This is a genomic window from Pseudomonas helleri (genome assembly GCF_009600315.1).
GTDB classification, from domain to species: domain Bacteria; phylum Pseudomonadota; class Gammaproteobacteria; order Pseudomonadales; family Pseudomonadaceae; genus Aquipseudomonas; species Aquipseudomonas helleri_A.
Window position 1 is genome coordinate 1 of sequence record NZ_WIWC01000029.1, and the last position, 57,671, is coordinate 57,671.

51 protein-coding genes and 1 pseudogene are annotated in these 57,671 nt (G+C 57.0%); 25 read left to right on the forward strand and 27 right to left on the reverse strand.

Features of this window, described 5'->3' with window-relative positions:
• Positions 1-109 precede the first annotated feature (109 nt).
• The gene (locus tag GHN86_RS16225; protein ID WP_323369271.1) at positions 110-952 is read right to left on the reverse strand and encodes a mechanosensitive ion channel family protein; all 843 of its coding nucleotides are present in this window, start codon (positions 950-952) and stop codon (positions 110-112) included.
• Positions 953-1,070: 118 nt separating this feature from the next.
• Entirely contained in the window at positions 1,071-1,556 is a 486-nt protein-coding gene (locus GHN86_RS16230) for a YajQ family cyclic di-GMP-binding protein (RefSeq protein ID WP_122783108.1), read from the reverse strand.
• A gap of 116 nt (positions 1,557-1,672) precedes the next feature.
• On the opposite strand from GHN86_RS16230, the gene GHN86_RS16235 reads away from it, so the two are divergent.
• The 3 genes from GHN86_RS16235 to GHN86_RS16245 are packed head-to-tail and all read left to right on the forward strand — an operon-like array spanning position 1,673 to position 5,299.
• The gene (locus GHN86_RS16235; protein WP_153378705.1) at positions 1,673-2,638 is read left to right on the forward strand and encodes a putative 2-dehydropantoate 2-reductase; all 966 of its coding nucleotides are present in this window, start codon (positions 1,673-1,675) and stop codon (positions 2,636-2,638) included.
• Between the two features lie 46 nt (positions 2,639-2,684).
• Entirely contained in the window at positions 2,685-4,718 is a 2,034-nt protein-coding gene (locus tag GHN86_RS16240) for an ATP-binding protein (RefSeq protein ID WP_153386934.1), read from the forward strand.
• 2 nt (positions 4,719-4,720) lie between these two features.
• Positions 4,721-5,299: a cob(I)yrinic acid a,c-diamide adenosyltransferase gene (locus GHN86_RS16245; protein ID WP_153378707.1), complete on the forward strand. Its 579-nt coding sequence runs from the start codon at positions 4,721-4,723 to the stop codon at positions 5,297-5,299.
• A gap of 119 nt (positions 5,300-5,418) precedes the next feature.
• On the opposite strand, the gene GHN86_RS16250 is transcribed toward GHN86_RS16245, so the two are convergent.
• The 3 genes from GHN86_RS16250 to secA all read right to left on the reverse strand — a co-directional run bounded on the left by GHN86_RS16250 (position 5,419) and on the right by secA (position 10,548).
• Positions 5,419-6,369: a Nudix family hydrolase gene (locus tag GHN86_RS16250; protein WP_323369272.1), complete on the reverse strand. Its 951-nt coding sequence runs from the start codon at positions 6,367-6,369 to the stop codon at positions 5,419-5,421.
• Positions 6,370-6,460: 91 nt separating this feature from the next.
• Positions 6,461-7,678 (reverse strand): bifunctional glutamate N-acetyltransferase/amino-acid acetyltransferase ArgJ, encoded by a 1,218-nt coding sequence (gene argJ / locus GHN86_RS16255; protein WP_153378711.1) that lies wholly within the window; start codon positions 7,676-7,678, stop codon positions 6,461-6,463.
• A gap of 116 nt (positions 7,679-7,794) precedes the next feature.
• The gene (gene secA, locus GHN86_RS16260) at positions 7,795-10,548 is read right to left on the reverse strand and encodes a preprotein translocase subunit SecA (RefSeq protein WP_153378713.1); all 2,754 of its coding nucleotides are present in this window, start codon (positions 10,546-10,548) and stop codon (positions 7,795-7,797) included.
• Between the two features lie 308 nt (positions 10,549-10,856).
• On the opposite strand from secA, the gene GHN86_RS16265 reads away from it, so the two are divergent.
• Positions 10,857-11,312: a DUF721 domain-containing protein gene (locus tag GHN86_RS16265; protein ID WP_153378714.1), complete on the forward strand. Its 456-nt coding sequence runs from the start codon at positions 10,857-10,859 to the stop codon at positions 11,310-11,312.
• Positions 11,313-11,349: 37 nt separating this feature from the next.
• On the opposite strand, the gene GHN86_RS16270 is transcribed toward GHN86_RS16265, so the two are convergent.
• Positions 11,350-12,825: a helicase HerA-like domain-containing protein gene (locus tag GHN86_RS16270; RefSeq protein ID WP_153378716.1), complete on the reverse strand. Its 1,476-nt coding sequence runs from the start codon at positions 12,823-12,825 to the stop codon at positions 11,350-11,352.
• Between the two features lie 190 nt (positions 12,826-13,015).
• Here GHN86_RS16270 and GHN86_RS24080 point away from each other — a divergent pair.
• The 4 genes and pseudogenes from GHN86_RS24080 to GHN86_RS16285 all read left to right on the forward strand — a co-directional run.
• A pseudogene (locus GHN86_RS24080) lies at positions 13,016-14,047 on the forward strand (cache domain-containing protein); the annotation flags it as partial.
• Positions 14,048-14,140: 93 nt separating this feature from the next.
• Positions 14,141-14,905 (forward strand): methyl-accepting chemotaxis protein, encoded by a 765-nt coding sequence (locus GHN86_RS24085; RefSeq protein WP_397462670.1) that lies wholly within the window; start codon positions 14,141-14,143, stop codon positions 14,903-14,905.
• 133 nt (positions 14,906-15,038) lie between these two features.
• On the forward strand, positions 15,039-16,151 hold the full coding sequence (locus GHN86_RS16280; protein WP_323369274.1) for a glycosyltransferase family 1 protein: 1,113 nt from the start codon (positions 15,039-15,041) through the stop codon (positions 16,149-16,151).
• Positions 16,144-16,884 carry a DUF2334 domain-containing protein gene (locus GHN86_RS16285; protein ID WP_153378718.1) on the forward strand — a complete coding sequence of 247 codons (741 nt, stop codon included), beginning with the start codon at positions 16,144-16,146 and terminating at the stop codon, positions 16,882-16,884. Before GHN86_RS16280 ends, GHN86_RS16285 begins: the two co-directional genes overlap by 8 nt.
• Positions 16,885-16,890: 6 nt before the next feature.
• Here the strand turns inward: GHN86_RS16285 and GHN86_RS16290 are convergent, their stop codons facing one another.
• Both GHN86_RS16290 and purU read right to left on the reverse strand, forming a co-directional pair.
• The gene (locus GHN86_RS16290; protein WP_153378719.1) at positions 16,891-17,076 is read right to left on the reverse strand and encodes a hypothetical protein; all 186 of its coding nucleotides are present in this window, start codon (positions 17,074-17,076) and stop codon (positions 16,891-16,893) included.
• Positions 17,077-17,242: 166 nt separating this feature from the next.
• Positions 17,243-18,091, reverse strand: coding sequence for a formyltetrahydrofolate deformylase (gene purU / locus GHN86_RS16295; protein WP_122783095.1), 849 nt, complete (start codon positions 18,089-18,091; stop codon positions 17,243-17,245).
• 348 nt (positions 18,092-18,439) lie between these two features.
• Between purU and mvaT the strand changes: the two genes are divergently transcribed.
• Positions 18,440-18,817, forward strand: coding sequence for a histone-like nucleoid-structuring protein MvaT (mvaT, locus tag GHN86_RS16300; RefSeq protein ID WP_048363549.1), 378 nt, complete (start codon positions 18,440-18,442; stop codon positions 18,815-18,817).
• Positions 18,818-18,892: 75 nt separating this feature from the next.
• On the opposite strand, the gene sbcB is transcribed toward mvaT, so the two are convergent.
• From sbcB to GHN86_RS16315, 3 genes are all read right to left on the reverse strand, one after another.
• Entirely contained in the window at positions 18,893-20,344 is a 1,452-nt protein-coding gene (gene sbcB / locus GHN86_RS16305) for an exodeoxyribonuclease I (protein ID WP_323369276.1), read from the reverse strand.
• Between the two features lie 74 nt (positions 20,345-20,418).
• Positions 20,419-20,763 (reverse strand): PilZ domain-containing protein, encoded by a 345-nt coding sequence (locus tag GHN86_RS16310; protein WP_153378722.1) that lies wholly within the window; start codon positions 20,761-20,763, stop codon positions 20,419-20,421.
• Between the two features lie 162 nt (positions 20,764-20,925).
• The gene (locus tag GHN86_RS16315; protein ID WP_153378723.1) at positions 20,926-21,309 is read right to left on the reverse strand and encodes a tetratricopeptide repeat protein; all 384 of its coding nucleotides are present in this window, start codon (positions 21,307-21,309) and stop codon (positions 20,926-20,928) included.
• Between the two features lie 186 nt (positions 21,310-21,495).
• Here GHN86_RS16315 and pyk point away from each other — a divergent pair, with 186 nt between their 5' ends.
• Positions 21,496-22,947: a pyruvate kinase gene (gene pyk / locus GHN86_RS16320; protein WP_122783091.1), complete on the forward strand. Its 1,452-nt coding sequence runs from the start codon at positions 21,496-21,498 to the stop codon at positions 22,945-22,947.
• Between the two features lie 71 nt (positions 22,948-23,018).
• Here pyk and GHN86_RS16325 read toward each other — a convergent pair whose 3' ends face one another.
• A complete protein-coding gene (locus GHN86_RS16325; RefSeq protein ID WP_153378724.1) occupies positions 23,019-23,768 on the reverse strand; it encodes an enoyl-CoA hydratase-related protein in 750 nt (249 codons plus the stop codon).
• A gap of 25 nt (positions 23,769-23,793) precedes the next feature.
• Positions 23,794-24,732 (reverse strand): iron-sulfur-binding ferredoxin reductase, encoded by a 939-nt coding sequence (locus tag GHN86_RS16330; protein WP_323369278.1) that lies wholly within the window; start codon positions 24,730-24,732, stop codon positions 23,794-23,796.
• Between the two features lie 353 nt (positions 24,733-25,085).
• Between GHN86_RS16330 and GHN86_RS16335 the strand changes: the two genes are divergently transcribed.
• Entirely contained in the window at positions 25,086-26,609 is a 1,524-nt protein-coding gene (locus tag GHN86_RS16335; protein ID WP_153378725.1) for a fumarate hydratase, read from the forward strand.
• 183 nt (positions 26,610-26,792) lie between these two features.
• Here the strand turns inward: GHN86_RS16335 and yiaY are convergent, their stop codons facing one another.
• Positions 26,793-27,941 (reverse strand): L-threonine dehydrogenase, encoded by a 1,149-nt coding sequence (gene yiaY, locus GHN86_RS16340; RefSeq protein ID WP_153378726.1) that lies wholly within the window; start codon positions 27,939-27,941, stop codon positions 26,793-26,795.
• Positions 27,942-28,078: 137 nt separating this feature from the next.
• Between yiaY and GHN86_RS16345 the strand changes: the two genes are divergently transcribed.
• The 4 genes from GHN86_RS16345 (at position 28,079) to GHN86_RS16360 (ending at position 33,365) form a co-directional block, all read left to right on the forward strand.
• A complete protein-coding gene (locus GHN86_RS16345; RefSeq protein WP_153386944.1) occupies positions 28,079-29,104 on the forward strand; it encodes a DUF4917 family protein in 1,026 nt (341 codons plus the stop codon).
• A 105-nt stretch (positions 29,105-29,209) separates the two neighbouring features.
• Positions 29,210-29,749, forward strand: coding sequence for an RNA polymerase sigma factor (locus GHN86_RS16350; RefSeq protein WP_153378727.1), 540 nt, complete (start codon positions 29,210-29,212; stop codon positions 29,747-29,749).
• Complete coding sequence (locus GHN86_RS16355; protein WP_153378728.1) at positions 29,746-30,696, forward strand: FecR family protein; 951 nt, start codon at positions 29,746-29,748, stop codon at positions 30,694-30,696. The genes GHN86_RS16350 and GHN86_RS16355 overlap by 4 nt, the downstream gene beginning before the upstream one ends.
• 119 nt (positions 30,697-30,815) lie before the next feature.
• Positions 30,816-33,365, forward strand: a complete 2,550-nt coding sequence (locus tag GHN86_RS16360; RefSeq protein WP_153386936.1) for a TonB-dependent receptor — start codon at positions 30,816-30,818, stop codon at positions 33,363-33,365.
• A 187-nt stretch (positions 33,366-33,552) separates the two neighbouring features.
• On the opposite strand, the gene GHN86_RS16365 is transcribed toward GHN86_RS16360, so the two are convergent.
• From GHN86_RS16365 to GHN86_RS16385, 5 genes are all read right to left on the reverse strand, one after another.
• Positions 33,553-34,134, reverse strand: coding sequence for a DJ-1/PfpI family protein (locus GHN86_RS16365; RefSeq protein WP_153378732.1), 582 nt, complete (start codon positions 34,132-34,134; stop codon positions 33,553-33,555).
• 116 nt (positions 34,135-34,250) lie between these two features.
• Positions 34,251-35,468, reverse strand: coding sequence for a class I SAM-dependent methyltransferase (locus GHN86_RS16370; RefSeq protein ID WP_153378733.1), 1,218 nt, complete (start codon positions 35,466-35,468; stop codon positions 34,251-34,253).
• 105 nt (positions 35,469-35,573) lie between these two features.
• The gene (locus GHN86_RS16375; protein WP_153378735.1) at positions 35,574-36,188 is read right to left on the reverse strand and encodes a TPM domain-containing protein; all 615 of its coding nucleotides are present in this window, start codon (positions 36,186-36,188) and stop codon (positions 35,574-35,576) included.
• A gap of 28 nt (positions 36,189-36,216) precedes the next feature.
• Complete coding sequence (locus GHN86_RS23900) at positions 36,217-36,951, reverse strand: TPM domain-containing protein (protein ID WP_153378736.1); 735 nt, start codon at positions 36,949-36,951, stop codon at positions 36,217-36,219.
• A gap of 176 nt (positions 36,952-37,127) precedes the next feature.
• Entirely contained in the window at positions 37,128-37,736 is a 609-nt protein-coding gene (locus GHN86_RS16385; protein WP_153378737.1) for a LemA family protein, read from the reverse strand.
• Between the two features lie 265 nt (positions 37,737-38,001).
• Between GHN86_RS16385 and bglX the strand changes: the two genes are divergently transcribed.
• Positions 38,002-40,293 carry a beta-glucosidase BglX gene (gene bglX / locus GHN86_RS16390; RefSeq protein ID WP_153378738.1) on the forward strand — a complete coding sequence of 764 codons (2,292 nt, stop codon included), beginning with the start codon at positions 38,002-38,004 and terminating at the stop codon, positions 40,291-40,293.
• A 693-nt stretch (positions 40,294-40,986) separates the two neighbouring features.
• Positions 40,987-43,860 (forward strand): ribonucleoside-diphosphate reductase subunit alpha, encoded by a 2,874-nt coding sequence (locus tag GHN86_RS16395; RefSeq protein ID WP_153378739.1) that lies wholly within the window; start codon positions 40,987-40,989, stop codon positions 43,858-43,860.
• 130 nt (positions 43,861-43,990) lie between these two features.
• On the opposite strand, the gene GHN86_RS16400 is transcribed toward GHN86_RS16395, so the two are convergent.
• Positions 43,991-44,809 carry an alpha/beta hydrolase gene (locus tag GHN86_RS16400; protein WP_323369279.1) on the reverse strand — a complete coding sequence of 273 codons (819 nt, stop codon included), beginning with the start codon at positions 44,807-44,809 and terminating at the stop codon, positions 43,991-43,993.
• 129 nt (positions 44,810-44,938) lie between these two features.
• Positions 44,939-45,832: a LysR family transcriptional regulator gene (locus GHN86_RS16405; protein WP_153378740.1), complete on the reverse strand. Its 894-nt coding sequence runs from the start codon at positions 45,830-45,832 to the stop codon at positions 44,939-44,941.
• 103 nt (positions 45,833-45,935) lie between these two features.
• On the opposite strand from GHN86_RS16405, the gene GHN86_RS16410 reads away from it, so the two are divergent.
• The 5 genes from GHN86_RS16410 to codA all read left to right on the forward strand — a co-directional run bounded on the left by GHN86_RS16410 (position 45,936) and on the right by codA (position 50,622).
• The gene (locus tag GHN86_RS16410) at positions 45,936-46,601 is read left to right on the forward strand and encodes an RraA family protein (protein WP_153386938.1); all 666 of its coding nucleotides are present in this window, start codon (positions 45,936-45,938) and stop codon (positions 46,599-46,601) included.
• Positions 46,601-47,263, forward strand: coding sequence for an RraA family protein (locus GHN86_RS16415; RefSeq protein WP_153386940.1), 663 nt, complete (start codon positions 46,601-46,603; stop codon positions 47,261-47,263). Before GHN86_RS16410 ends, GHN86_RS16415 begins: the two co-directional genes overlap by 1 nt.
• Positions 47,263-47,901 carry an RraA family protein gene (locus GHN86_RS16420; RefSeq protein WP_153386942.1) on the forward strand — a complete coding sequence of 213 codons (639 nt, stop codon included), beginning with the start codon at positions 47,263-47,265 and terminating at the stop codon, positions 47,899-47,901. The genes GHN86_RS16415 and GHN86_RS16420 overlap by 1 nt, the downstream gene beginning before the upstream one ends.
• Positions 47,898-49,124: a pyridoxal phosphate-dependent aminotransferase gene (locus GHN86_RS16425; protein ID WP_153378746.1), complete on the forward strand. Its 1,227-nt coding sequence runs from the start codon at positions 47,898-47,900 to the stop codon at positions 49,122-49,124. Before GHN86_RS16420 ends, GHN86_RS16425 begins: the two co-directional genes overlap by 4 nt.
• 256 nt (positions 49,125-49,380) lie before the next feature.
• The gene (gene codA / locus GHN86_RS16430; protein ID WP_153378747.1) at positions 49,381-50,622 is read left to right on the forward strand and encodes a cytosine deaminase; all 1,242 of its coding nucleotides are present in this window, start codon (positions 49,381-49,383) and stop codon (positions 50,620-50,622) included.
• Positions 50,623-50,683: 61 nt separating this feature from the next.
• Here codA and flgE read toward each other — a convergent pair whose 3' ends face one another.
• The 6 genes from flgE to GHN86_RS16460 all read right to left on the reverse strand — a co-directional run bounded on the left by flgE (position 50,684) and on the right by GHN86_RS16460 (position 55,769).
• Positions 50,684-52,012: a flagellar hook protein FlgE gene (gene flgE, locus GHN86_RS16435; protein ID WP_153378748.1), complete on the reverse strand. Its 1,329-nt coding sequence runs from the start codon at positions 52,010-52,012 to the stop codon at positions 50,684-50,686.
• A gap of 36 nt (positions 52,013-52,048) precedes the next feature.
• Positions 52,049-52,774 carry a flagellar hook assembly protein FlgD gene (locus GHN86_RS16440; protein WP_153378749.1) on the reverse strand — a complete coding sequence of 242 codons (726 nt, stop codon included), beginning with the start codon at positions 52,772-52,774 and terminating at the stop codon, positions 52,049-52,051.
• A gap of 15 nt (positions 52,775-52,789) precedes the next feature.
• The gene (gene flgC, locus GHN86_RS16445) at positions 52,790-53,233 is read right to left on the reverse strand and encodes a flagellar basal body rod protein FlgC (protein WP_153378750.1); all 444 of its coding nucleotides are present in this window, start codon (positions 53,231-53,233) and stop codon (positions 52,790-52,792) included.
• A 3-nt stretch (positions 53,234-53,236) separates the two neighbouring features.
• Positions 53,237-53,644 (reverse strand): flagellar basal body rod protein FlgB, encoded by a 408-nt coding sequence (gene flgB, locus GHN86_RS16450; RefSeq protein ID WP_122783070.1) that lies wholly within the window; start codon positions 53,642-53,644, stop codon positions 53,237-53,239.
• Between the two features lie 321 nt (positions 53,645-53,965).
• Positions 53,966-54,793 (reverse strand): protein-glutamate O-methyltransferase CheR, encoded by an 828-nt coding sequence (cheR, locus tag GHN86_RS16455; protein WP_122783069.1) that lies wholly within the window; start codon positions 54,791-54,793, stop codon positions 53,966-53,968.
• Positions 54,794-54,806: 13 nt separating this feature from the next.
• Positions 54,807-55,769 (reverse strand): chemotaxis protein CheV, encoded by a 963-nt coding sequence (locus GHN86_RS16460; RefSeq protein WP_153378751.1) that lies wholly within the window; start codon positions 55,767-55,769, stop codon positions 54,807-54,809.
• 76 nt (positions 55,770-55,845) lie between these two features.
• On the opposite strand from GHN86_RS16460, the gene flgA reads away from it, so the two are divergent.
• The 3 genes from flgA (at position 55,846) to GHN86_RS16475 (ending at position 57,610) form a co-directional block, all read left to right on the forward strand.
• Complete coding sequence (flgA, locus tag GHN86_RS16465) at positions 55,846-56,616, forward strand: flagellar basal body P-ring formation chaperone FlgA (protein WP_153378752.1); 771 nt, start codon at positions 55,846-55,848, stop codon at positions 56,614-56,616.
• Positions 56,617-56,768: 152 nt separating this feature from the next.
• Entirely contained in the window at positions 56,769-57,092 is a 324-nt protein-coding gene (gene flgM, locus GHN86_RS16470; protein WP_153378753.1) for a flagellar biosynthesis anti-sigma factor FlgM, read from the forward strand.
• A gap of 50 nt (positions 57,093-57,142) precedes the next feature.
• Positions 57,143-57,610: a flagella synthesis protein FlgN gene (locus tag GHN86_RS16475; protein ID WP_153378754.1), complete on the forward strand. Its 468-nt coding sequence runs from the start codon at positions 57,143-57,145 to the stop codon at positions 57,608-57,610.
• Positions 57,611-57,671 lie beyond the last annotated feature (61 nt).

Consider the following 57,671-nt stretch of genomic DNA (forward strand, 5'->3'; position numbering starts at 1 on the left):
GCTGAGTTCGGAATAAGACATAGGGCAGCACCGTACCGGAAAGGTCAGGTGTTGCACTCAGTTTTTGCCGCCGCCCCCTTTAATTGATTATTCCAGCATTGCTAACTGCTTATTGAGCCGCAACTTCCTGTACGACCCTCACAACACGCTGAGGAAAAGGAATATCCACCCCTTCAGCCTTCAAGCGGTCGCGGGCGTGCTCGTTGAACATAAACAGCACATCCCAGTAATTCGGGGTATCCACCCAAACACGCAAAGACATGGTAATGGCGCTATCACCCAGCGTGGTCACAACCACCACCGGTGCCGGATCCTTGAGCACACGCGGATCATCGGCCAAAGCCAGCAACACCTCACGAACCTTTTGCAGGTCGGCTTCGTAATCGACACCGACATCAAACACCACCTTGCGGGTAGGTTGGCGGTTGTAGTTGGTAATGATGCCGTTAGACAGATTACCGTTTGGCACGATGACCGTTTTATTGTCACCGGTACGCAAAACGGTATGGAAGATCTGAATACTGTCGACGGTACCGCTCACGCTTTGCGCTTCGATCCAGTCACCGATCTTGAATGGACGAAACAACAGGATCAGCACCCCGCCGGCAAAGTTGGCCAGGCTGCCCTGCAGGGCGAGACCAATCGCCAAACCAGCGGCACCAATCGCGGCCACAAACGAAGTAGTCTGGATACCGATCATTGAAGCAACGCTGACGACCAGCAAGATCTTCAGGATGATATTGGCCAAGCTGCTGATAAAACCTTGCAGTGCAAGGTCGGCCTTTCTCAACGCCAGCAATTGCCCAATCTTGACAGTCAACCTGTTGATCAACCACCAGCCAACCGCCAGGGTTACCAATGCCAGCAGCACTCGACTGCCATATTCCATAATCATCGGAACCCAGGCCTGTGAGGCCTTGATCAACTGATCAACTTCAGCATTCAAATCCACGTATTTCTCCTTGCCTCATTTCCGGTGACGATTTAGAGCAACGATATAAGCCTAGTCGTTTATGCAGTGCCCGGAAAATTCGGACGTCGGCAACGTCCATAGGTTCCCAGGCCTGTCATCAGTCGCGGAAATTGTTGAATTGCAGTGGCAGGTCAAATGTCTTGGCACGTAACGCAGCAATGGCCTCTTGCAGGTCGTCGCGTTTTTTGCCGGTGATACGGACTTGTTCACCCTGAATCGCCGCCTGAACCTTAAGCTTGGCGTCCTTGACGTGAGCGACGATCTTCTTGGCCAGCTCTTTGTCGATGCCTTCTTTGAGCACCACTTCTTGCTTCATCAGCTTGCCTGAAGCATAAGCATCCTTGATTTCAAGGCATTGCGCGTCGATCTTGCGTTTGATCAGCGCCAGCTTGAGAATCTCGATCATGGCTTCCAGCTGAAAGTCAGCCTCAGCGGTCATGTTGACGGTGAGGTCTTTCTCTTTGAACTCAAAAGAGCCTTTGCCTTTGAGGTCATAACGACGATCCAGCTCCTTGACGGCGTTCTCGACTGCGTTGGTGACTTCGTGTTTGTCCAGTTCGGATACCACGTCGAACGACGGCATGTGATTTTCTCCAATAACAAAGGGCGCGCTCAACACAGATGGAGCGCGCCAGGTCTGACAGTTAAAATGCGCCAGCATTATAGCGGTTCTTAAGCATCATTCACTTGCGAGCATACATGCCCGACTCAACCTTACCCCCAACTTCGCCCCCCACAACCGCTCAGGCTCAAACCACCTGGCACATTCTGGGTGCGGGGAGCATGGGTATCCTATGGGCGACGCGACTGGCCCGAGCCGGCCTGCCTGTCACGCTCATCGTGCGTAACGCAGCGCGCTTGCGCGCTTATAAAGAAGCACAGGGCTTAACACTGATCGAGGGCGGACACTCGCAACGGTTTGACATTGCGGCGCAAACCCCGGAAATGAACGCCCCCATCCAGCGCTTGCTGGTGACGTGCAAAGCGTATGACGCCGAGCGCGCCGTCGCGCAAATTGCCGCACGACTAAGCCCCGGTGCCGAGTTGATCCTGCTGCAAAACGGTTTAGGCAGCCAACAAGCGGTCGCGAGGCTTGTGCCACAGGCTCGCTGTATTTTTGCTTCCAGCACTGAAGGCGCTTTTCGTGAAAGTGACTGGCGAGTGGTGCATGCCGGTCACGGCCACATATGGCTGGGCGATAGTCATCAGCATGCCCCTGCACCGTGGCTCAAAGAGCTTCAACAAAGCGGTATAAGCCACGAGTGGAGCACGAGTATCCTGACTCGGTTGTGGCGCAAGCTGGCGTTGAATTGTGCGATCAATCCTCTAACGGTCCTCTACAACTGCCGTAATGGCGGTTTGCAACAGCACAGTGACGAAGTCAACTTGCTGTGTGCTGAGCTGAGCAATTTTCTGGCGCACTGCGGACACGCCGAGGCTGCGCGCGACCTTATCCCGGAAGTTGAGCGTGTCATTCTGGCAACTGCCAACAACTATTCGTCCATGCATCAGGATGTGGCCCAAGGCCGCCGCACAGAAATCAGCTACTTGTTGGGCTACGCCTGCGCCGCTGCACGTGATGCGCATTTTCCGGCCGTGCATCTGCACGCGCTGCACCGGCGCCTCAGCGATCACTTGCTACAGCGCGGATTGCCCTGCGCCTGAGGGCCGCGCTACCCTGCTGACTTGTTCTTCTGCAGACGACAACACCATGCCCTTGCGCCAGCGTCTAGAAAACCTTCCGGTAGGCCAGAAGCTGCTGGCAGCCCTTCTCGTCTTACTGGCCACGGTCTTGCTCGTTGCTAATCTGACATTCATCAGCGCCGCTTACTGGATCTCCCACGAAAGCACCGCACCTCAAGCCTTGCAAACCCTTGGCCAGCTGGCATCAAAACCTGCGCTGGTCGAGAACGCACTGAATTCCGAGCAAAGTGCTCAAGACCTGCTCAATGAAATGGGCACCTACGCCCCTCTGCGGGCCGCCGCTATTTACGATGGCACCGGCGATCTTCTGGCGCAGTTTCAACAGGGGGAGCGCCTTGCTCTGCCTAAACACTTTCGTCAGGTTGAAGCGTGGCGTCTGACCGAGCTGCGCAGCACTCAACTGACGCCCCTGCCCCACGGCGAAGGACCTCCCGGTCATCTGTTGCTGATTGCCAGCAGTGAGTTACCCATGGCGTTTTACACCGGCACCTTCACCGCCAGCCTGGGTATTCTGATTTTCAGCGCCCTGCTCTGGTTTGTTGTAGCCCGACAGATCAAACGCCTGATCACCCAGCCCATTCACCGTCTCGAAGAACTGTCGCGACAAGTTACCCGAGAAGAAAACTACGCCTTGCGCGCAACCGCGGGTAACAACGACGAAATCGGCAGCTTGGCCGAGGCATTTAACACCATGCTGTCGCGCATTGAAGCGCGCGAACAAGAGCTCAAACGCGCCCGAGATGAAGCCCAGGCGGCTTACGATCAAGCGCAGGCACTGGCCCAGGAAACCCGCCATACCAATCGCAAGCTGGAGCTGGAAGTTCAGGTTCGCAGCAAAATCGAGAAAAAACTGACCGGCTTTCAGAAGTACCTGAACAGCATTATCGACTCTATGCCTTCGGCGCTGATCGCTCTGGACGAACAGCTCTATGTCACTCAGTGGAACCAGGAAGCCAGCGCCCTCTCGGGCACACAGCTGGATGAAGCCCTCAATCAGCCGATCTACCTTGCCTTCGAACCTCTAAAACCTTTTTTACCGCAACTTAAAGACACCATTGAGAACCATCGGGTGGTCAAGATAGAACGCGTCACCTGGGGTCAGGGCGAGGAAGCCCGGCATTACGCACTGACCTTTTATCCACTGACAGGCGGAAGTGGACGCGGTGTGGTGATTCGAATCGATGACATCACGCAGCGCCTCTCTCTGGAAGACTTGATGGTGCAATCGGAAAAAATGCTCTCTGTCGGCGGGCTCGCAGCCGGCATGGCGCATGAGATCAACAATCCACTCGGCGCCATTCTGCATAACGTACAAAACATTCGCCGACGCTTGTCCAGCGATCTGCCCAAAAATATTGAACAGGCACAACAGGCCGGCATCGAACTGAAGGCCATCAACCGCTATTTACAGGCCCGGGAAGTACCTAAGTTACTCGACGGGATTCAACAGGCTGGCGCACGCGCGGCAAAAATCGTCACCCACATGCTCAGTTTCAGTCGGCGCAGCAATCGGCAAATGAGCCCCTGCGATTTACCCGCACTGATTGATCAGGCGCTGGACATCGCCAGCAATGACTTTGACCTGACCATCGGTTTTGACTTCAAGGGCCATGCGGTGACACGTCAATTCGACCCGCATCTGGGCCCCGTGCCCTGTATTCCCAACGAGCTTGAGCAGGTGCTACTGAACCTGCTGAAAAATGCCGCGCAAGCGATCCACCAACGCCCTGACAAGCAACAGCCGGGGCATATCATCATTCGCACAAAGCTCAATCCGCCGTGGGCTGAAATCCAGGTCGAAGACAATGGCGCAGGCATGCCGGAGCCTGTGCGCAAACGAATTTTCGAACCCTTTTTTACCACCAAGGAAGTCGGACAAGGCACCGGCCTTGGCCTGTCAGTGTCGTACTTCATTATTACCAACAACCATAAAGGCCAAATGGAAGTGCACTCAACACAGGGGCAAGGCACTTGTTTTACGCTGCGCCTGCCGCTGGCAGTCAATCTGATGTCACACGAATCAACCACAGTGGAATTGTAACCATGGGCTTTCGCTTATCGAAGATTTACACCCGCACCGGCGACAAAGGTGAAACCGGGCTGGGTGACGGCCGTCGCGTGCCCAAGGATCACCCGCGGGTAGAGGCTATTGGCGAAGTCGACACACTCAATAGTCAGGTGGGTTTGCTACTGGCAGGACTCGTTGAACAGAGCGCGGAGTGTCCAGGATTAAACGAGTTGATTGAGGTATTGGAGCCTTGCCAGCATCGACTGTTTGACCTCGGCGGCGAGTTGGCCATGCCGGTGTATCAGGCACTCGACAACCATGAGATTGAACGACTGGAAGCCGTGATTGATCGCTGGAATGAAGAGGTAGGGCCACTGGAGAATTTTATTCTGCCTGGCGGCTCAAGCCTGATAGCTCAAGCCCATGTGTGCCGAAGCGTGGCACGCAGCGCAGAGCGGCGCTGTCAGCAACTCAATGCGCTGGAACCGTTAGCCGGTGTGGGATTAGCGTATATCAACCGGTTGTCGGACTTGCTGTTTGTCGCTGCGCGCTTGATTGCCAAGCGTCAGGGCGTTGCAGAAATACTCTGGCAAGCCGCGGCAAAGCCTCAATAGAGAGCTAACGCTTGTAGTCGCTGTCGAGGAACGAAGGCTGCGATCGGTGCAGCCGGGGTTACGACAGCTGCGCGGTTGATCGCAGCCTTCATTCCTCGTCAGCGACTACAGCAGATGCTTCAGCCCGGATTTTGCGGCCAGAATGCACGGATCCCCGCCACTCCCTGCGCACCCGCCTCCCATGCTTGCTGACGATCATCCGGCCCCAAGCCACCCAGCAGATACACGGGTTTGCTGAAGTTGGCGATCAGTTGCTGCGCCTGCTGCCAACCCAAAGGCTGCGCGTCAGGATGAGTCTGCGTCGGCAACACCGGCGAAAGCGTGACGAAATCGACATCCATTTGCTCAGCCAAGGCCAGCTCTTCAGCGTTGTGGCATGACGCGGCCAACCAGCGGTCTTTGGCCAAAGGCCGACCTTTGGCGGCGTACTTGCGCAATTGAGCAGCGGTAACATGCCAGCCAGCCGAGGGGAAATCCCCCAGCCACTCAAACGGCCCTTTGAGCATCAACTGCGCCTTGCCCGCACACAACCCGGTCGCATCCACCGCCAAATCACGGTATTTGGGGTCATAACCGTTAGGCGCGCGCAACGAAACCAGCTTGATGCCGCCCGCGATTGCCTTCTGCAAGCCGCGCAAAAGCTCAGGCGTTTCCAGCCCGTCCGGTGTAATCAAATACTGATCGGGTAAACGAGCAGCCGTCACAATCGGCTGATTGGCCGCCGGAAATTCATAGTTAGGCAAGTCGCGCGCAGACACCCAGGCCAGTGGCTGGCCTTCGACACCACGAGGCTCACCGCTAAAGGCCGAGACTTCCCACACATCCAACAAGACCTGCTTATCCGGGTAATCGTGCTGAACCTTGATCAAAGGCCGCGCAGCGCTCACTACAATGCCCAGCTCTTCTTGCAGTTCGCGCCCAAGCGCAGCTTCTACCGACTCGCCAGCCTCAACTTTGCCACCCGGAAATTCCCACAAACCGCCTTGATGCTGAGCATCAGCGCGACGAGCGATCAGAATTTTGCCGTCTGTGCCTCGGATAACAGCCGCAGCCACATGAACTCGTTTCACTCTTTTGCTTCCTTCAGTCAGGTCGATCGCAGGGTTTTGATACGGGCCAGTCGTACAGACTTAACAGAAAGGCCCGCCATGTCGAGACGACTTAGGTACGGTATTCGGCGTTGATTTTCACGTACTCATGGGACAAGTCTGTGGTCCAGATGGTCTCGCTACAATCGCCACGGCCCAGTTCGATACGGATGGTGATTTCTTCACGGGCCATCACGGCCGAACCCTGCTCTTCGGTATAGGTAGCCGAGCGTGCCCCGCCGCTGGCGATGCACACTTCACCCAAAAACACGTCGATTTTGCTGACATCCAGGTCCGGCACGCCTGCACGGCCAACAGCCGCCAGAATGCGGCCCCAGTTCGGGTCAGAGGCGAACAATGCTGTTTTGATCAGCGGCGAATGTGCCACGGTGTAACCCACGTCCAGGCATTCCTGATGGTTAGCGCCACCATTCACTTCAACCGTCACGAACTTGGTCGCGCCCTCGCCGTCTCGCACGATGGCCTGCGCCACTTCCATGCAGACGTCCAAGACGGCCTGTTTCAACGCGCCAAACAGCGGGCCGCTGGCTTCGGTGATTTCCGGCAAGTTGGCTTTACCCGTGGCGATCAACATGCAGCAATCGTTGGTCGAGGTGTCGCCATCGATAGTGATGCGGTTGAACGACTTGTTGGCGCCGTCGAGCAACAGGTTTTGCAGCACCTCACGGGATACTTTGGCGTCCGTTGCGATGTAGCCCAGCATGGTCGCCATGTTGGGACGAATCATGCCCGCGCCCTTGCTGATGCCCGTGACCGTGATGATCACACCGTCGTGCTCGAACTGACGGCTGGCACCTTTAGGCAAGGTGTCGGTGGTCATGATGCCGGTGGCCGCTTGCGCCCAGTTGTTCTCGGACAAATCATCCAGCGCGGCCTGCAAGGCACCTTCGATCTTCTCGACCGGCAATGGCTCGCCGATCACACCAGTGGAATACGGTAGTACCGCGCTGGCATCAACGCCCGTCAGCTCTGCCAATTTGGCACAGGTGCGGGTTGCAGCCACCAGACCTGGCTCGCCAGTGCCGGCGTTGGCATTGCCCGTGTTGGTCAGCAAATAGCGAATCGGACCTTGCACACGTTGCTTGGCCAGAATGACAGGTGCCGCGCAAAAGGCATTCAGTGTGAACACACCGGCCACGCTGGAACCTTCGGCGCAGCGCATCACTACCACGTCCTTACGCCCCACACGCTTGATACCGGCTGAAGCAATACCCAGCTCAAAACCGGCTACCGGGTGCAAAGTAGGCAAAGGACCAAGACCAACAGCCATGACGCGCTCCTCAAAAAGTTCTGTGCGCCGCCGCAAAGGGGCGGGAATTCAATGGTAAAACGCCGCGACGGCTAATGCCGGTCGCGGCGCAGGTGTTTCAGCAATGGGAGCGGGCGTTAGTTGATCTGCCCGTGGCAATGCTTGTATTTCTTGCCCGAGCCGCAGTAGCACAGCTCATTGCGACCCAGCTTCTGCTCGTTACGAGCAGGCTCGGTGGCCGTCACAACCTCTTCCACACTGGCGCCTTTCAGCACCTGAGCCAAGGCTTGAGGCTCATCGAGACCCGGTGCTTCGGCATGTTCGAACTGCAACCGCGAAGCCAGATCTTCGGCCTCCTGGCGCAGACGGGACTCTTCTTCTACCGGGTCTTCGCGACGAACCTGAACGTGCGACAACACGCGTATCGAATCGCGCTTGATCGAATCAAGCAGCTCGGAGAACAGGTTGAACGACTCGCGCTTGTATTCCTGCTTCGGGTTCTTCTGCGCATAGCCACGCAGATGGATACCGTGACGCAAGTGATCCATGGTCGCCAAGTGATCTTTCCACAAGTCGTCCAGCACGCGCAGGACAATTTGCTTCTCGAACGTACGCAGCGCTTCAGGGCTGGCTTGCTCTTCTTTCTCGCGGTAGGCCTCAACCAAAGCGTCCAGCAGCTTCTCGCGCAGGGTTTCTTCGTACAGGTGGTCGTCTTCGTCAAGCCATTGCTGGATCGGCAGTTTCACGCCAAAACCGGTTTCGATCGCAGCTTCCAGCCCTTTAACGTCCCATTGCTCCGGCAACGACTGCGGCGGAATGTGGGCGCTAACGGTGCTTTCAAGCACGTCTTTACGGAAGTCAGCGATGGTTTCACCGATATTGTCAGCAGCCAGCAACGTGTTACGCATGTGATAAATCACTTTACGCTGTTCGTTGTTGACGTCATCGAATTCCAGCAATTGCTTACGGATATCGAAGTTGCGACCTTCAACCTTGCGCTGAGCCTTTTCGATCGCGTTGGTCACCATGCGGTGCTCAATCGCTTCGCCAGACTGCATGCCCAGGGCTTTCATGAAGTTCTTCACCCGATCAGAGGCGAAGATGCGCATCAGGCTGTCTTCCAGCGACAGGTAGAAACGGCTCGAACCCGCGTCACCCTGACGACCGGCACGACCACGCAACTGGTTGTCAATACGGCGCGACTCGTGACGCTCGGACGCGATCACATGCAGGCCACCCGACTCCAGCACTTGCTGGTGACGTTTCTGCCAGTCGGCTTTGATTTGAGCGATCTGCTCTGGGGTCGGATCTTCGAGGGAGGCCACTTCGACTTCCCAGTTACCGCCCAACAGGATGTCAGTACCACGACCGGCCATGTTGGTGGCAATGGTCAGGGCACCCGGACGACCGGCCTGAGCAATGATTTCAGCTTCTTTTTCGTGGAACTTGGCGTTCAGAACCTTGTGCTCGATACCTTCCTGCTTCAACAGGTTGGACATGTGCTCGGAGGTTTCGATGGTCGCTGTACCCACCAGAACTGGACGGCCTTTGGCCATGCATTCCTTGATATCAGCCACGATGGCCGCGTATTTCTCTTCGGCGGTCAGAAACACCAGGTCGTTGTAGTCTTTACGAGCCAACGGCTTGTTCGGCGGAATAACCATTACCGACAGACCGTAGATCTGGTGGAACTCGAACGCTTCGGTGTCAGCCGTACCGGTCATGCCGGACAGTTTGTTGTACAGACGGAAGTAGTTCTGGAAGGTAGTCGAGGCCAATGTCTGGCTCTCTGCCTGAATATTCAGACCTTCCTTGGCTTCGATGGCCTGATGCAGGCCTTCGGACAGGCGACGACCCGGCATGGTACGGCCGGTGTGTTCGTCAACCAGCAGCACCTGACCGTCTTCAACAATGTATTCAACGTTGCGGTTGAACAGCTTGTGAGCGCGCAACGCGGCGTACACGTGAGTCAGCAGGCCAAGGTTGTGCGCCGAGTACAGGCTTTCGCCTTCGGCGAGCAAACCGATCTGGGTCAGCATCTCTTCAACGAACTGGTGACCGGCTTCGTTCAGCTCGACCTGACGGGTCTTCTCGTCGATGGTGTAGTGACCTTGTTTGGTCACCTCGCCTTCGACTTCTTCAATGTGCTGTTCAAGACGCGGGATCAGCTTGTTGATTTCGATGTACAGCTTGGAGCTGTCTTCAGCCTGACCGGAGATGATCAACGGTGTACGGGCTTCATCGATCAGGATGGAGTCGACTTCGTCGATCACGGCGAAATTCAGCTCGCGCTGGAATTTCTCTTCCATGCTGAACGCCATGTTGTCGCGCAGGTAGTCGAAACCAAACTCGTTGTTGGTGCCGTAGGTGATGTCGGCGGCGTAGGCTTCACGTTTTTCCTGTGGCGGCTGGAACGGCGTAACCACGCCGACCGTCAGGCCCAGGAACTCGTAAAGTGGGCGCATCCAGTTGGCATCTCGGCGTGCAAGGTAGTCGTTCACCGTCACAACGTGTACGCCCTTGCCGGACAACGCGTTGAGGTAAACACCCAGGGTTGCTACCAAGGTCTTGCCTTCACCGGTACGCATTTCTGCGATCATGCCTTCGTGCAAGGTCATGCCACCGATCAACTGAACGTCAAAGTGGCGCATGCCCATGACGCGCTTGCCTGCTTCACGGCAGACAGCAAAGGCTTCCGGCAACAGTTGGTCAAGGGTCTCACCTTTGGCTATGCGGGCCTTGAACTCTTCGGTCTTGGCGCGCAATTGCTCATCGGTCAGAGCAACCATTTGCTCTTCGAGTGAGTTGACGATCTGTACCGTCTTGAGCATGCGTTTAACTTCGCGCTCGTTCTTGCTTCCAAAAAGTTTCTTTAACAAAGGCGCAAACATATCGGCAGGATCTTCCACACATAGGGATGGAGGGCGGCCCCGTGAGTCGCCCGAGCAGCCCTGATGGCCGCATGCGAGCGAGCATTCTACCCGGAAACGTCGGTGAGGAAAGTGGCGTTATTCCACGATACTGGTGCAGCGTTGTGACGGGGCCTCACTAAAATAAGGCCTTTTGGCCGAACTTCAACCCATCAGACGCATAAGTTACTCATTGATTTCACAAATATTCTTCATCTAACCCTGCGCATGACGAGTGATTTGGACGGATTCTGCTAAGATTGCGGCTCTGTTCTATCAGGTGTCTGCACATGGCATTTCGCCCACACCCGGCACGGGCTCCCTCCGTTCTGTTGCGCGAGGCCAAGCCCCTCAAAGCTATTTTTGGCCACGCCAAGCGCCTGGCGCACTTGCAACGCCTGCTTGAGAGTCAATTACAGCCGGCTGCTCGTGAACATTGTCACGTGGCCTCATGGCGCGAAGGCAGTCTGTTGTTGATTGTCACTGATGGGCACTGGGCCACTCGCTTGCGCTATCAGCAAAAACGCCTGCAACGCCAGCTTCAAGCGTTTGACGAGTTTGCCAGCCTGACCCGCATTCTGTTTAAAGTGCAGCCGCCGACCGTAATGGCCAAAGTGGCTGGACATACCCTCGACCTTTCGGTGGATGCAGGCCAGACCATTCAGGCGACGGCCGATGGGATCAGCGACCCGGCGTTGCGAGCCGCCCTTGAGCGGCTGGCCAGTCACGCCAAGCCTAAAGGCTGACAGCGATTGTGTAGCCATGGGCTTAGCGACACCTCGTCTATTTGCGCTTGCTGCCGCCCAGTAACGACCCCATCAGACCCCGAACCAATTGACGGCCCATCTGGCTCGCCGCCTGACGTGCCATTGACTGCAAGGCCTTACCTGCCGTGGTCCCGAGAAAATCCCCGGCCTGATCCAGAAAACCCGGCTCGGCTTTGGGTTGTTCGGTAGCTTGCGTCGCCTGCCCCTTGCGAGCCATCAACACTTCGTAAGCAGATTCCCGATCAATCGGTTTGTCATAACGACCTTGCAGCGGCGAGCTGGCGATCAATGCCGCGCGTTCGGCTTCAGTCAGCGGGCCAATGCGCGACTGCGGTGGCGCAATCAACACACGCTGGACCATGGCTGGCGTGCCTTTTTCTTCAAGCATGCCCACCAGCGCCTCACCGGTACCCAACTCTGTCAGTACAGCCAGCGCATCAAAGGCCGGGTTGGGACGAAAGCCCTCGGCAACAGCCTTCAGCGACTTTTGCTCCTTGGCCGTAAACGCCCGCAACCCATGCTGAATACGCAAGCCCAACTGGGCGAGCACGGTATCGGGCAAATCCGCGGGCGACTGCGTAACAAAATACACCCCGACACCTTTTGACCGTATCAACCGAACCACTTGCTCAAGGCGATCTTGTAACGCCTTGGGCGTTCCGGCGAAAAGCAAATGGGCCTCGTCAAAAAACAGCGCCAGCAAGGGTTTATCGGCATCGCCCCGCTCGGGCAACTGCTCGAAAAGCTCAGCCAATAGCCATAACAGGAAGGTTGCGTACACCTTGGGCGCTTCATGCACCAGACGACTGGCGTCAAGCAGGTGTATCCGACCGCGACCGTCGCTGGCAGGTTGCAACATATCCTCAAGTTGCAGCGCAGGCTCACCAAACAACGCCTCGGCGCCCTGCTGCTCAAGTGTCGAGAGGCGACGCAACAACGCTTGACTTGACCCCGTCGTCATCAAGGCCGCGTCGTCGCCCAACACTTGGGGGTTGTCACGCAGATGATTAAGCAAGGCCTTGAGGTCTTTCAAATCCAGCAGTAATAGCCCTTCACGATCAGCCACTTTAAAGGCCGCATACAGTGCCGACTGTTGGCTGTCGGTCAACTCCAGCAGGCTCCCCAGTAATAACGGCCCCATTTCGCTCAATGTTGTACGCAATGGATGACCCGTTTTACCGTCTATATCCCACAACATTACCGGATACGCCTTGGGCTGATAGTTGAGCCAGGGCATGGTCCCAATGCGCTCAGCGATTTTGCCTTGAGGGTTGCCCGCAGCACCCAACCCGCACAAATCACCTTTTATATCAGCGGCAAATACGGCCACTCCCGCATCACTGAACTGTTCAGCCAAGCGTTGAAGGGTGACAGTTTTGCCCGTTCCGGTGGCACCCGCGATCAAACCGTGACGATTTGCCAGGCGCAACGATTGAGCAATCGGCTGACCGGCAAGGTCAGCGCCAAGTAGTAGAGAAGACGAGTCCGGCATGTTGCCACCTTTTATTAATCTTTCGCGATCCAGCGTCGATATAGCGTTAATGCTAGACCAGAAAAAACGGATTTTATTCGGATAAACCCGTCACCTATAAATCTCGCCTCCGATTTTGGCGGCGGTTTAGGAAGTGCGCTTTTTTTCCGGGGTGTTGGCATTACATCTCACTTTGCGGACTCTTCAAGCCATGAACAAAAACCTGCGTTTCAGCCACAAGATCCTGCTTGCCGCGTCCCTGATCGTGATTGCCGCGTTCTCGCTTTTCACTGTGTACAACGACTATCTGCAGCGCAACGCCATCAGCAACAACCTCAACAGTTACCTGCAGGAAATGGGCAGCGTGACGGCCAACAATATTCAGACCTGGCTAGGCGGACGCACACTGCTGGTTGAAAACCTTGCCGAGTCGATTGCCATCAACCCTGAACCCGCCCAACTGGCCAGCCTGCTTGAGCAAAAGGCCCTGAGCAGCACCTTTATGGCCGTTTACTACGGCGACAATCAAGGCGGCTTTACCATGCGCCCGGACAGCAAGATGCCGGAGGGTTTCGACCCGCGCACCCGGCTTTGGTACAAAGGCGCACTGAACAGCAATACGGCGAGCCTGACCGAACCCTTTATAGATGTTGTTACCGGGCAGATGATCATTTCAATTGGTTCTGCGGTGAAAAAAGGCGGCCAAGCACTGGGCGTGGCGGGTGCTGACCTGAACCTGCAAACCATCAGCGACACAATCAACGCCCTGAACTTCAACGGCATGGGCTATGCCTTTTTGATCAACGCTGACGGAAAAATTCTGGCTCATCCGGACAAATCCCTGATCACTAAACACCTGACCGACATTTATCCGCAGAACACCCCGCCGATCAGCACTCAGATCAGTGAGACCCTGTTGGATGGCAACCCCCGGATCGTGACCTTTGCGCCGATCAAAGGGCTGGGCACGGTCAATTGGTACATAGGCTTGTCGATTGACAAAAACCAGGCGTTTGCCGCACTGAGTACCTTCCGCACGTCAGCGATCATTGCGACGGCAATTGCTGTGGTTTCGATCATAGCTCTGCTGGGCTTGCTGATCCGCCTGCTGCTGCAACCGCTGCATGTGATGACCCGCGCCATGCAAAACATTGCCGAGGGCGAAGGTGATCTGACCCGCCGTCTGAGTATTGAGTCCAATGACGAATTCGGCACGCTGGGGAATGCGTTCAATCGTTTTGTGGAACGCATTCACACGTCCATGACTCAAGTTTCCTCGGCAACACAGCAGGTCAACGAAGTGGCCATCCGCGTTGTCAGCGCCTCCAACTCATCGATGCTCAACTCGGATGAACAGGCCAGCCGCACCAACAGCGTCGCAGCCGCTATCAATGAACTGGGTGCTGCGGCGCAGGAAATTGCCCGCAATGCAGCCCAAGCCTCACATCAAGCCAGCGACGCACGTGGCTTGGCAGAAGAAGGCCAGCAAGTGGTTGAACGCAGCATCGGATCAATGCAGCAACTGTCGCAGTTACTGGCCACCTCCAGCAGCCACATCGAATCGTTGAATGCCAAGACGGTGAATATCGGGCAGATCCTTGAGGTGATCACCAGCATTTCTCAACAAACCAACCTGTTGGCGCTCAATGCCGCCATTGAAGCAGCCCGTGCCGGTGAAGCCGGACGCGGGTTTGCCGTCGTTGCTGACGAAGTGCGCAACCTTGCGCATCGCACTCAGGAGTCGGCGCAGCAAGTGCAAAGCATGATTGAAGAGTTGCAAGTCAGCGCGCGCGAATCGGTCAGCACCATGGAGCAAAGTCAGCGTCACAGCCAAAACAGCGTTGAGATTGCCAATAGCGCGGGCGAACGTCTGGTCAGCGTGACTCAGCGCATCGGCGAGATTGATGGCATGAATCAGTCTGTTGCGACCGCCACCGAAGAACAGACGTCGGTGGTTGAGTCGATCAATATGGACATTACTGAAATCAACACGCTGAATCAGGAAGGCGTTGAAAACCTTCAGTCCACCCTCAGGGCCTGTACTGATCTGGAGCAGCAAGCTGCGCGCCTCAAGCAACTGGTGGGCAGTTTCCGCATCTGATCACGCCTGCCGAGCACCGTTTGACTGCGCCGGATGCAGTCAAACGGCATTTTAACCGGCCAAAAACTTGCGAACATCTATCATCCAATAAGGGCACCCCTAAGGACGCTGGATATTCAAAGGATTCAAGGCCGTGCATATTGCTGACATCACGATGTTCTATGCCCCCGCCAGTGGCGGTGTGCGCACTTACCTGGATGCCAAACACCGACGCCTGAGCCGCTTGCCTGGGATTCGGCACAGCCTGTTGATACCGGGCAGCGACCGCATCGTTCAAGATGGCATTTATCAGGTTCCCTCCCCCGTCCTGCCCTTTGGCAATGGCTTTCGTTTCCCCATCCGCCTGGCGCCTTGGTGCAATATTTTGCACAGCCTGAAACCCGACGTGATCGAAGTCGGCGACCCCTACCTCACTGCCTGGGCTGCACTGGACGCGCGCCGTCAGCTGGACGTCCCGGTCATCGGCTTTTATCACTCGGATCTGCCGCTGCTGGTGCGTAATCGTATGGGCAACTGGCTGACCCCTAATGCAGAAGCCTATGTCAGCCGCCTGTACCGTAATTTTGACCGAGTGTTAGCCCCGAGCCAGATCATGGCTAACAAATTAATCGAGCTGGGCGTCGACAACGTGTTCGTGCAAGCACTGGGCGTCGATCTACAGACGTTCAACCCCCAACATCGTGATCCCGGCTTGCGCGCCGAGCTAGGCATAGACCCAGACGCACATTTGCTGATTTTTGCCGGGCGGGGCTCCAGAGAAAAAAATCTTCCCGTGCTGCTGGACTGCATGCGCAACCTCGGCAAAGCCTGGCATCTCCTGCTGGTCGGTTCGCAAATGCCGTCACAGGTGCCGGACAACGTCACCGTCATTGATCATTTTTGCCCCGGTGCCGAAGTGGCGCGTTATATGGCCAGCGCCGATGCATTGGTGCATGCCGGAGATCAGGAAACCTTTGGCTTGGTGATACTTGAAGCCATGGCCAGTGGCATTCCGGTGGTCGCCGTCGACGCCGGTGCATTTAGCGAGCTGGTACACGACGAGGTGGGCATTCTGTGTCAGCCGAACAACCCCCATGCAATGGCTGATGCAGTGCGTGAATTGTTCACCCACAACCCGGCACAGCACGGCCGTCTGGCGCGCCAGCATGCCGAGCGGCATTACTCGTGGGATCGTGTCGTGCAGGATTTACTCATTCATTACCACGCTGTGCTCGGCAGTGAGCAGCCCGTGGTTGCCCATGTCTGACCTGTCTGTTGCGCTTGTGCTGCACGATGTGGCCCCGCAGACCTGGCCCGATTATCAGCCGTTTGTCGAGGCCGTGGACGCTCTGGGCTCGATACCCATCACCTGGCTGGTGGTGCCTGACTTTCACCATTGCGGCTCTCTGAGCGGTGCCGATGCATTTCGACAGATGCTCGACAACCGTGTCGACAAAGGCGATGAATTGGCGTTGCACGGGTATTTTCATGCCGATGACCAGCCTGCCCCGCGCACGCCATACGATTGGTTTATGCGCCGGGTGTATACGTGGGAGGGAGAGTTTTATTCGTTATCCGAAGCTCAGGCATTGAGCCGGTTGCAGCAAGGACTGGAGGTGTTTGAGCGCTATCAATGGCCCGTACAGGGGTTTGTCGCCCCGGCCTGGTTGATGAGTGAAGGGACACGCGAGGCTTTGCGCCAGCTGCCTTTGCGCTACACCAGCGACCCTCAAAATCTTTATCGCTTGCCTGAGTTTTCCGCCATCAAGGCACCGGGACTGGTGTGGAGCGCAGGCAGCGCGTGGCGGCGAGGTTTGTCCAAGGTGGTCAGTGATGTGCGTGAGCAACGCTGGCAGAACGCACCCTTGATAAGACTGGGCCTACACCCTGTCGACATGCGTCATCGGTTCTCCCGCGACTACTGGCTTGAAACCCTGAAACGCTTGATTGCCAACGGCCGCAAGCCCGTCACCAAGAGCGCTTGGCTGGACGCAAACTGACGCGAATCAGCTATCAACCGGCTTTTTTTGATCCGCGACCGACTCCGGATGCAACGCCAGCCACAAGGCCCGGGCCTCGGCAAACTCGGTGCCGTCCTCCGGGTTCAAGGCCTGGGGATCGTAGCGGCTTAAGCAGCCCTCTCCCAGCGTTGGAGGTGGCGTTGAAGTGGCTTTATCCAGAAGGTCAGTCATTGCGAACGGCCTCGTTAGGGTTAGAAACATGCCCCGTAGCAGCTACCGAAGGCTGCATCTCTCGCCGCTACCAGAAAGCCCGGTACTCAGGCATTACGATCGCTGCGCAATCGAACGTCGCCTGCGGCAACTGCTACGTGTTATTACCCGTGCAAAAACCTGCTCATCAGAACACGACAGTTTTGTTGCCATGCACCAGTACACGGTCTTCGAGGTGGTAGCGCAAGCCACGGGCCAACACCATCTTCTCGACGTCACGACCAAAACGGACCATGTCTTCAATGCTGTCGCTGTGGCTGACACGCACCACATCCTGTTCGATGATCGGGCCCGCATCCAGCTCTTCAGTCACGTAATGACAGGTTGCGCCAATGAGTTTCACACCGCGCAGCGATGCCTGGTGATACGGCTTGGCACCGACAAAAGAGGGCAGGAAGCTATGGTGAATATTGATCACCTGCCCTGCGTATTCACGGCACAGCTCCGGCGGCAGGATTTGCATGTAACGCGCCAGCACCACCACTTCAGCATCATGATGCTTGACCAGACGCGAGACCTCAGCAAACGCTGGCTCTTTGTCTTTCGGGTCAACCGGTACGTGATAGAACGGGATACCGTGCCATTCGACCATGCTGCGCAGGTCATCATGGTTCGAAATGACACATGAAATATCGCAGTCCAATTCATCGCTGTGCCAACGGTGCAGCAAGTCGGCCAAGCAATGGGATTCGCGGCTGGCCATCAATACCACGCGTTTCTTTTGCGCTGTATCGGTAATGCGCCACTGCATCGAAAACTCTTCAGCTATCGGAGCAAATGCTTCACGGAAAGCTTGCAAGCCGAAGGGCAAAGAATCGGCACGAATTTCGTGACGCATAAAGAACCAACCGCTTTGATCATCCGAGTGGTGGCTCGCTTCAGTGATCCAGCCATTGTGCGAAGCCAGGAAATTACTGACCTTGGCAACAATACCGACGCCGTCGGGGCAGGCGATCACCAACCGAAAAGTGCGCATGAGGGAAAAACTCCAGAAACTTTACTAAAGCCGCCATTCTAGCGAGTGCGCAGCAAAACTGCAGTATTCCTTAAGGATGCTGCGCGTGTATCACCCCGACGAGCAAACGCGCTTTCACCCGAGCGCGATGAGAAACGTGAAGTTTTCAACCTGAAAAGAGGGGATTTATTAATCATTCTTAACATTCAGCGAGCACCGGTTGTTTAATAGCGCTGATATAGAACATCACGCGCATTAATACTTATTTTTTTAAATTAATGGCCCGCACAGGTTTACTTGTTGTAACCGGCTGACTATTATTGCCCCCACTGTATCCCTGCAATCCCTTTTCAACATAAGGTTATCCTCATGTCCTTGATCAACGAATACCGCGCAACAGAAGAAGCTATCAAAGAACTGCAAGCCCGCCTGAAGAACCTGTCGGAAGACGACAAACTTCAAACCGAGCTGGAATTTGAAGGCAAACTGCGCACCCTGATGGGCGAATATCAAAAGTCGCTGCGCGACATTATCGCCCTGCTGGATCCAGAATCCAAAGTAAGCAAAGCACCGCGCGGTGTTGTTAAAACCACCGGCACCAAACGTGCCCGCAAGGTTAAACAATACAAAAACCCGCACAACGGCGAAGTGATTGAAACCAAAGGTGGCAACCACAAGACTCTGAAAGAGTGGAAAGCCAAGTGGGGCGGCGACGTGGTAGAAGGTTGGGCAACTCTGCTTGACTAAGTGATACCGCGTGCACCCCGGTGCAACGTCATTTAAAAAAACGCCAGCTTGCTGGCGTTTTTTAATGCCTGGTTTTTACCCTTGATCCTGCCCTTGCTCAGCCAATCCAAGACGACGGCTCAACCTCACAGCATAACGCTGCCACTCATCCAACAGCTTTAGCTGGGCAGGTGTAGCACTGCGGGACAGTTCTTGCGCAGCCTTCATGAAGCCGTCCAGCGTCAGAGGGGCGCCTTTGACAGGGTCAGTCAATCGTTGTTGGCAGAATACTTGCCAACGTTGTTGCTCTTGCTCACTCAAGGTATGGGGAAAGTTCCGTGCACGGTACCTGAATAATAATTCCGGTAATCGCGCATCATCAAAAGGCCACGCATCTTTGCCTAATTGCTCCGGATCACTGAGCCGAACACGCTCGCATAATTGACGATCTCGCTCACCCAGAAAGCCGTCATACAACTGTTGTTCAGGGTCTTCACTGGGGGTGAAGTCTTCACTGGCATAAATAATCGCTAACTTGTCTTGCCAAACTTGTGCGGCTTCAATTAGACGGGCGGCGCGCGCCTGATACTCGGACATGTCCAACTGCAGACGCGCTTGATCCTGTGCTCGCAAAACTTTCATCGGCGCGACCACCGGGCAGCGATTAACGTGTATCAGCTTTAGCCCAATGGGTAATTGACCGGCCGGTAAATCTTCGCGGCGCGTATAAAGCAATTGGCGCAAAGCCCCCGCGTCCATGTCCAGTAAAGGCTGAGGGTCATAGTGCAGGTCGCACACAATCAGTGCATTGCGATTTTTGGGGTGCCACGCCAAGGGTAATACCACCCCCACATAATGCTTGGCCGCTGAAAAGCGTCCGGATATATGCACCATCGGTTGCAATAAGCGAACTTGATCAAGTACGCGTTGTTTGGTTCGCTGATTGAATAACCACTCATACAACTTGGGCTGCTTGTCACGGATCAATCTGGCCAAAGCAATCGTTGCCCGCACGTCGGATAACGCATCGTGCGCCTGGCCGTGGTCGATGCCATTGGCCGCTGTGAGCCGTTCGAGCTTGAGTGTTACCCGCCCTTCTTCCTCAGGCCAGACAATCCCTTCAGGGCGCAAGGCATAGGCCGCGCGCACCACATCAATCAAATCCCAGCGCGTATTACCCCCTTGCCATTCGCGAGCGTAAGGGTCAAAAAAGTTTCGATACAGGCTGTAGCGCGTGACTTCATCATCGAAGCGCAAGGAGTTATATCCAGCGCCACACGTACCCGGTTGCGCCAATTGCGCATGAGTACGGGTCATGAATTCGGCTTCGCCCAGACCGCGGTCTTCCAGACGACTGGGGCTAATGCCGGTTATAAGGCAAGCCATGGGATGAGGAAGAATATCGTCGGCGGGCTGGCAGTAGAGGTTAAGCGGCTGATCAATCTCATTAAGATCGGCATCGGTACGGATACCAGCCACTTGTACAGCTCGATCGCAGCGCGGATTAATGCCGGTGGTTTCGTAGTCGTACCAAAAAATTGAGGTCACGGGGTGTTCCTGAACAGTTGACCTGTTCAGTCTAGGCGTTCAAGCCCGATCAAGACCAGCCCCACGCGCCGAGCTTAAGCGGGAGCCTGCCACGGCTGGAAACTGAAATATTGGCGCAAAGAACGGATCAGCACCCGGTACTCGACAGGTGGCTCATACAGCACAAAACCTGAATCATAGTGATGCGGCGTCACATCTTCGTATGACCACAGACTGCGCGCTTTCAGATCAATGACCTGCCCAGGAAGCTTGTGCCGCAGGTCAAAAGTGGCATCCACCAGAAACGGCAGGTGACTGAACAGCATCAAACCGCCTTCTGAAACCCCGCCCAAATGCCCTATGGGTTTATCCGTTATCCGGTTGAATACGTTCAAAAAAAACGTCAATTGATGACGCTGGATACCACGTTCAATAATCATGGTGACATCACTATAGGAAGGCATAGAAGCAGGGCCGCACCTGCGTGAAATGCCCGATAACAGGAATAAAAGACATCCAGCGACGCTCTTTTTATGTTTACCCGTGTAAACATTTTGAGAATAGTCGCTTGATGGCTATTGGCCAGAAAAATGTTTATAGCGTCAAATAGTGCCCGGAAGGGTCGTAATAGCTTGGTTGTTTGCAGGACCGGGAATGAACTTGAGAATACGCAGTGTCTCAATCCGCGCCTTGGCCCGATAGGCCCATTCACTCTTCGGAAACTCGTTGATGATCCATTGATAAGTCTGGCCAGCATCCAGATAAAACTTCGTACGCTCCAGGCACAGCCCACGCATCATCGCCGTTTGTGGCCAGATATAAGGACGGTTTCGGCTTTCGCGATCCACTTCGGACAGCTCCAGCATCACCGCCTCGCAGTTGCCTTGGTCATAGGCGCGATAAGCGCTATTGAGATGGTGATTCATCGACCACCGGGTGCAACCGACCATACTGCCGGCCACCAACAAAACGAGTAAAAAGCGCATGGGTATCTCCTGTTCTAAACCTTGTATCGACCCCACGGGCAAATTCTTGACGCCTTTACAGGAACCCGACAAAACTTCCACAGACCGTATGCACCACAACTTAAGCCTAAAGTAGTGCAGAGGAACAATGACTACAGCCAAAGACCATAGTAGCCTTTGGCAGCGCTTGAACTCAGGAGTCTTTGCATGTCTGTTCGTCGAACTAAAATCGTTGCCACCCTTGGCCCTGCCAGCAACTCACCGGAAATGCTGGAACAGCTGATTCTGGCTGGCCTGGACGTTGCCCGTCTGAACTTCTCCCACGGCACTCCCGATGAGCATAAGGCCCGTGCCAAGCTGGTGCGCGACATCGCCGCCAAGCATGGCCGCTTCGTTGCCTTGCTGGGTGACCTGCAAGGCCCGAAAATTCGTATCGCCAAATTCGCCAACAAAAAGATCGAGCTGAAAGTCGGTGATCAATTCACCTTCTCCACCAGCCATCCGTTGACCGAAGGCAACCAGCAAGTGGTCGGCATCGACTACCCGGATTTGGTTAAAGATTGCGGCGTCGGCGACGAACTGCTGCTCGATGACGGCCGTGTGGTGATGCGCGTCGACACCGCCACCGACGACGCGCTGCATTGCACCGTGCTGATCGGCGGCCCGCTGTCGGACCACAAAGGCATCAACCGTCGCGGCGGCGGCTTGACTGCCCCGGCCCTGACTGAAAAAGACAAGGCTGACATCAAGCTGGCCGCAGAAATGCAGGTCGACTATCTGGCTGTTTCATTCCCGCGCGACGCTGCGGACATGGAATACGCCCGCCAACTGCGCGACGAAGCCGGAGGCACCGCTTGGCTGGTGGCGAAGATTGAACGCGCCGAAGCCGTTGCTGATGACGAAACCCTCGACGGCCTGATCAAGGCCAGTGACGCGGTCATGGTTGCCCGTGGCGATCTGGGCGTTGAAATCGGCGACGCTGAACTGGTCGGCATCCAGAAAAAAATCATCCTGCACGCACGCCGCCACAACAAAGCGGTGATCGTGGCAACGCAGATGATGGAGTCGATGATCCAGAACCCGATGCCAACTCGCGCCGAAGTGTCCGATGTTGCCAACGCCGTTCTCGACTACACCGACGCCGTGATGCTTTCGGCTGAAAGTGCTGCCGGTGCATACCCGCTGGAAGCAGTGCAGGCCATGGCGCGTATCTGTGTCGGCGCTGAAAAGCACCCGACCAGCAAAACCTCAAGCCACCGTATCGGCAAGACGTTCGAAAGCTGTGACCAGAGCATTGCGCTGGCGGCCATGTACACCGCCAATCACTTCCCGGGTGTCAAAGCGATCATCGCCCTGACCGAAAGTGGTTATACGCCACTGATCATGTCGCGTATTCGTTCCTCGGTGCCGATCTACGCGTTCTCCCCGCACCGCGAAACCCAAGCCCGCGCCGCTATGTTCCGCGGTGTTTACACCGTACCGTTCGATCCGGCTTCGTTGCCGCCAGAACAGGTCAGCCAAGCTGCCATCGACGAACTGCTCAAGCGCGGCGTCGTTGAAAAAGGCGACTGGGTCATCCTGACCAAGGGCGACAGCTACCACACCATCGGTGGCACCAACGGCATGAAGATTCTGCATGTCGGCGACAAAATGGTTTAAGCCTTAACCGGCCGAAGCCAAAAGCCCCGCCTGAGCAATCAGGCGGGGCTTTTCCATTTAAAGAAGATGCCTTATGCCTTATTCATAAACCCCGACAACGCTGCCACCGCCTCAGGCGAATTCAGCCGCTGAATAAACAGCCAGCTCTCATCTTCAATCACCTGACGTAATTGCGCGCGCCCTGGTGCTTTGATCAGACGCTTACTGTCCTGTACCGCAGCGGCGGGCAAATGGGCCAAGCGTTGCGCTGCTTCACGGGCTTTTTCAATCGCTGCTACACCGGTTGGTAATGCCGCATTGGCAAGCCCCCACTCGGCCGCCTGCTCGCCACTGAAGCCGTCACCCAGCAATAACAACTGCGCCGCCCTCACCGGCCCGACCACCTGCGCCAGCAACAGACTTGAACCGAACTCCGGGCTTAGCCCCAAATTAACGAAGGGCATGCGCAAACGTGCATCGGTGCTGACATACACCAGGTCGCAATGCAGCAACAAGGTTGTGCCGATACCCACAGCAGCACCTGCCACAGCCGCCACTACCGGCTTGCGACATTCCAGCAGGCTGCGCATAAAGCAAAACACCGGGCTGTGCATATCCACCGGCGGCTGCTCCAGAAAATCACCAATATCGTTGCCACTGGTGAAGCACTCCGCGGAGCCCGTCAGCAGCACTGCATGCACCGAATCATCCGCATCGGCCTGCTCGAAAGCCTTCGCCAGCACGCTGTACATTTCGCGGGTCAACGCGTTTTTCTTGTTCGTGCGATTGAGCTGTAACGTCAACACCGCACCTTCGCGCTCAACAATGATGTCTTGCGTCATGCCCACCCCCCTCTGAAAACGGCGCTCAACTACGGGTCACAAAGGCATCCGCCATCAGTTGATTGCGCCCCAGCCCGGCCAGAAATAATCGCTTGGCGAATGCCTCGACGCTGTCCGGGTGACCACAGACTAGAGCGCGGGTCTGACGTGAAGCAAGCCGCATCCGGACTAGAAAATCAGGCAACTGGCTGCGCTCAATGAACTCGAGTTCGATGTTGGGGTGGATGTGCGTCAAGGCCAGCAAATCATTTTTCAGGTAGTGCTCCTGCTCATCACGGGCCACATGCACCAAACGGATCGGGCCTTGATGATCCTGACGCAATGCCTCGCGTAATACGCCAAACAATGGCCCCAGCCCCGTACCGGAGGCCATCAGCCAAAGGGGATGTTCTTGCCAATCAGGATCGTAGCGCAATGCACCGCCGCGCAACTCGCCCAAACGTACCTCATCGCCCACGTTGAATGCTCTGGCCGCATCGACAAACTCACCGGGATGGGCGCAGTCGAGGTGAAACTCGAGAAAACGGTCTTCGTCCGGCAGACTGGCCAGCGAATAAGGGCGAGCGATGTGGTTATCGGCCCATAACACCAGATGCTGGCCCGCCCGATAACGCAATGGCCGTTGCGGTGTCAGACGCAGGCGCAATACCGTGGGACTGAGCCAATCGACAGACAGCACTTCGCCAGGCACGCCATCACGACGCGGATCAAACACCTCAATGTGCAGATCGTCGACCACCTGGCATTGGCAAGCCAGGCGCCAGCCTTGCTCTCGCTGTGTCCGGGTCAGGGCTTCAGGCTTGAGGTCTGCCGGTTCACCTTGCACACAGCGCACCAGACACGCATGGCAACTGCCAGCGCGGCAACTGTAAGGCACCGCTATGCCGGCTTGATTCAAGCTATCGAGCACGTTGGCGTGTTCAGGCACCGTCCAGTGTTGATCGGCGACGTAGAGCTGGGGCACTTGGGGGACTCCTGATTCGTAGCAGTTGCCGAAGGCTACGTCCGATTGCGCAGCGATCGTAAAAACTGAAAATACGGCCTGAATGAAAGTCCGCGATGGCCGATTCTACGACGGCTTCGCCATCGGACGTAGCCTTCGGCAACTGCTACGGTTGAATCGCTCAACGCCCCCCTACTTTCGTTTGACGCTCTGCGGGTGTATCAACACCTGTACCGGGTTATACTGCCGCGCCGTTTTTGTGCCGGTCATGCGTGCCCGGCAGGCCTAGCAAAGATGTTTTCGACAGACCGATGCACCAAGGTCGCAAACACCTTATTGATTGTATGTTCCCGTCTTATAGAGGAGCGCGACCCATGACCGTGATCAAGCAAGACGACCTGATTCAGAGCGTAGCTGACGCCCTGCAATTCATTTCCTACTACCACCCCGTGGACTTCATCCAGGCCATGCACGAAGCCTACCTGCGCGAAGAATCGCCAGCGGCCCGTGACTCGATGGCGCAAATCCTGATCAACTCGCGCATGTGTGCCACCGGCCACCGCCCGATTTGTCAGGACACCGGCATCGTCACCGTGTTCGTGCGTGTGGGCATGGACGTGCGCTGGGATGGCGCCACCATGGGCCTGGACGACATGATCAACGAAGGCGTGCGTCGCGCTTACAACCTGCCTGAAAACGTCCTGCGCGCCTCGATTCTGGCCGACCCGGCCGGTGCTCGCCGCAACACCAAGGACAATACCCCGGCCGTTATCCACTACTCCATCGTTCCGGGCAACACCGTGGAAGTGGACGTCGCCGCCAAGGGTGGTGGTTCCGAAAACAAGTCGAAAATGGCCATGCTCAACCCGTCCGACTCGATCGTTGACTGGGTGCTCAAAACCGTTCCGACCATGGGCGCGGGCTGGTGCCCACCGGGCATGCTCGGCATCGGCATTGGCGGTACGGCGGAAAAAGCCGCGGTGATGGCCAAGGAAGTGTTGATGGAGTCCATCGACATTCACGACCTGATCAAGCGCGGCCCGTCCAACCGTATCGAAGAGATGCGCATCGAGCTGTTCGAAAAGGTCAACCAACTGGGCATCGGCGCTCAGGGCCTGGGCGGTCTGACCACCGTGCTTGACGTCAAAATCATGGATTACCCGACCCACGCAGCTTCGCTGCCGGTGTGCATGATCCCCAACTGCGCTGCCACTCGTCACGCCCACTTCGTACTGGACGGCTCCGGCCCGGCAGCCCTCGAAGCACCGCCGCTGGACGCTTACCCGGAAATCGTTTGGGAAGCTGGCCCGTCCGCCCGCCGTGTCAACCTCGACACCCTGACCCCAGAAGACGTGCAGAGCTGGAAGCCGGGCGAAACCGTGCTGCTGAACGGCAAAATGCTCACCGGTCGTGACGCGGCGCACAAACGCATGGTTGAAATGCTGAACAAGGGTGAAACCTTGCCGGTGGACCTCAAGGGTCGCTTCATCTACTACGTAGGCCCGGTTGATCCGGTGCGTGACGAAGTGGTTGGCCCCGCAGGCCCGACGACCGCTACGCGGATGGACAAGTTCACCCGTCAGATTCTTGATCAGACCGGCCTGCTGGGCATGATCGGCAAATCCGAGCGCGGCCCTACCGCGATCGAAGCCATTAAAGAGCACAAAGCCGTGTACTTGATGGCCGTGGGCGGTGCAGCGTACCTGGTGGCTCAGGCCATCAAGAAGTCACGCGTGGTGGCCTTTGCCGAATTGGGCATGGAAGCGATTTACGAGTTTGACGTTAAAGACATGCCCGTGACCGTGGCAGTCGACAGCAAGGGCGAGTCGGTACACATTACCGGCCCGGCCATCTGGCAGAAGAAAATCAGTGAAAGCCTGGCGGTAGAAGTGCAATAAGCACGGACACGTTAGACACGAAAAGGCCGGGTTAATAGCCCGGCCTTTTTTTGCTGGTCAAAAACACCCTCACCCTAGCCCTCTCCCAGAGGGAGAGGGGACTTAAAGCAAAAGCAAATCTGCGCAACGCCTCAAATCAGCCCCCTCTCCCTCCGGGAGAGGGTTGGGGTGAGGGCAAAACTGTCAAAACGCATTCCGGAAAATTTCCTCAATCTGCGCCTGATCTGCCTTACGTGGATTGGTAAAGCCACACGCATCTTTCAGCGCATTGGTCGCCAGCAACGGAATATCTTCCACTTTGGCCCCCAAATCACGCAAACCGGCAGGGATATCAACATCCTTGGCCAAGGTCCGAATGGCCGCAATGGCTGCTTGAGCACCCTCTTCCGGGCTCAAACCGCTCACATCGGCACCCATTGCTTGCGCTACATCAGTCAGGCGAGCCGCACACACAGTGGCGTTAAAGGTTTGCACATGAGGCAACAGCACCGCGTTACACACCCCGTGTGGCAAATCGTAGAAACCGCCCAACTGGTGCGCCATCGCATGCACAAAACCCAACGACGCATTGTTAAACGCCATCCCGGCGAGGAACTGCGCGTAGGCCATATTCTCCCGCGCCGTCAGGTCCTTGCCGTCATTCACTGCTTGACGCAAATTCTGGCTGATCAACTCCATCGCCTTGATCGCACACGCATCGGTAATCGGATTGGCCGCCGTCGACACGTAGGCTTCGATGGCGTGAGTCAGTGCGTCCATGCCCGTGGCTGCCGTCAGCCCTTTAGGCATCGCCACCATCAATTCAGGATCGTTGACCGACAGTAACGGGGTCACGTTGCGGTCAACAATGGCCATTTTCACGTGGCGTTCTTCATCGGTGATGATGCAAAACCGCGTCATCTCGCTGGCAGTCCCTGCCGTGGTGTTGATGGAAACCAGTGGCAGCTGCGGCTTGGCAGAGCGATCAACCCCTTCGTAATCGCGAATATGCCCGCCATTGGTGGCGCATAGCGCAATCCCCTTGGCGCAGTCATGGGGCGATCCACCACCCAGCGACACAATAAAGTCACACTGATGCTGCTTGAGCACCTTCAAACCCGCTTCGACGTTGGCAATGCTCGGATTGGGCTTGGCGCCGTCGAAAATCACCGAGTTTATGTCCTGCTCCTCCAGCTTTTTAGCAATCAGCGTGGCTACACCCGCCTTGGCCAACCCGGCGTCAGTCACGATCAAGGCGTTACGAAATCCATAGTTGCTGATCGCAGTCATGGCTTCATCAAGGCAACCGTTACCCATAATGTTTACAGCAGGAATAAAGAAAGTGCTGGTCATGGCGAGTCCTCTTGGCGGGTCACTGGCTAAATCGGTCCTCACAGCTTCACCCAATCCGAATGGCGCAATGTTGATCTGGCTCAACACATGAGCGTGATAAAGTCCTACACCGCCCACGGCCTGAGACCCTATTAGTGATGACTCCTTTCCAGGAATTTGACGCCCAACTAGAAGACTGGAATGCCCTGAGCGCCAGCACACCGTGCAGCGGGCTGTTACTGGGTAACGGTGCAAGCATGGCCGTATGGCAAGACTTTTATTACGAATCGTTGTTTGAAAAAACCAAAAGCATTGCCGAAAAGCCCCTCAGCCAAACCGAACTCAGCGTATTTGAAGCACTGAATACACGAAACTTTGAGCAGGTGCTGAGCGCCCTTAAAACGGCGAGCAAGGTCAACAAAGCACTGGCGATCAACTCCGCCTCGCCGCGCAAGCGTTACTACGCCATTAAAGAAGCGCTGATCAACAGCATGCAGGACGTGCACATCCCGTGGCGTTTAATGCAGCCCGACACGCTGACTTGCTGGAGCGAAGAACTGGCGCGGTATGCCACGGTGTACTGCTCCAACTACGACCTGCTCGCCCCTTGGGCCATGATGCAGGCGCCGAAAAACTTCAACGATCTGTTTGACACGGCCGCCGCCACCTTCGAATTGAGTGGCGCGTTGAACAAAAGCAAAGCCACCCGTGTGCTCTATCTACACGGCGCCCTGCATCTGGTCAAAAATCAGGAAGGTAAAGCACGCAAGCTCACCGGCACGCAGCCCACGTTGCTGAGCAACTTTGCGATCAATCACTCCATCAGCGCGCTGGACGATGTGCCACTGTTTATCAGCGAAAGCAGCAGCGACGACAAGCGCAAATCCATACGCCAATGCGACTACCTGTCCTACTGTCTTGAGCAACTGATGACTCATAAAGACGCCCTGTGCCTATTTGGCCACAGTCTGGGCGAGCAGGATCAGCACTTGATCGACGCACTGCGCCAGGCTCCGCTGAAAACGTTGTGCATCTCTATTTACCCTCGCAGTGAAGCGTTTATTCGCTTTCAAAAAAACCACTACGCGACGCTATTTGCTGACAAAAAGCTGACATTACGCTTCTATAACGCCAAAACTCACCCATTGGGTTATCCGCAGCATTCGGTGCCGATAGAGGTGTAAGCAACACCTGCATGGCGAGATGACCCACAATCAAGCGAGACAGATAGCAATAATTCTCGATACCATTCGCGACTTATTTGCATCGCAGCATCCACAAGGACTGACATGTCTCGCTTCAAACCCGACCCGCTGGTGGCCGAATCCTTTCGCGAGCTCTATACGCCGATTCTGCACTTCTTGCGCAAGCGTACCGATAACGCCAGCGATGCCGCTGACATGACACAGGATGTGTTCACCCAGTGGCTGGGTTATCAGGATCGGGCCAAGGTCGAGCAACCGCGGGCTTTTTTGTTTCAGATGGCGCGCAACCTGTTGCGCGATCATTGGCGCCGTCAGCAGGTGCGACACAGCGTGAACAGCGTGCAAATCGACAGTGAATCCGAGCCTTTGAGCGATGAGAGGGATGATCCGATGGCCGCTGCGCACCGCCTGCAACGCCTTGAGCAACTCAAAACGGTGCTGGCACAGCTCTCGCCCCGTCGCCGCGAAGCCCTTATGCTGCATCGTTTTGAAGGCTTGAGTCAGGCACAGATTGCCGAACGCATGGGGATCTCCGTCAGCATGGTGGAAAAACACATTGCCTTTGCCTTGTTGCATTGCAAGCAACACCTTCAACGGGACAACGGCAAGGAGCAGCCAAAATGAGCCCTTTTCAATCAATCGACAACGACAGCATCGACGCGCAGGCGGCCACCTGGTTTGCCCGTAACCGCAATGAGCACACGGCACACGTGCGCGAGGAGTTTCAAGTTTGGCAGGCCAACCCGGCAAACGCTCAGGCCTACGACGAATTTGAATCACTGTGGGCTGATCTGGGCGAACTTCAGGCGCTGCCATCACCCCAGCCTGTGGCGGTGAAAAAACCGCTTCGTCGGGCGTCTTCTTTCGCGCTGGCCACTGCCGCCGCGGTGCTATGCGCGGTGTTTGCACTCAACCTCGGCACACCACAAGCGTTGCATCAACAGACCGTTACCACGTTGAGCCAAGGTGCGCGAACCCTTGTATTGCCCGACGGCAGCACCTTGAACGTCAACGCCAACACGCGGCTGCGCATCGATTTCAACGCGCAGCAGCGCGATATTTATCTTGATCAGGGCCAGCTCTATATCGAGGTCGCGGCCAACAAAGAACACCCGCTGGTGGTGCATGCCGATGACGCACGAATCAAGGTCGTGGGCACCGGCTTTGATGTGCGCCGCAGCCCGCGCCAACTGGTGATCAGTGTCGCCCACGGGCAGGTTGCGTTTGCGCCCGCCGCCAACCAGGCATTGCTGCTCGGCGCGCAGCAACGCGCCACCTATGACTACAGCAAAGGTACGCTGCAGGAACAAACCCTCGGCGCGGGTGAAATTGCCAATTGGCGCAGTGGTCACCTGTCCTTTCGCAATCGCGAGCTGGCCAGCCTGGTGGACGAGCTGGACCTGTACCGTCCCGGCGTGATTCAACTGGCTGACGGACCGCTGGGTCGCTACAAGGTGTCGGGCAATCTTGATGTCAATGATCCGCTGGCGTTGGTCAAAGCCCTGCCCGCGCTTATCCCGGTCAAAACCGTGCTGCTGGACAACGGGAAAATCCGCATCGAACCCCGCTAAAAAACATATGCGAATATTTTTCATTCGCATATGTGGTTTTTTCCCCGTGCCGCGTCTTCCTCTGGTCTGCGTTGTTAACGCATGACTTTTTGGCCTTTGTTGCCGCACTGGGGGATTTCATGTTTCGCGCACCGCATCACATCTCACACTTCTGCACACGCTCGACGCTGCTCGCCGCCTGCATGGCGCTCAGCGTGTACGCCCACGCTGACTCGATCCAGCTGCAACTGCCGGTGCAATCGCTGGCCAGCTCCCTGAGTGACGTGGCGCAGCGCGCCAATATCCAATTGTTGTTCGATGAAGCGCTGTTGCGCAATGTGAAAGCCGCGGCCCTCAAAGGCACCTACACGCCAAAGGCGGCTATTGAAGCATTGCTCAAAGACACCGATTTCAGCCTGATCCAGGTCGACCGCACGTACGTGGTACGCCCCAGGGAAGAGACCACCACTACCAGCAACAGCCTGGAGTTAAGCGCCGTCAGCGTGGTGGGCAATGGCAACGAAGTTGACTCCAGCAACGTCGGCAAGTCGACCATGACTCAGACCGAAATCAATCGTTATCAAGCCAACAACATTCCCAGCTTGTTGGCCACATTGCCCGGCATCAACTTGGGCGGTTCGCTTAAACCCGGCGGTCAGACCATCAATATCTGGGGCATGGGTGAAGCCGAAGACGTGCAGATGACCGTGGACGGTGCGACCAAAAGCGGCTTTGAGCGTTATATGCAAGGCACGATTTTTATCGAACCCGAACTGATCAAGCGCCTTGAAGTCGAAAAAGGCCCCCACGATGTGCGCACCGGCAATGGCGGTTTTGCCGGCGCCGTGCACATGGAAACCAAAGACGCTCCGGACTTGCTTGAAGACGGCAAAAACACCGGCGCCATGCTCAAGTACGGCTACAGCAGCAACGACCATCAACAGGTGTACAGCGGCGCCGTGTATGGCCGCACCGACGATGGCCGCGCCGACGCACTGGTGTATTACACCAAACGTGATGGCGACGACATGAAGCTGGCCGGTCATATGCCCGACCCCAAAAACGTCTACCCGGTCAACCCCAAGCGCCTGCCCAACACCGCTCAGGACCTTGACGCGCAACTGCTCAAGCTCAATCTGCACCTCAACGACGAGCACAGCGTGGGGATGTCTTACTCGCGCTCGAACAACTATCTATGGGTGCCTTTTTCGGCCATCAGCTACCCGGCTCCGCCGAGCCAGGCCAACATCGACAAATACGGCTACGACATTGCTTCCAAGCGTTACTTGTCCAACCGCTCGACCATCGACACCACCTGGTCGGCCAAATACAACTATGAGCCCATCGACAATCCGCTGGTGAACCTGGAGGTGAAGTACTCGCACTCCAACACCGAGCAGACGGACACCCGCGGCGAACAGGCTTACTTTCAGCCCGCCACCGGCGGACGCAAAATGGAAACCGGCTACACCGACGACATGCTTCAAGTCGAGAACGTAAGCCTGTTTCCCACAGGCCCTCTGGACCATGCCCTTACCACGGGCGTGCAGTTGCGCAAGCATGAGCGCGATGTCGACATGTGGATGCCGGGCAAAACCTACGAAGTCGAGAAATACAACTACGGCCATTACCAGCCCAACTTCATGCCCAAGGGCAAGGTCGATACCAATAGCTTCTATGTTGAGGACGCAATCACACTGGGCAACTTCACCCTGACGCCCTCCCTGCGTTACGACCACGTACGTAATCGCGGTGAAGAAAACGACGCGCCGTTCTACAACCACCCGGAGTTGGGTCACGATTACAGTGACAAAACCTACACCGGCTGGTCACCCCGCCTGTCTGCTTTCTGGAAGATAACCCCGAAAACAGCGCTGTTTATCAACTACAGCAAAACCTGGCGTGCTCCGGTGATCGATGAGCAATATGAACTTCAAGGTGTTGGCAGTCGTACGGCAACCAGCATGGATTTGAAGCCTGAAGAAATCACCGGCTGGCGTGCGGGCAACATCACCAACTTTGATCAGATTTTTGGCGAAAACGACCACGCGCTGATCCGTACTACGTTGTTTCAAAACACCGTCGACCATGAGATTTTCAAAGCCACGGCCGTTGGCTGTGCCGCCCAGACACCCGGCGGCAGCGTGTCCAAAGACTGCGGGCCGGGCAATATCCCGAATTACCGCAACATTGGCAGCGTGACCATCAAAGGTTTTGAAGTAGAAAGTTTTTACGAGTCGACGTATGTATTCGGTTCATTGTCGTATGCATGGATGACCGGCAAGCACGAAGGGGCCTACACCAACCCTTGGGGGCCCAATGTCTGGGCGCGAGACATTCCTGCGCCTAAATGGATTGCTGTACTGGGCACCAAAATACCGGCATGGGATGCGCGAGTGGGCTGGAAAGGTGAATTTGTTCGCAAGACCGACCGGCTGCCGAGCGACAAGTACTCCAGTAACCCGCTGAGTGCCTTGGGTGACAGTTACTACGACCAATTCGCCAACGACGGCTATAACGTGCAAGGCCTGTTTGCCAACTGGATACCGCAGCAGCGTTACCTGAAAGGCACTGAGGTCAATTTCACCGTGGATAACCTGTTCAATAAAAGCTACCAGCCGATGCTCAGTGGTGATAACGCCTACAGCCAAGGGCGCAATGCCAAGATCAGCGTGACGCGGTTCTTTTAAAGCACCTTTTTAGAAGCACCCTCACCCTAGCCCTCTCCCAAAGGGAGAGGGGATTAAGAGCAGATCTGCGTAACGCCACCATTCAGCTCCCTCTCCCTCCGGGAGAGGGTTGGGGTGAGGGCTAGCGCGAAACCCTATTCAACACTGGCCTCTGCACCCGGCCCTGACCCAAGTACCGGATCACCCGTTACAAAATGATCCGCGTGCCGAGCAACCCCAAAAACGCCGCCAACCACGCCGGGTGCGCAGGCCAGGCTGGCGCCGTCGCCAAGTTGCCTTGCACGTGCGCCTTGGTCACGTCTATATCAATAAAGGTGCCACCGGCCAGACGCACTTCAGGTGCACACGCGGGATAAGCACTGCACTCGCGGCCCTTGAGCGTCCCCGCAGCCGCCAGCAGTTGTGCACCATGACAGACCGCCGCAATGGGTTTACCCACTTTGTCGAACTCACGCACCAGCTCCAGGACCTTCTCATTCAAACGCAGGTATTCCGGCGCACGGCCGCCCGGCACCACCAGTGCGTCATAAGCACTGGCCTTGACCTTGTCGAAGTCGAAATTCAGGGCAAACAGATGACCGGGTTTTTCGCTGTAGGTCTGATCGCCTTCAAAGTCGTGAATGGCGGTACGCACGGTCTGACCGGCGGTTTTACCCGGACACACCGCATGCACGTGATGCCCCACCATCTGCAGCGCCTGAAACGGCACCATCACTTCGTAGTCTTCGACGTAATCGCCAACCAGCATCAGAATTTTTTTCGCTGCCATGCCGCATGCTCCTGTGGGGTAGAACCTTGAGCTACTTAGAGTAGCCAAGGTACACCCTGTGCGCCCGTGCGGTTAATAGCAACGTACTACGTACCTGCCAGACGCGACTTACAGACTTATTTGAGCAAACCGTCCGCTTGCAGCAGGGTTTCGAGGCAATGTTCCTGAATGTTGTAGAACGCCTTCAGCTCTTGAATCTTCACCAACAACTGCGCCGGGTCCTGGGGTTCGGCACGCTTGACTGCCAGGATCATTTTGTTTTTGTTGGTGTGTTCCAGCGAGATGAACTCAAACACTTTGGTGTCATAGCCGCAGGCTTCCAGGTACAACGCACGCAAGCTGTCAGTGACCATTTCAGCCTGCTGACCCAGGTGCAGGCCGTATTGCAGCATCGGCTTGAGCAGCGCCGGGCTCTGGATTTGCAGGCGAATCTGCTTATGGCAGCAAGGCGAACACATGATGATCGCTGCACCCGAGCGAATGCCCATATGAATGGCGTAATCAGTAGCAATGTCACAGGCATGCAGCGCGATCATCACGTCAATCGGCGTCGGTGCAAAGCTGCGCACATCACCATGCTGGAACGTCAGACCGGGGTGTTCCAGACGTTGGGCGGCGTTATTGCACAGCGTCACCATGTCTTCGCGCAGCTCAACACCGGTCACCCGCCCTTCGGCTTGCAGGCTGTGGCGCAGGTAATCGTGAATGGCGAACGTGAGATAACCCTTACCCGAACCGAAATCCACCACCTTGACCGGCTGATCGAGCTTGAGTGGCGAGCTGTTCAGGGCGTGGGAAAACACCTCGATGAATTTGTTGATCTGCTTCCACTTGCGCGACATCGCCGGGATCAGTTCTTGCTGCTTGTTGGTGACGCCCAAATCCGCCAGAAACGGTCGGGTCAAATCCACAAAGCGATTTTTCTCGCGGTTGTGCTCAGCCGATGGCAGCTCACGTTCTTGCTGGCTTTTACCTTTGAACAGCGAGCTTTTGCCCTTCTTGCTGTACTCCAGCTGCACTTCGTCGGTCAGGGTCAGCAAATGCGCATTCTTGAACGCATCCGGCAACAGCGCGGCGATGTTGGCCACGGCCTCGTCGAGGGGGAAGTTTTTAGTGATATCGCGGGTCTTGTAGCGGTACACAAACGACAGGCAAGGCTGATCCTTGACCGTCACCTGCTTGATAATAATGCGCTGCAACTCAGCCTCAGGGCCCACGTACTTGGCCAGCACCAGCTTGATAAAGGAGTTTTGCGCCAGACTGGTTTCCAGCAGGCTCAAAAATTGCGCACGATGATCCGGCGCAGACGGGGCGGAGGTAGCTGTCACTGACATTGAAAAAGGTGCCTCGGGGGTGCAGGAGGGAAAATCAAAAACGAATGGCGGCCATTTTAGGCGTGTTGGCCGCCAGGAGCACGGGCTTATTTCAGGCGGCCATATTTACAAGAGCACCAAACGATTCGGCAATTGATTACGCGGCTGGGTTCTCGGCACGTGCTTTTCCAGCAACGCGGCACAGGCCTCGATACAGGTAATAAAGCCTTCAGCCGTATGTCCAAGGGCTACACGGCGCGTGAAATCGCTGACTATCGTGCCCCAATCGCTGTCATCCAGATGGCGGGAAATGCCTTCATCCACCAGAATTTCGACGTAACGCTCGGCTTCGCTGACAAAAATCAGCACGCCGGTACGCCCTTCTGTTTGGTGCAACTTTTGCTCGAGAAACTGGCGGCGGGCCAGGTTGCTCGCACGCCAATACCTTACCCGCGGCGGAATCAGACGGGTGGTGATCGCGGGGATGCGGAAGATCAGGCTAAGGAACACAAAAGTGGCCCACTGCGCCATCAGCAGAGAATAAATGGCCATGCCACTGCTCAAGAAGTGCAGCACCGCCGGCACCAGCAAGGCGATCAGGCTGGCCCAGAGCAGCGGGATGTAGCTGTAGTCGTCGGCGCGCGGTGCCAGTACCGTGACGATTTCAGCGTCGGTGCGCTGCTCGGCACGGGTCACCGCCTCCGCGACCTGCTGTTGTTGCTGTTGCGTCAATAAAGCCATAAGGATCAATGCTCATTAAATAAGTGAGTTACCAGCCGCCTGAAGCCCCGCCGCCGCCAAAACTACCGCCGCCCCCGCGAAAGCCTCCGCCTCCACCGCCACCAAAACCACCCCCGCCAAAGCCGCCGCCGCGCGTGCCGCCACCACCCGAGGTGCAGATGCCGTAGAACTGGCACGCCGCCATGGCAAGGACGAACAACACAAACAACAGGACGACAATGCCGGGGTGTTCGCCTACAAAATCACTGCCATCGCCCTGCCCGCTGGCGTACGCCACTGGCAAGGGATCACCGCCCAGCACTTGGAGAATAGCCGCCGTCCCGGCGCTGATGCCTTGACTGAACTGACCGGCTTTAAAGGCCGGGGTGATGATCTGATTGATGATCACCGAAGACTGGGCATCGGTGAGGCGGTCTTCCAGGCCGTAGCCGACTTCAATACGCAGTTTGCGGTCATCGCGGGCAACGATCAGTAATGCACCGTTGTTTTTATCCTTTTGCCCGATGCCCCAGGCGCGGCCTAATTGATAGCCAAAATCCTCAATGGGAACGCCTTGCAGATCCGGCACAGTGACCACGACCACTTGCTCGCCCGTGGATTTTTCGTGGGCTTCAAGGCTCTGTGACAATTGCTGGCGGGTGGCGGGATCAAGCATCTGCCCCTCATCGACCACCCGGCCGCTGAGTGCAGGAAACGTCAGCGCCTGCGCAGTGGCCAGACATAACCAAAGCAGCAGGCCAAACCCCGTTTGTGATAAGCGCATCAGTACCTCGAAAGTTGAGGATAAATCACAGCCCCGTAGCAGCTGCCGCAGGCTGCGTCCGATTGCGAAGCGATCGTAAAACGTCAGTACGCGGTTATTCTGCAAGACCGCGAGCGTTGATTTTGCGACGGCTGCGCCCTCGAACGCAGCCTTCGGCAGCGGCTAATGGCAAGCCATCAGAATTTCACTTCTGGGGCTTTGTCCGCGCCCGGAGTCGTAGCCTCGAAGGTCGGACGAACCGGCAGGTCGCTGTACATCACGGCATGCCATAGACGACCCGGAAAGGTGCGGATCTCGGTGTTGTAGCGTTCAACGGCCAGAATAAAGTCGCGTCGCGCCACGCTGATGCGATTTTCCGTACCCTCAAGTTGCGATTGCAACGACAGGAAGTTCTGGTTGGATTTCAAATCCGGGTAACGCTCCGACACCACCATCAGACGGCTCAACGCCCCCGTCAGCTGGTTCTGGGCATCCTGGAACTGTTTGAGTTTTTCCGGATTGTCCAGCGTACTGGCGTCCACCTGAATGGAGGTCGCTTTGGCCCGCGCTTCAATAACAGCGGTCAAGGTGGCCTTCTCTTGTTTGGCTGCACCCTTGACGGTTTCGACCAGATTGGGAATCAGGTCAGACCGACGCTGATACTGGTTCTGCACTTGTGACCAGGCTGCTTTGACCTGTTCGTCCAGGGTTGGAATGGTATTAATCCCGCACCCGGTCAGCACACTGGTCAATGCCATCAACGCGATGGCCTTCCAGCCCAAGGCTTTAATGCTCTGAATTCCCATGTTTGTGTCGCTCCGCATTATTCTCATTGAGTTCATAGACACCATTGACCCCGCAAAAACTCCTCAACCTGAACGCAAATTCTCCGAACGGCAGTGGATTGCTCGTCGCGAATCAGATAAAAGACAGGCAGTCTTGTAGGAACACTTGATCTAAAGATAGGGCAATTTCCTTCCTTGAGTGTCTTACATCCCCCACCAGAACAATATCGCTTCAACAGCCCAAGTTGCCTTCGCTGTGATGAAAGCGGCCGCGTAGAAGAAATTAATGAGAAAGATGTATTTGTTGGGCATCGCCATCAGCCTGTCCAGCCCGTCGGGGTGGGCGCAAACCCCACCGTCTGCGCTCCCGCCCAAAGACGTGTTTGTGGCTGATTTGCTCAAGCAGATGACCGTCGATGAAAAAATCGGCCAACTGCGCCTTATCAGCATCGCGCCCGACATGCCTCGCGAACTGATCCGCAAAGAAATCGCCGCAGGCCGAATTGGCGGCACCTTCAACTCCATCAGCCGCGCCGAAAACCGTCCCATGCAGGACGCCGCCATGCGCAGCCGACTGAAGATTCCGATGTTTTTCGCCTATGACGTGATTCACGGCCATCGCACCATTTTCCCGATCAGCCTGGCCCTGGCGTCAAGCTGGGACATGGACGCCATCGCGCTGAGCGGTCGGGTATCGGCCAAGGAAGCCAGCGCCGACAGCATCGACCTGACGTTCGCGCCCATGGTCGACATTGCCCGCGACCCGCGCTGGGGCCGCACTTCCGAAGGGTTTGGGGAAGACACCTATCTGGTCTCGCGTATCGCCAAAGTGATGGTTGACGCCTATCAAGGCACTTCCCCTGCCCTGCCCGGCAATATCATGGCCAGCGTCAAGCATTTCGCCCTGTATGGCGCAGTAGAAGGCGGGCGGGACTACAACACCGTGGATATGAGCCTGACACGCATGTACCAGGATTACCTGCCGCCTTACCGTGCCGCGATTGATGCCGGCGCTGGAGGCGTGATGGTGGCGTTGAATTCAATCAATGGCATACCCGCCACCTCGAATATGTGGCTGATGCAGGACTTGTTACGCAAGGACTGGGGCTTTAAAGGCGTCGCGATCAGCGACCACGGCGCGATTATCGAGCTGATCAAGCACGGCGTGGCCAAAGACAACCGTGAAGCCGCGAAGCTGGCCATCAAGGCCGGCATCGACATGAGCATGAACGACAAAGCCTACGGCGAAGAACTCCCCGGCTTGCTGAAATCAGGCGAAGTGCCGCAAAGCGATGTGGATAACGCCGTACGCGAGGTGCTGGGGGCCAAATATGACATGGGCTTGTTTGCCGATCCCTATGTGCGCATCGGTAAAGCCGAAGATGATCCGGCCGAGCTCACGGGCGAAAGCCGTCTGCACCGTGCCGAGGCACGAGATGTCGCGCGCCGCAGTCTGGTGTTGCTGAAAAATCAGGCGCAAACCCTGCCACTGAACAAGCAGGCACACATTGCACTGGTCGGGCCGCTGGCCAAGGCACCTATCGACATGATGGGCAGTTGGGCGGCCAACGGCCAGCCTGCGCAATCGGTGACGGTGTTTGACGGATTACGCTCCGCGCTCGGTGAGCAAGGGCAGTTGACCTACGCCCGTGGCGCCAACATCACCGACGACCAGAAGGTTGTCGACTACCTGAACTTCCTCAACTTCGATGCGCCGGAAGTGACCAACGACACGCGCCCGGCCCAGGTGATGATTGACGAAGCGGTCAAGGCGGCCAAGCAGGCTGATGTCGTGGTCGCCGTGGTGGGTGAGTCGCGGGGCATGTCCCACGAATCATCCAGTCGCACCGAACTGGATATTCCGGCCAGCCAGCGCGCCCTGATCGATGCCCTCAAGACCACCGGCAAACCCCTGGTGCTGGTGCTGATGAACGGCCGCCCACTGACCATCGACACCCAGCAGCAACAAGCCGATGCGGTACTGGAAACCTGGTTCAGCGGCACTGAAGGCGGCAATGCCATTGCCGATGTGCTGTTTGGCGACTACAACCCGTCCGGCAAACTGCCCATCACCTTCCCACGTTCGGTGGGGCAGATTCCGACTTACTACAATCACTTGAGCATTGGCCGGCCCTTCACTCCCGGCAAACCGGGTAACTACACATCGCAGTACTTTGACGCGCCAAACACGCCGCTGTACCCGTTCGGCTATGGCTTGAGCTATACCAACTTCAGCCTGTCAGACGTCAAGCTGTCGAGTAAAACCCTGGCGCCGGGCGCGACATTGACCGCCAGTGTGACGTTGAAAAACACCGGTCAGCGGGACGGTGAAACCGTGGTGCAGCTGTACCTGCGCGATGTCGCGGCCTCCATGAGTCGACCCGTCAAAAGCTTGAAAAACTTTGAGAAAGTCATGCTCAAGGCCGGAGAACAGAAAGAGGTGCAGTTCATCCTCAGCGAGGACGACCTCAAGTTTTACAACGCCGACTTGAAGTACGTGGCCGAGCCGGGCGAGTTTGACGTGCAAATAGGTCTGGATTCAGAAAACGTGCAGCAAAACAGCTTCCAATTGCTGTAACTGTGCGCTATTGCCGCAACGGTCTGCCACGACCTTTGCGGCCCCTGAAAGCAGCAATTTGAGCTTGACCTTTCCTATCTTTGCACGCGCCTGAAAATGCGTTCGGACAGCGCTGTTTTTTATGTTAGGGTTCGCGCCCTCAAAATCCAGCACGACGGTTTTTCTCTTGCCATTTGTAGTGACAAACGGCGAAAGCCCGGTGCCATGCGGCCTACATGGATCTTCAGCGTTTCACACACAATTTACACACAGGGTTATCCACAGGCGGCACGTTGCACAAGCCCTATAAAACGCATATCTTGTATCCCGTCGGTAAAAAAACCCCATATGTAGGGTTTTTAGCTAAAAACCCAACACAACTCAGACGAGAATTTCAAGCCCTTTTCTCGCGCCTGTCGGGTTAGATCAAACGCAATTATCAAAGTCCAGGCCGCTTATGTGGATGGCAGCTGTTTTCCGGCACTGAAGCCGGAAAGCGGCCCGGGTGTTGCAGTACACATACTGTCACCCGACAGGAATACGGTTTGTGGCGGTATGCACATCCGAAACTTCGGCACGGAAGCGGTATTAACCCCCCTTTCTGTACGTCCCGAAGTGGTTATGCCCGGTACTGTAATCGGTTGTAGTGCTTCAGGACGTCACGGTGGGCACCTAAAAGGTGCCCAAATAAACATAGAGAATGTGGAGACACCCATGCAAACCGACACGACTCGCGAGAACTCGCAGGGTACTGATTCAACTCTGGATCTGTCTGCGACCGCGCCAGGCCAATTGCGCGTGATCAAACGTAACGGAACCGTGGTTCCTTACACCGATGACAAGATCACCGTCGCCATCACCAAAGCGTTTCTCGCAGTTGAAGGCGGCAATGCAGCTGCCTCGTCGCGCATTCACGACACCGTTGCGCGCCTGACCGAACAAGTCACGGCAACCTTCAAGCGTCGCATGCCATCGGGCGGCACTATTCACATCGAAGAAATCCAGGACCAGGTTGAACTGGCCCTGATGCGTGCCGGCGAGCAAAAAGTCGCTCGCGACTACGTGATCTACCGTGACGCCCGTTCCAAGGAACGCGCCACTCGCGCACCGGCCGAGACTGAAGTGCAGGCTCACCCGTCGATCCGCATCACCCGCGCTGACGGCACCTTCGCACCGCTCGACATGGGCCGCCTGAACACCATCGTCACCGAGGCCTGTGAAGGTCTGAAAGAAGTCGACGGCGATCTGATCCAGCGCGAAACCCTGAAAAACCTGTACGACGGCGTGGCTCTGAGCGACGTTAACACCGCACTGGTGATGACCGCCCGTACGCTGGTTGAGCGCGAGCCGAACTATTCGTTCGTCACCGCCCGCCTGCTGATGGACACCCTGCGCGCCGAAGGCCTGAACTTCCTGAACGTGGCTGAAAGCGCTACGCATCACGAAATGGCCGACCTGTACGCCAAGGCATTGCCGGCCTACATCGCCAAAGGTATCGAGTTCGACCTGCTGAACCCTGTGCTGGCCACCTTCGACCTGGAAAAACTGGGCAAGGCGATCAACCACGAGCGCGATCAGCAGTTCACCTACTTGGGCCTGCAAACCCTGTACGACCGTTACTTCATCCACAAGGACGGCGTACGTTTCGAACTGCCACAAATCTTCTTTATGCGTGTGGCCATGGGCCTGGCAATCGAAGAAAAGCAGAAAGAAGACCGTGCGATCGAGTTCTACAACCTGCTGTCCTCGTTTGACTACATGGCGTCGACGCCGACCCTGTTCAACGCCGGTACTCAGCGTCCGCAACTGTCCAGCTGCTACCTGACCACCGTGCCGGATGACCTGTCGGGCATCTACCACGCGATCCACGACAACGCCATGTTGTCCAAATTCGCAGGCGGCCTGGGCAACGACTGGACGCCGGTTCGTGCTCTGGGTTCGTGGATCAAAGGCACCAACGGCAAATCCCAAGGCGTGGTTCCGTTCCTCAAGGTCGTGAACGACACCGCCGTGGCCGTGAACCAGGGTGGCAAGCGTAAAGGCGCCGTGTGCGCATACCTTGAAACCTGGCACATGGACATTGAAGAGTTCATCGAGCTGCGCAAGAACACCGGTGATGACCGTCGTCGTACCCACGACATGAACACCGCCAACTGGGTGCCTGACCTGTTCATGAAGCGCGTCTTCGATGACGGCCCGTGGACCCTGTTCTCGCCATCCGAAGTACCGGACTTGCACGACCTGACCGGTAAAGCCTTCGAAGAGCGTTACGAGTACTACGAAGCACTGTCCCAGTACCCGGGCAAGATCAAGCTGTTCAAGACCATTCAGGCCAAAGACCTGTGGCGCAAAATGCTGTCCATGCTGTTTGAAACCGGCCACCCGTGGATCACCTTCAAAGACCCGTGCAACCTGCGCAGCCCGCAGCAGCACGTGGGCGTTGTCCACAGCTCGAACCTGTGCACCGAAATCACCTTGAACACCAACAAGGACGAAATTGCGGTCTGCAACCTGGGTTCGATCAACCTGCCGAACCACATCAAGGACGGCAAGCTGGACACCGACAAGCTGAAGCGCACCATCGACGTGGCCGTACGCATGCTCGATAACGTGATCGACATCAACTACTACTCGGTGCCGCAAGCGCGCAACTCGAACTTCAAGCACCGTCCAGTGGGCCTGGGCATCATGGGCTTCCAGGACGCGCTGTACCTGCAGCACATTCCGTACGCCTCCCAAGCCGCTGTCGAGTTTGCCGACAAGTCGATGGAAGCGGTCAGCTACTACGCCATTCAGGCGTCCTGCGACCTGGCTGACGAGCGTGGCGCTTACGAGACGTTCCAGGGTTCGCTGTGGTCCAAAGGCGTATTGCCGCTGGATTCGCAACAAATCCTGATCGAGCAGCGCGGCCAGAAGTACATCGACGTTGACCTGAACGAAACCCTGGACTGGGCACCGGTTCGCGCCCGTGTACAGAAAGGCATTCGTAACTCCAACATCATGGCCATCGCACCGACCGCAACCATCGCCAACATCACTGGCGTATCGCAGTCGATCGAACCTACCTATCAGAACCTCTACGTGAAATCGAACCTGTCGGGCGAATTCACCGTGATCAACCCGTACCTGGTGCGCGACCTTAAAGCTCGCAATCTGTGGGACTCGGTCATGATCAACGACCTGAAGTACTACGACGGTTCCGTGCAGCAGATCGAACGCATTCCGCAAGAGCTCAAAGAGCTGTATGCCACTGCGTTCGAAGTCGACACCAAGTGGATCGTTGACGCGGCCAGCCGCCGTCAGAAGTGGATCGACCAGGCTCAATCGCTGAACCTGTACATCGCGGGTGCTTCGGGCAAGAAACTGGACGTGACCTACCGCATGGCCTGGTACCGTGGCCTGAAAACCACTTACTACCTCCGTGCCCTGGCCGCGACCAGCACCGAGAAGTCGACCGTCAACACGGGCAAGCTCAACGCGGTATCGAGCGGCAAAAACAGTGAAGACGTGGTTGCAGCTCCAGCCGGTCCAGCACCGGTGCCTAAAGCTTGTGCGATTGACGAGCCGGATTGCGAAGCTTGCCAATAAGCTGAGCTGGTCAGGCGGGATAACCGCCTGACTCAAAAACCCCCGTTCAAACCCTGGTAGCAGTTGGGTTTAAACGGGGGTTTTGTTTTATGGGGATAACCATCACGGCTCAGCTGTGTGCCCAGACGGGTTAACTCACAACACTGTGTGCCTGGAAATCGGCGATTTGCTGCCACATCGCGACGGGGTTGGAATACATCGGGAAATGCCCACAGTGCGCGATGGGCGCCAACCGCACCCCGTGAGCCTGCAAATGCGGCAAGTAGGACAACGAGGCATTCTGCTCTCCGTACATGAACATGCGCGGGCATTTCAAGCCGAGAAAGGTGCTCATCAGGTCGCCGTTGTCAGACAAATCGACCATTGACTGGAAGATCCCGCGCACCGCGCCAGCCTGCACTTTATGGCGCAAGCTCGCCGAATACAGCGCACTGGCATAAGCCGGAGCGTGACGCACACGGTCGATAAAGGCAGCGAAAAAAACCTCGGGATCATCGCTCGGGTAGTCGACAATCTGGCGGCTGAGAAAGCAGTCTTCCGGGGCGACATTGCCCTCAATATCAACGAAACTCAGCACCCGGCCCGGACACTGATGGGCAAGCATCAACGCGGTCAGCCCACCCATTGAATGGCCGACCAGATGAAAGCGCTCAATGCCAAAATGCGCCAGCACCTGTAATGCCGTCTGCACCAAAAAGCCAATCGAAACAGCAGAGCAATCATCGCTGCGGCTCTCGCCGCAACCCGGTGCGTCATAGGCAATAAAGGGATGACCTGCAAATGCGGGCTGCTGCACGATGTCGGCATAGTCTTCTTTGGTCGAACCAAAACCATGCAGAAACACGATCGGCGCGAGGGTGCCGTCGCGATGGATGGCGGCCACGTTCAACGCGATCCCCTCCACCGTCAGAGGCAGTTGCACATGGATGAACGGTTCAGGGCAAGGCACGTTGGCAACTCCTGGAGAAAAAGGTGTGCCAGGCCACGCTGGCTGGCAAGCAGGCGGGTAATGTCACGGCAATCGGCTGGGCTGTAAATTCCTCAATCGCGAACGCTTTCATACGCCAAACCTATCAACTCAAGACGGACGGCGAAACCGCGCCACCACCTCTTCCACCAGAGGGTTAGAGCGCTCGGCATTCCACGCCACAGCCGTGGTGACGACATTGAGCTTCTGACTCAGCGGCCTGAACACGACGTTATCCGGCGCCAGCTTTTTCAACGCCGCCGGCACCAGCGCGATGCCCTGCCCATAGCTTACGAAGGCGATTTGCGAAGCGACTGAACGCACCTCATGCAACACCCGCGGGGAAAAACCACTGGCCCGACAGGTGGCAATCAGGTTGTCGAAATAGACCGGGCTGACCTTGCGGGAAAACATCACCAAAGGCTCATTGGCCAGGCTGGCCAGACTGATTCGGGTGCGCGAGGCCAATGGGTGATCGCCGGGCAACGCAACCATCAGACGATCTTCCAACAGCGGCAGTGACCGAATCGTATGACCCAAGTCGCCATCCAGGCGAGCAAACGCCAGGTCGATGTCCCCGGACTCCAGCGCCGGAACCGCTTCCACGCTGTCAATCTCGCGCACCGACACCGTGAGTTGCGGATAAGCATGCTTCAACTGCTCGATCAGCCCCGGCAAGACATCGAACATGGCCGTGGAAATCGCGCCGATGGTCAACATCCCGGTCTGCCCCGCGACCGCCTCCTCCACCGCCAGTTCGAGGCGCTCCAACTGCTCGGCAAACTTGCGCACGGCTGGCAGAATCGCCGCCCCTACCGGGGTCAAGGTTGCACCTCGCCGCGACCGGTCAAACAACTTGACCTTGAGCGCGTGCTCCAGCACTTGAATCTGCTCGCTCAGGGGCGGCTGGGACATGCCCAGACGCTTGGCCGCGCGGCCAAAATTCTGCTCCTCGGCGACTGCCAGGAACAACCAGAGATGACGAATCAGACGAAAATTGATCATGTTCAATCCATAGGTTTAACGTATCTAACGCTTCTGTGAATAGGAATATACCTATCAAAGCGCCTCGCCGACACTGAGCCCCTCATCACTACAGGGCTCTGCCATGACCCAAGCATGTTTGCTCAATCGACTGTTCGCGCTCGACACCAACACGGTCTCCGAAGCGCTCGACTTCCTTGGTTTGCCGGGGGCCACGGTGGGGCTGCGTCCTCTGTGGAACTGCGCAAAGATCGTCGGCCGCGCCAGCACCGTATTGCTCGCCGCCAAAACTGACAGCACACCGACAGCGCATCTGATTACCCCGGTGGTGGAGCAGATCGCCAGTGATGACCGCGTGCTGGTAATCGCCGGTGGAATCGAAGGCATCTCCTGCTGGGGTGACATCCTTGCCAACGCAGCGGTCAGCAAGCGGGTGCGCGGCACCGTCATCGACGGCTTCAGTCGCGATATCGACGCCAATGCCGAGATCGGCTACCCGATTTACGGACGTGGCGTGACCATGATCAGTGCTCGCAACCGGGTGGTCCAGATCGCAGCGGCCGTGACCCTCAACGTGGCGGGCGTTGAGGTCAGTGAAGACGACTATGTGATTGCCGACACCTGCGGCACGGTGTTCGTGGCACAAGACTGCATCGAGCAAGTGCTCGAACTGGGCGAGCGTATCGCCCGGCGTCAGGACGTCATGCTCACGGCTGTTCGCCGTGGACGCCCTGTAACCGAAGTGATGCATGACACTCAATTTGACGCCATCCAAGCGGAGCACGCCTGATGAACAGTGACGATAAAGAACTGCTGGCCTTGTTCGAAGGCCTGGACACCCCGGGCGTATCCGACGCGCTGGACAAACTCGGTCTGCCGGGCCAATGCCTGGGCGTGGCACCGCTGGGCAATTACAGCCAGGTCATCGTCGGCCCCGCCTTCACCGTGCAGTATGTGACGGCCAGTGTGCCGCCCGGCACCGTGGGCGACTTCATCGAATACGTGGCGCCGGGCGATGTGGTGGTCATCGACAACGCCGGGCGCACCGACTGCACCGTGTGGGGCGACATCATGACCCAGTACGCCGTGCAGCGGCAGATCGCGGCAACCGTCATCGACGGGGTGTGCCGGGATGTCAACAAAGCCCTGAGCGATGGCTACCCGATATTCAGCAAAGGCCGCTTCATGCGCACCGGTAAAGACCGGGTGCAGGTCCAGTCCGTCAACCAGCCGGTGTCCATCGGCACGGCGCGGGTCTGCTCGCGGGACATTGTGGTAGCCGACGCCAATGGCGTGGTGATTGTTCCTCGGGACCGCGCCCGCGAAGTCGCGGCGGTTGCCCGACACATCGAATCCGTGGAAACCGATATTCGCGAGCTGCTCAGCCAGGGCCAAACCCTCAAAGAAGCCAGGGCCGCACTGGGTTACCACCATTTACAGAGAAAAGCCTGATGACCATGCTCCCCTTCCCGCTGGACTTTCACGAGCGCGCAAAAGCACTGGGCAGCTCAACACTTTACGAAGCGGCGCACCTGCCTTGCGCGGTTGACAGTGCGATTCGCCCACTGTTTGACGGCGCTTTCATCGCCGCCCCTGCCTACCCGCTGGAATGCTCGCCGGGTGACAACCTCGGCCTGCATCTGGCCATGGAGCGAGTACCGCGCGGCAGCGTGCTGGTGGTCGGCACGGGAGCCTTCATCGCGGGCTATTGGGGCGAAGTCCTCACCGTGGCGGCTGAAGCCGCGGGCGTGGTCGGCCTGGTGATTGATGGCGGCGTGCGGGATGTTGCCGCCATCAAGAAACGCCAATTTCCCGTGTTTACGCGAGCCATCTCGGTGAAAGGCACCGTCAAGGCGAGCGCGCCCTCAGTGGGGCAACCCTTTAACTTCAACGGCGCATGGGTGGCGCAAGGCGATCTGGTGGTCGTCGACGATGACGGCGTGATCATTGTTCCCAAAGCCGAAGTGGCCCGCACCCTGGCTGAAGGCGAGGCGCGCGCCTACAAGGAAACGCAAATGATGCAGGCCTTGAGCGACGGCCGCTCGACCTTGGAGCTGATGAATCTGGCGCACTGGAGAACCCGCGGATGAGCACTGATATACAACGCCTGAATCGGCACCTGGCCGGTGCACAACCTTCCGCGACGTATCAGATCATGGACCGTGTTGCACAGCGCCGGGCACAAGGCGCACCGATCATTTCACTGTGCGCGGGCGAACCTGATTTCGATACCCCCCGCCATGTGCGCGATGCGGCCATCGCGGCCATCGAGCAGGGCCATACCCGTTACACCCAAGTGGCGGGCGAGCGTTCATTGCGCGAGGCAGTGGCCGCCAAGTTTCGCCACGAAAATGAACTGCACACCAGTTGGGAAGACACCCTCGTCTGCAACGGTGGCAAACAGGTTATTTTTAACGCTCTGGCCGCGACCCTCAATGAAGGCGATCAGGTCATCGTGCCAGCGCCGTATTGGGTCAGTTACCCCGAGATGGTCCATCTGTGCGCAGGTGAAGCGCGAATCGTGACCTGCGAAGCCACTACCGGCTTCAAGCTGACCCCCACGGCGCTGGCCGCAGCCATTACGCCGCAGACCCGCTGGCTAATTCTCAATTCGCCTTCCAATCCGACCGGTGCGGTGTACAGCCGGGAGGAACTGCAGGGTTTGGCCGAGGTACTGCTGGCCCATCCCCACGTGTTGATTCTGGCCGATGAAATCTACCAGCATCTGATCTTCGACGACCAGACGTTTTACTCCCTGGCCCAAGTCGAACCGCGGCTGGCACCGCGCACCCTGACCATGAACGGTGTGTCCAAGGCCTATGCCATGACCGGCTGGCGCATCGGTTTTGCAACGGGTCCACGCTGGATGTTGCAGGCCATGGAGAAACTGCAAGGCCAGCAGACCTCGGGAGCCAGTTCCGTTTCACAACAGGCTGCGCTTGCCGCGCTGCAAGGGCCCAAGGATTTCATCCAGCACACTCGCGCCGTGTTCCAGCGTCGGCGCGATGTGATGGTGGCGCTGTTGAACGCTACACCGGGGCTTGAATGTGTCAGTCCGGCCGGGGCTTTTTACGCGTTCGTGTCCTGCGCCGGCTTGATCGGCCGAACTTCAGCCGCCGGCCGTGTGCTGCACACCGACACAGACGTTGCCCATGCGTTGCTCGATGAAGCGAATGTGGCGGTGGTGCCTGGCAGTGCTTTTGGCCTGGCGCCTTACATTCGTATCGCCTATGCCCTGGATGATGCGTCATTGCGAAAAGCCTGTGAGGCCATCCGCCAATTCTGCGAGTCCTGCGTAACGCTGGATGGCTGACGATAAGCTCGCGTGGGCGCTGCGGTTTTTGCTGTCGGGATCCCGGCAGACAGGTTTAGCGACTGCTGCGCAGCCTTCGTGCCTCGTCCGCGGCTACAGGATTGCGCCGCTTTCTGAATGGTGAATTGGCTTCAATGGGGTAGTCTCTCTCCCTACGCCCGGCCTGAATGCACCACCGCGCGGCTCACTGTTCACCCTCAATCCTTCGCACGCCGCTCACAGGGCGTATGACCGCAGCCCAACGACAGGAACGCCCATGAACATCATCAATGCCACCTTGCGTAAAACTTCAGGCCTGTACACCGTCCGTTGCGAAGGCGAGCGCATCAGCGCCATTACCTTGCAGAACGCTAGCGTAGCGGCGCAGCCCGGCGATATTGACGCACAAGGGCAACTGCTGATTGCGCCGCTGGTCGAGCCACACATTCATCTGGACGCGGCCTTGACCGCGGGCCAGCCCGAGTGGAATCAGAGCGGTACGCTGTTCGAAGGCATTGAGCGCTGGGCCCAGCGCAAGGAAACCATCACCCACGAAGACACCAAGCAACGTGCCCACACCACTATTCGGATGCTCGCCGAACATGGCATTCAGCACGTACGTACCCATGTCGACGTGACCGACCCGACGCTGGGCGCGCTCAAGGCGATGCTTGAAGTCCGTGAAGAAGCCCGCCACTTGATTGACCTGCAAATCGTCGCCTTCCCGCAAGAAGGCATCGAGTCTTACGAGGGCGGCCGCGAGTTGATGACCCGCGCCGTGGAACTGGGCGCCGATGTGGTGGGCGGCATCCCGCACTTTGAAAACACCCGGGATCAGGGCGTCAGTTCGATCAAATTCTTGATGGACCTGGCTGAACGCACAGGCTGCCTGGTGGATGTGCATTGCGACGAGACCGACGACCCGCAGTCACGCTTTCTCGAAGTGCTGGCCGAAGAAGCACGGGTACGGGGTATGGGCAGTCGGGTGACCGCCAGCCACACCACCGCCATGGGCTCTTACGACAACGCCTACTGCTTCAAACTGTTCCGCTTGCTGAACATGTCAGGCATCAACTTTGTCTCCTGTCCAACCGAGAGTATTCACTTGCAGGGACGCTTTGACAGCTTTCCCAAACGCCGTGGCGTGACCCGTGTGGCGGAACTGGACCGTGCCGGGATGAATGTGTGTCTGGGTCAGGACTCGATCAAGGACCCGTGGTACCCGCTGGGCAACGGCAACATTTTGCGCGTGCTGGACGCCGGTTTGCATATCTGCCACATGATGGGCTTTGAAGACCTGCAACGGTGTCTGGATCTGGTCACCGACAACAGCGCCCGCACCCTCAATTTGGGCGAGGGTTATGGCATCGCCGAGGGACGACCGGCCAATCTGGTGATACTGGACGCCGACAGTGACTACGAAGCCGTGCGCCGTCAGGTCAAGGCCCGTGTCTCGATACGGGGTGGCAAGGTGCTGATGACACGGGTGCCTGAGCGCGTTGAATTCACCGCTGCCTGAGCGCGCATCTACAAAAACAAAAAAAGCCCAAAAGGGCTTTTTTTGTTAACCATTCCCGCTATCAGGTCATCTGAATAATGGTCTGCATGATGGTGCTTTGAGTCGAGATGGTTTTGGCGTTGGCTTGGTAGTTGCTCTGCGCCTTGATCAAATCGACCAATTCGCTGGTCAGGTTAACGTTGGAATCTTCCAGCGAGCTGGACACAATGGCGCCCAGCGTACCCACTTTCGGCGCGTCGTAGCCTGCTTGACCCGAAGCGAAGGTTTCTTTCCAGCCGGTGCCGCCCGCAGGCTGCAAGCCCTGCTCATTGGTGAAACTGGCCAACGAGATCTGACCGATAGCACGGCTTTGGTTGTTACTGAAGTTGGCGAACAATACGCCTGAGCCGTCGATGCTCAGGTTGTTGATCTGGCCGGTGGCGTAACCGTCTTGAGTCGGCGGATTGCGCGAACTGTCGGTGTTGTACTGAGTGGTCTTGGCCATGTTGATGGCAATCCCGTTAGCGTTAGCCGCGGCGCCGTTGGAGACCCAGTTACCATTGACCGTAGCGCCCGGCATCCAGTTGCTCACGGTCAAGGTGCTGCTGACGATGTCAGGCTGACCCGCTACCGGGTTGGGCGTGGTCACGCTGGTCAGCGCACCGGCCGAGTCGAATACCATGGTCGACGGCACCGGGGCTACGGCGTTGGTACCCGTGACCGCCGTACCGTCAGGGTTACGCCCGTCGATCAGGGTGTAAGTCTCCCAGGTGTTGGAACCCGTTTTGACCATGTACTGGTCCATCGGGTGCGCATTGCCCTGCGTGTCGTAAATAGTGGTGCTGAATTTTTTGCTGTAGCTGGCGGTTTCGTTCGGATCGAACGCATTCACCGTCTGATCGATCACGTCCGAGGTGGAATTGAGGTTGATGGTCGAGTCCACGGTGCTGCTGGCCTTTGGGGCCAGGTTGGACGTATCAATGCGCAGGTCAGTCATCACGCCGTTAATAACCTTGCCGTTGGCGTCCACGCCATAACCCTGCAAGCGCTGGTTGCCATCGGAGCTGGTCACATAGCCATCTTTATCGGCCTTGAACGTGCCGGCACGGGTGTAGCTCAAGGCGCCGTTGTCACTCAGCACAAAGAAACCGCTGCCTTGAATCCCCATGTCCAGCAGGTTGCCGGTGTTATTGATCGCACCTTGACTGAAGCTTTGCGACACATTGGCCAGGTTGACGCCACTGCCGATGGTCTTGCTGCCGACGCCCAGCTTGCTGGCCGAGTACACATCGGCAAATTCTGCACGGGAGGATTTGAAACCCGTGGTGGCGACGTTGGCAATGTTGTTGCCGGTCACGTCGAGTTGCTTGTTAGCCGCGTAGAGGCCGCTAAGACCGATATTGAATGACATGGTTATCTCCTTGAAGCGTATGAGTCGGCTTAGGGTTTAGAGGCCAATAGTCTGGACTTTGGACATGGCAATGCTGCCCAGACCCGCGAGGTTGAGCATGATTTCGCCCCCGGTCTTGCTCAGCGTCACGCTGTTGACCGTGGCCGGCAGGTAGGTGGTGAGGGCCGTGCTGCCGGTGTCGGTTTTGTTCGCTGCGGTAAAGGTGTAAGAGCCTTTTTCCAGCAGTACGCCCTCGTCATTCTTACCGTCCCAGGTAAATTCACTGTTGCCGGCTTGCTGTGTGCCCAGATCCAGGGTTCTGACCACTTCACCGTCGGCATTGGTAATGGTGACTGTCGGCGTGGAGTTGGCATCAGCGACCACCACCGTGCCGTTGAACGCCTTGCCACTGGCCGGGTCGACATAGGCTTCGCTGGTTTGCACGATCACCGAGCGGCCCACCAGTGACGAAGCCTGCAAGGCTTGCGAGGACTGGAAGTTGCCCGAGATCGAATTCACCGTGTCATTGAGGGTGGTTATGCCTTCCAGGCTACTGAACTGCGCCAACTGCGCGACAAACGCGGTGTTGTCCTGCGGGTCCAGCGGGTTCTGGTTTTTCAGCTGGGTCACCAGCAATTGCAAAAATGCGTCCTTGCCCAGCGAGGAACTGCCGGACACCGCCTTGGAAGCCGCCGCCAGACTGTTGTCGGTCGTGGCGGTCTGGGCGGAGTTGGCGAGTACCTGATTGAGGGTCAAGCCGCTGGTGGAATCGGTCACACTCATTTGCCTTGCCCCTTATCACTGACCGAGGGTCAGCACCTTCTGCATCATGGTTTTGGCGGTGTTCATCATTTCCGCGTTGGTCTGAAACGAACGGCTGGCGGAAATCATGTCAGCCATTTCTTCGACCACGTTGACGTTGGGGTAATACACATAACCCTTGGCGTCGGCAGAAGGATGATTGGGCTCGTAACGGGCTTCGAGGTTGCTCTGGTCTTCGACCACACCCAACACCTGAACGCCCTGACCTGCGGCATCCTGATTATTGAACAGCGAATCGCCGGTGCCGTTTTGCGCGCCCTGAAACATCGTGGCAAACACCGGATGACGTGCGCGGTAGGTCTGATCGAGGCTCGACGAAACGGTTTCGGCGTTGGCGATGTTACTGGCGACGGTATTCAGACGCGTGGTCTGGGCGCTCATGCCGCTGCCGGCAATATTGAACACACTGGCTAGAGACATGAATTACTCCCCGCGCAGGGCTGACATCAGCCCTTTGAATTTACTGTTGAGCAGGGTGAAGCTGGCCTGAAAGTTGACCGCATTCTCTGCATAGTTCGACTGCTCAAGCTGAGCGTCCACGGTGTTCTGGTCGATTGAGGGCTGCATCGGCGTGCGGTACTGGAGCGTTTCGTCGCCCATGCTCAGGCCTTGGGCTTCGATATGGCGGCTGTTGGTCTTGTTCAAGGCAAACGTGCCGTTCTGGTTTTTGTCGTTCTGCGCCGCGAGCACAGAAGCGAAATCCAGATCCCGCGCTTTATAGTTCGGGGTATCGGCGTTGGCGATATTGTTGGCCAGGACTTCAGCGCGCTGGGCACGAAAGCCCAGGGCTTGCTCATGGATACCCAGCGCTTTATCGAAGCTGATGCTCATGTCGGGAAACCTTTGTCAGCTGACCTGAAACGGATTCAGGTGTGGATGACAGGTACAGAGCAAACCTCGTGCCAGATTGAACAATCGCCTGTTTAAGGGCTTTGCCGGGCGAATGAGCGGCGGCAATGCCAGAAAAGCGGCAAAGGCTGACCGCTGACTGCCGCTTTTCTGCCGCCCGGTCGCACGTACTTCCTCGTAGCAGCTGCCGAAGGCTGCGTCCGATTGCGCAGCGATCGTAACAATGAACACTCAGGTTTAGCGCTCAGCGACGACTGCGTCGCCGAACGCCGCCTTCGGCAGCTGCTACGGGTGAACGCAAGCCTATTTTGCCTGATAGATGATCCCGGGGCTGCATTGCACCATCTGGTAATGGTCGGGCAAACCGTTGAGGGCTTCGGACGCACCCAGAAACAGGTAACCGCCCGGCTTCAAGGTGCTGTGGATTCGCAGCAAAATGTCTTTTTTCATTTCAGCCGAGAAGTAGATCAACACATTGCGACAGAACACGACGTCAAATTTGCCAAACGCGGCGTAGCTGTCCAACAGGTTGAATGAACGAAACTCCACCCGATTCTTGATCGGTGCCTTGATCACCCAGCGCCCCGGCCCCTTGGGTTCGAAATAGCGCTGCAAACGCTCCTGCGACAAACCACGACCAATCGCCAGATTGTCGTATTCGCCGGTTTTGCAGGTGTTGAGCATCAGGCTGGACAAATCAGTGGCAAAGATCTGCGCCCCCGCCTTCAACTGCCCCGGATTACTGCGTTCAAACTCGTCAATGCTCATCGACAGCGAATACGGTTCCTGCCCCGATGAACACGCCGCCGACCAGATACGCAAGCGCTGCCCCGGATTGGCCTTGATGAACTCAGGCAACACCTTGTTCTTCAACACTTCAAACGGGTAGGTATCACGAAACCACAAGGTTTCGTTGGTGGTCATGGCATCCACCACCTGTTCGCGCAGCCCGCTGCGAGGCTGGCTTTGCATGCGCTGAATCAGCTCACCCAGCGACTTGATGCCCTGCTGCTCCATCAGCTTGTTAAGGCGGCTCGAAACGAGGTACTGCTTGTTCTCACCCAGCACAATGCCACAGGCTTTTTCCAGGAAACCCCGGAACTGTTCAAAATCCAAATTAGCCGTCGACAAATGATCCTGCCTCTTAAATCGTGTTGACCGCCAGGGACTGACCCTGGCTGTGGTCTGCTGCTTTAATCCGGTCAACTACCCGGGATGCCAGGTCATCGGGCCGAAACTTGGCCAAAAAGTCATCAGCACCGACTTTCTTGACCATCGCCTGATTGAAAACCCCGGACAAAGAAGTATGCAGAATGATGTGCAATTTTTGCATGCGTGGATCGTTGCGAATCTCGGCTGTCAGGGTATAACCGTCCATTTCTGGCATCTCGATATCCGAGATCATCATCAGAAACTCCTCGGCCGGGTCTTTGCCCTCCTCGACCATCTGGCGCAGATAGTTGAGCGCCTGACGGCCGTCGTTCAGCGATACCACCTCGACCCCGACCGTTTGCAGGCAACGGGCAACCTGCTTGCGCGCCACCGATGAATCGTCAACGGTCAGCACCCGTAACGACAATGCCCGGGCCTGCGTGTCGACATCCACCACCCCGTGAGAAATGGTCTCGGGGGTAGGCGACACTTCAGCCAGCACTTTTTCCACATCAATGATTTCGACCAATTGGTCGTCCATGCGGGTGACAGCCGTCAAGTAATGGTCACGGCCTGCGCCCTGGGGTGGCGGATGAATGTCTTCCCAATTCATATTGACGATGCGTTCGACCGAGCGAACCAGAAAGCCCTGAGTCTTGGTGTTGTACTCCGTGATGATGACAAACGGATTGTCCCGTTCTTTCAGTGGACCCGAGCCCGTGGCCATAGCCAGATCAAGAATCGGAATCGTCGCACCACGAATGCTCGCCACGCCGCACACCACCGGATTGGATCGAGGCATCATCGTCAGTTTGGGGCATTGCAGCACCTCCCTGACCTTGAACACATTGATCCCGTAAAGCTGCGGCCCGTCCAGACGAAACAGCAGCAGCTCCAGACGGTTCTGCCCCACCAATTGAGTGCGCTGGTTAACCGCATCCATCACCCCAGCCATACTCAGCTCCTTTTAAAACTTTAAGTTACGACACGCGCCGCCCGGTAATCGGCACGGGCTTTGCTATTTATCTTTCATGAACACCAAAACGACAAATTCCTGCCGCGAGTCCAACCCCTTCAGCCTGCGCCGTCGCTGCCTGAGTCTGTTGGCAATGGCGTGCCTGCTTAGCTTAGGCAAATATTCCTACGCAGATGCCTTTACATCTCCTACGCAACTTATCGGCGTCACTCAGGGCTTTCTTGAGTTCAGCGTCGAAGACTACCTTGCCACTGGTCAGATAGATGGGCGTTATGAGATTCAAGTGAACAATCTCGACCCCCGCTTGCGTCTGGCCGAGTGCGACAGAGAATTGACAGCCACCCTTGAAAGCCCGGCCCAGCCCATGGGCCGAGTGATCGTGCGGGTGCGCTGCGAAGGTGCCTCGCCCTGGACCATCTTTGTCCCCGCTCAGGTGCGGCTTTTCCGCGACGTAGTGACCGTCACCCACCCCCTCAAACGCGGCATGGTGGTGGACTACGCCGATGTCACCCTGCGCGAACGTGACGTCAGCCAAATCAATCAAGGCTATATCACCGCAACCGAACTGGCTGTGGGGCAAAAACTGCTGCGGCCCGTAGTGACCGATCAAGTGTTGACCCTGACGCATCTGCAGCAAAACGCCGCCGTTCGAAAAGGCGACCACGTGGTTATCAGTGCTCGCAGCGGTACATTAAGCGTCAAGATGCCCGGCGAGGCGCTGTCGGACGGCGGTCTCAGCGAGCAGATACGCGTCAGAAACCTGAACTCCAAACGCGTGATCAAGGCGCGGATCACCGGGCCCGGTCAAGTCGAGGTGGCACTGTAAGCTTTTCTGGCATCAGTCTCGTGACTTTCCTACACTGTCACCTGACCCAGATCAGTACCCGCTTACTCAGACCTATGATTAATCGAGCCTAAAGTTTTTCCGGGTATGGCCGAAAACATGGCAAGCGTCCAAATACCCAGAGGTTTTTCGTTATGGTTATCGACTTCAGTCGTCTTAACAGCGCGCCGCCAGTGACCGGCAGTACGCGCAGCAACGCCAATCAGGAAGCAGGCAGCGCCACGCAAGCGGCCCCCGCACAAAGCCCTGAACCCACCACCAGTGCCCCAAGCGGTGAGTCGGTAAGCTTGAGCCCGCAGGCTCAGCAGTTACAAAAAATCAGCGATTCATTGCGCGATCAACCGGTGGTTAACAGCCAACGAGTCGCCGACCTCAAACAAGCCATTGCCGATGGCAGTTATAAAGTCGACAGCAGCCGGGTCGCCAGCAAACTGCTAGACATCGAAGCCCAGCACTAGCCCTCAGGGCGGGTGCCAGGCTTTTGGACGCTTAACTCCCAGAGCCCGCCATGCACGACGAAAATTTGCTGCAACTGATCAATGACGACCTGGCACCCGCCGAGCAACTGCTCGGCTTGTTGCAGGAAGAGTCCATCGCCCTCAAAGGGCGCGACATGGTGCACCTGGAATACATTCTGGCGCGCAAACATTCGTTGATCATTCTGCTCGATCAACATGGCCGCAAACGCAGTGAGATTTTGGCCAGCCTGGGTCTGAGCACCAATCGCAAGGGGCTTGAAGGCCTCGCCAGCCATTCAAGCGTGGGTGAGCAGTTGCTCAGTCAAAGCGATGCCCTGAACCAGTTGCTTGCTCAGTGCCACGCCGCCAACCAGCTCAATGGCCAATCGATTCAGACGCAACAGGCGATTACGGCCAATCAATTGCGCATCCTGCATGGCGGCGAAGTTCCCTCTTTGTACACCGCACGCGGCACCACATCGATGCTGAACAAGCCCCGCGCTTACAGCCAGGTGTGAACCCGAGTCGTCACGCAGCCTAGCGAGACGCGCAACATGATGGCAAAATGCCGCACTCTTG

Excerpts from the sequence above, each read along its gene's own strand:
- GHN86_RS16230 (WP_122783108.1), bottom strand. The coding sequence starts at position 1,556 with ATGCCGTCGTTCGACGTGGTATCCGAACTGGACAAACACGAAGTCACC.
- GHN86_RS16235 (WP_153378705.1), top strand. The coding sequence starts at position 1,673 with ATGCCCGACTCAACCTTACCCCCAACTTCGCCCCCCACAACCGCTCAG.
- GHN86_RS16240 (WP_153386934.1), top strand. The coding sequence starts at position 2,685 with ATGCCCTTGCGCCAGCGTCTAGAAAACCTTCCGGTAGGCCAGAAGCTG.
- GHN86_RS16245 (WP_153378707.1), top strand. The coding sequence starts at position 4,721 with ATGGGCTTTCGCTTATCGAAGATTTACACCCGCACCGGCGACAAAGGT.
- argJ (WP_153378711.1), bottom strand. The coding sequence starts at position 7,678 with ATGGCTGTTGGTCTTGGTCCTTTGCCTACTTTGCACCCGGTAGCCGGT.
- secA (WP_153378713.1), bottom strand. The coding sequence starts at position 10,548 with ATGTTTGCGCCTTTGTTAAAGAAACTTTTTGGAAGCAAGAACGAGCGC.
- GHN86_RS16265 (WP_153378714.1), top strand. The coding sequence starts at position 10,857 with ATGGCATTTCGCCCACACCCGGCACGGGCTCCCTCCGTTCTGTTGCGC.
- GHN86_RS16270 (WP_153378716.1), bottom strand. The coding sequence starts at position 12,825 with ATGCCGGACTCGTCTTCTCTACTACTTGGCGCTGACCTTGCCGGTCAG.
- GHN86_RS24085 (WP_397462670.1), top strand. The coding sequence starts at position 14,141 with ATGCTCAACTCGGATGAACAGGCCAGCCGCACCAACAGCGTCGCAGCC.
- GHN86_RS16285 (WP_153378718.1), top strand. The coding sequence starts at position 16,144 with ATGTCTGACCTGTCTGTTGCGCTTGTGCTGCACGATGTGGCCCCGCAG.
- GHN86_RS16290 (WP_153378719.1), bottom strand. The coding sequence starts at position 17,076 with ATGACTGACCTTCTGGATAAAGCCACTTCAACGCCACCTCCAACGCTG.
- purU (WP_122783095.1), bottom strand. The coding sequence starts at position 18,091 with ATGCGCACTTTTCGGTTGGTGATCGCCTGCCCCGACGGCGTCGGTATT.
- mvaT (WP_048363549.1), top strand. The coding sequence starts at position 18,440 with ATGTCCTTGATCAACGAATACCGCGCAACAGAAGAAGCTATCAAAGAA.
- GHN86_RS16310 (WP_153378722.1), bottom strand. The coding sequence starts at position 20,763 with ATGATTATTGAACGTGGTATCCAGCGTCATCAATTGACGTTTTTTTTG.
- GHN86_RS16315 (WP_153378723.1), bottom strand. The coding sequence starts at position 21,309 with ATGCGCTTTTTACTCGTTTTGTTGGTGGCCGGCAGTATGGTCGGTTGC.
- pyk (WP_122783091.1), top strand. The coding sequence starts at position 21,496 with ATGTCTGTTCGTCGAACTAAAATCGTTGCCACCCTTGGCCCTGCCAGC.
- GHN86_RS16325 (WP_153378724.1), bottom strand. The coding sequence starts at position 23,768 with ATGACGCAAGACATCATTGTTGAGCGCGAAGGTGCGGTGTTGACGTTA.
- GHN86_RS16335 (WP_153378725.1), top strand. The coding sequence starts at position 25,086 with ATGACCGTGATCAAGCAAGACGACCTGATTCAGAGCGTAGCTGACGCC.
- yiaY (WP_153378726.1), bottom strand. The coding sequence starts at position 27,941 with ATGACCAGCACTTTCTTTATTCCTGCTGTAAACATTATGGGTAACGGT.
- GHN86_RS16345 (WP_153386944.1), top strand. The coding sequence starts at position 28,079 with ATGACTCCTTTCCAGGAATTTGACGCCCAACTAGAAGACTGGAATGCC.
- GHN86_RS16350 (WP_153378727.1), top strand. The coding sequence starts at position 29,210 with ATGTCTCGCTTCAAACCCGACCCGCTGGTGGCCGAATCCTTTCGCGAG.
- GHN86_RS16355 (WP_153378728.1), top strand. The coding sequence starts at position 29,746 with ATGAGCCCTTTTCAATCAATCGACAACGACAGCATCGACGCGCAGGCG.
- GHN86_RS16360 (WP_153386936.1), top strand. The coding sequence starts at position 30,816 with ATGTTTCGCGCACCGCATCACATCTCACACTTCTGCACACGCTCGACG.
- GHN86_RS16365 (WP_153378732.1), bottom strand. The coding sequence starts at position 34,134 with ATGGCAGCGAAAAAAATTCTGATGCTGGTTGGCGATTACGTCGAAGAC.
- GHN86_RS16370 (WP_153378733.1), bottom strand. The coding sequence starts at position 35,468 with ATGTCAGTGACAGCTACCTCCGCCCCGTCTGCGCCGGATCATCGTGCG.
- GHN86_RS16375 (WP_153378735.1), bottom strand. The coding sequence starts at position 36,188 with ATGGCTTTATTGACGCAACAGCAACAACAGCAGGTCGCGGAGGCGGTG.
- GHN86_RS23900 (WP_153378736.1), bottom strand. The coding sequence starts at position 36,951 with ATGCGCTTATCACAAACGGGGTTTGGCCTGCTGCTTTGGTTATGTCTG.
- GHN86_RS16385 (WP_153378737.1), bottom strand. The coding sequence starts at position 37,736 with ATGGGAATTCAGAGCATTAAAGCCTTGGGCTGGAAGGCCATCGCGTTG.
- bglX (WP_153378738.1), top strand. The coding sequence starts at position 38,002 with ATGAGAAAGATGTATTTGTTGGGCATCGCCATCAGCCTGTCCAGCCCG.
- GHN86_RS16395 (WP_153378739.1), top strand. The coding sequence starts at position 40,987 with ATGCAAACCGACACGACTCGCGAGAACTCGCAGGGTACTGATTCAACT.
- GHN86_RS16405 (WP_153378740.1), bottom strand. The coding sequence starts at position 45,832 with ATGATCAATTTTCGTCTGATTCGTCATCTCTGGTTGTTCCTGGCAGTC.
- GHN86_RS16410 (WP_153386938.1), top strand. The coding sequence starts at position 45,936 with ATGACCCAAGCATGTTTGCTCAATCGACTGTTCGCGCTCGACACCAAC.
- GHN86_RS16415 (WP_153386940.1), top strand. The coding sequence starts at position 46,601 with ATGAACAGTGACGATAAAGAACTGCTGGCCTTGTTCGAAGGCCTGGAC.
- GHN86_RS16420 (WP_153386942.1), top strand. The coding sequence starts at position 47,263 with ATGACCATGCTCCCCTTCCCGCTGGACTTTCACGAGCGCGCAAAAGCA.
- GHN86_RS16425 (WP_153378746.1), top strand. The coding sequence starts at position 47,898 with ATGAGCACTGATATACAACGCCTGAATCGGCACCTGGCCGGTGCACAA.
- codA (WP_153378747.1), top strand. The coding sequence starts at position 49,381 with ATGAACATCATCAATGCCACCTTGCGTAAAACTTCAGGCCTGTACACC.
- flgE (WP_153378748.1), bottom strand. The coding sequence starts at position 52,012 with ATGTCATTCAATATCGGTCTTAGCGGCCTCTACGCGGCTAACAAGCAA.
- GHN86_RS16440 (WP_153378749.1), bottom strand. The coding sequence starts at position 52,774 with ATGAGTGTGACCGATTCCACCAGCGGCTTGACCCTCAATCAGGTACTC.
- flgC (WP_153378750.1), bottom strand. The coding sequence starts at position 53,233 with ATGTCTCTAGCCAGTGTGTTCAATATTGCCGGCAGCGGCATGAGCGCC.
- flgB (WP_122783070.1), bottom strand. The coding sequence starts at position 53,644 with ATGAGCATCAGCTTCGATAAAGCGCTGGGTATCCATGAGCAAGCCCTG.
- GHN86_RS16460 (WP_153378751.1), bottom strand. The coding sequence starts at position 55,769 with ATGGCTGGGGTGATGGATGCGGTTAACCAGCGCACTCAATTGGTGGGG.
- flgA (WP_153378752.1), top strand. The coding sequence starts at position 55,846 with ATGAACACCAAAACGACAAATTCCTGCCGCGAGTCCAACCCCTTCAGC.
- flgM (WP_153378753.1), top strand. The coding sequence starts at position 56,769 with ATGGTTATCGACTTCAGTCGTCTTAACAGCGCGCCGCCAGTGACCGGC.
- GHN86_RS16475 (WP_153378754.1), top strand. The coding sequence starts at position 57,143 with ATGCACGACGAAAATTTGCTGCAACTGATCAATGACGACCTGGCACCC.